General features: G+C 60.5%; 57 protein-coding genes (2 of these 57 running past the window's edge). 38 read left to right on the top strand and 19 right to left on the bottom strand.

The genetic code is table 11. From position 1 onward, the window contains the following. The 3 genes from xylG to xylA form a co-directional block, all read right to left on the bottom strand. Nucleotides 1–819 carry the 5' portion of a D-xylose ABC transporter ATP-binding protein gene (gene xylG / locus HBJ59_RS09200; protein WP_167663344.1) on the bottom strand. It extends 741 nt beyond the left edge of the window, so 819 of the gene's 1560 nt are visible here — the first part of the coding sequence; the start codon lies at nucleotides 817–819; its stop codon lies beyond the left edge, outside the window. Between the two features lie 68 nt (nucleotides 820–887). Next, on the bottom strand, nucleotides 888–1889 hold the full coding sequence (gene xylF / locus HBJ59_RS09195; RefSeq protein WP_076016805.1) for a D-xylose ABC transporter substrate-binding protein: 1002 nt from the start codon (nucleotides 1887–1889) through the stop codon (nucleotides 888–890). Between the two features lie 57 nt (nucleotides 1890–1946). After that, nucleotides 1947–3263, bottom strand: coding sequence for a xylose isomerase (gene xylA, locus HBJ59_RS09190; protein WP_167663343.1), 1317 nt, complete (start codon nucleotides 3261–3263; stop codon nucleotides 1947–1949). 152 nt (nucleotides 3264–3415) lie between these two features. Here xylA and HBJ59_RS09185 point away from each other — a divergent pair, with 152 nt between their 5' ends. From HBJ59_RS09185 to HBJ59_RS09175, 3 genes are all read left to right on the top strand, one after another. After that, nucleotides 3416–4627: a DNA-binding transcriptional regulator gene (locus HBJ59_RS09185; RefSeq protein ID WP_076016807.1), complete on the top strand. Its 1212-nt coding sequence runs from the start codon at nucleotides 3416–3418 to the stop codon at nucleotides 4625–4627. 54 nt (nucleotides 4628–4681) lie between these two features. Continuing rightward, a complete protein-coding gene (locus HBJ59_RS09180; protein ID WP_167663342.1) occupies nucleotides 4682–6832 on the top strand; it encodes a phosphocholine-specific phospholipase C in 2151 nt (716 codons plus the stop codon). A gap of 139 nt (nucleotides 6833–6971) precedes the next feature. After that, complete coding sequence (locus tag HBJ59_RS09175) at nucleotides 6972–7247, top strand: hypothetical protein (protein ID WP_167663341.1); 276 nt, start codon at nucleotides 6972–6974, stop codon at nucleotides 7245–7247. Here the strand turns inward: HBJ59_RS09175 and HBJ59_RS09170 are convergent. Then, nucleotides 7238–8953 carry an amidase gene (locus tag HBJ59_RS09170; RefSeq protein WP_167663340.1) on the bottom strand — a complete coding sequence of 572 codons (1716 nt, stop codon included), beginning with the start codon at nucleotides 8951–8953 and terminating at the stop codon, nucleotides 7238–7240. The two genes, HBJ59_RS09175 and HBJ59_RS09170, sit on opposite strands and share 10 nt — an antisense overlap. A 149-nt stretch (nucleotides 8954–9102) precedes the next feature. Here HBJ59_RS09170 and HBJ59_RS09165 point away from each other — a divergent pair, with 149 nt between their 5' ends. Beyond that, nucleotides 9103–9408 (top strand): putative quinol monooxygenase, encoded by a 306-nt coding sequence (locus HBJ59_RS09165; RefSeq protein ID WP_167663339.1) that lies wholly within the window; start codon nucleotides 9103–9105, stop codon nucleotides 9406–9408. A gap of 86 nt (nucleotides 9409–9494) precedes the next feature. Then, on the top strand, nucleotides 9495–9749 hold the full coding sequence (locus tag HBJ59_RS09160; protein WP_167663338.1) for a hypothetical protein: 255 nt from the start codon (nucleotides 9495–9497) through the stop codon (nucleotides 9747–9749). A 14-nt stretch (nucleotides 9750–9763) separates the two neighbouring features. On the opposite strand, the gene HBJ59_RS09155 is transcribed toward HBJ59_RS09160, so the two are convergent. Beyond that, a complete protein-coding gene (locus HBJ59_RS09155) occupies nucleotides 9764–10564 on the bottom strand; it encodes an SDR family oxidoreductase (protein ID WP_167663337.1) in 801 nt (266 codons plus the stop codon). A gap of 120 nt (nucleotides 10565–10684) precedes the next feature. Between HBJ59_RS09155 and HBJ59_RS09150 the strand changes: the two genes are divergently transcribed. Then, a complete protein-coding gene (locus tag HBJ59_RS09150; RefSeq protein ID WP_167663336.1) occupies nucleotides 10685–11209 on the top strand; it encodes a MarR family winged helix-turn-helix transcriptional regulator in 525 nt (174 codons plus the stop codon). A 74-nt stretch (nucleotides 11210–11283) separates the two neighbouring features. Continuing rightward, the gene (locus HBJ59_RS09145; RefSeq protein WP_167663335.1) at nucleotides 11284–12615 is read left to right on the top strand and encodes an LLM class flavin-dependent oxidoreductase; all 1332 of its coding nucleotides are present in this window, start codon (nucleotides 11284–11286) and stop codon (nucleotides 12613–12615) included. Nucleotides 12616–12854: 239 nt separating this feature from the next. Here HBJ59_RS09145 and HBJ59_RS31830 read toward each other — a convergent pair whose 3' ends face one another. The 3 genes from HBJ59_RS31830 to HBJ59_RS09130 are packed head-to-tail and all read right to left on the bottom strand — an operon-like array spanning nucleotide 12855 to nucleotide 14238. After that, entirely contained in the window at nucleotides 12855–13376 is a 522-nt protein-coding gene (locus HBJ59_RS31830; RefSeq protein WP_178124253.1) for a hypothetical protein, read from the bottom strand. A gap of 60 nt (nucleotides 13377–13436) precedes the next feature. Further along, complete coding sequence (locus HBJ59_RS09135) at nucleotides 13437–14075, bottom strand: helix-turn-helix domain-containing protein (protein WP_167663333.1); 639 nt, start codon at nucleotides 14073–14075, stop codon at nucleotides 13437–13439. Between the two features lie 4 nt (nucleotides 14076–14079). Further along, nucleotides 14080–14238: a hypothetical protein gene (locus HBJ59_RS09130; protein ID WP_167410161.1), complete on the bottom strand. Its 159-nt coding sequence runs from the start codon at nucleotides 14236–14238 to the stop codon at nucleotides 14080–14082. A gap of 216 nt (nucleotides 14239–14454) precedes the next feature. On the opposite strand from HBJ59_RS09130, the gene HBJ59_RS09125 reads away from it, so the two are divergent. The 6 genes from HBJ59_RS09125 to HBJ59_RS09100 all read left to right on the top strand — a co-directional run bounded on the left by HBJ59_RS09125 (nucleotide 14455) and on the right by HBJ59_RS09100 (nucleotide 23088). Beyond that, nucleotides 14455–16602 (top strand): TonB-dependent receptor domain-containing protein, encoded by a 2148-nt coding sequence (locus HBJ59_RS09125; protein ID WP_167663332.1) that lies wholly within the window; start codon nucleotides 14455–14457, stop codon nucleotides 16600–16602. A gap of 454 nt (nucleotides 16603–17056) precedes the next feature. Further along, entirely contained in the window at nucleotides 17057–17902 is an 846-nt protein-coding gene (locus tag HBJ59_RS09120; protein WP_167663331.1) for a DNA/RNA non-specific endonuclease, read from the top strand. A 258-nt stretch (nucleotides 17903–18160) separates the two neighbouring features. Beyond that, nucleotides 18161–18706 carry a sigma-70 family RNA polymerase sigma factor gene (locus HBJ59_RS09115; protein ID WP_167663330.1) on the top strand — a complete coding sequence of 182 codons (546 nt, stop codon included), beginning with the start codon at nucleotides 18161–18163 and terminating at the stop codon, nucleotides 18704–18706. Next, on the top strand, nucleotides 18703–19647 hold the full coding sequence (locus HBJ59_RS09110; protein WP_167663329.1) for a FecR family protein: 945 nt from the start codon (nucleotides 18703–18705) through the stop codon (nucleotides 19645–19647). Before HBJ59_RS09115 ends, HBJ59_RS09110 begins: the two co-directional genes overlap by 4 nt. A gap of 89 nt (nucleotides 19648–19736) precedes the next feature. Next, nucleotides 19737–22226, top strand: coding sequence for a TonB-dependent siderophore receptor (locus tag HBJ59_RS09105; protein ID WP_167663328.1), 2490 nt, complete (start codon nucleotides 19737–19739; stop codon nucleotides 22224–22226). A 223-nt stretch (nucleotides 22227–22449) separates the two neighbouring features. Beyond that, nucleotides 22450–23088: a hypothetical protein gene (locus HBJ59_RS09100; RefSeq protein ID WP_167663327.1), complete on the top strand. Its 639-nt coding sequence runs from the start codon at nucleotides 22450–22452 to the stop codon at nucleotides 23086–23088. Between the two features lie 65 nt (nucleotides 23089–23153). Here the strand turns inward: HBJ59_RS09100 and HBJ59_RS09095 are convergent, their stop codons facing one another. Beyond that, on the bottom strand, nucleotides 23154–23699 hold the full coding sequence (locus HBJ59_RS09095) for a hypothetical protein (RefSeq protein WP_076016832.1): 546 nt from the start codon (nucleotides 23697–23699) through the stop codon (nucleotides 23154–23156). A 213-nt stretch (nucleotides 23700–23912) separates the two neighbouring features. Between HBJ59_RS09095 and HBJ59_RS09090 the strand changes: the two genes are divergently transcribed. Continuing rightward, the gene (locus HBJ59_RS09090) at nucleotides 23913–24242 is read left to right on the top strand and encodes a hypothetical protein (RefSeq protein WP_178124252.1); all 330 of its coding nucleotides are present in this window, start codon (nucleotides 23913–23915) and stop codon (nucleotides 24240–24242) included. Between the two features lie 3 nt (nucleotides 24243–24245). On the opposite strand, the gene HBJ59_RS09085 is transcribed toward HBJ59_RS09090, so the two are convergent. Further along, on the bottom strand, nucleotides 24246–24797 hold the full coding sequence (locus HBJ59_RS09085) for a DUF4262 domain-containing protein (protein WP_083676716.1): 552 nt from the start codon (nucleotides 24795–24797) through the stop codon (nucleotides 24246–24248). A 172-nt stretch (nucleotides 24798–24969) separates the two neighbouring features. Here HBJ59_RS09085 and HBJ59_RS09080 point away from each other — a divergent pair, with 172 nt between their 5' ends. The 4 genes from HBJ59_RS09080 (at nucleotide 24970) to HBJ59_RS09065 (ending at nucleotide 27404) form a co-directional block, all read left to right on the top strand. Beyond that, nucleotides 24970–25665, top strand: coding sequence for a fumarylacetoacetate hydrolase family protein (locus HBJ59_RS09080; RefSeq protein ID WP_167663325.1), 696 nt, complete (start codon nucleotides 24970–24972; stop codon nucleotides 25663–25665). 36 nt (nucleotides 25666–25701) lie between these two features. After that, nucleotides 25702–26601, top strand: coding sequence for an AraC family transcriptional regulator (locus tag HBJ59_RS09075; protein ID WP_076016834.1), 900 nt, complete (start codon nucleotides 25702–25704; stop codon nucleotides 26599–26601). Nucleotides 26602–26692: 91 nt separating this feature from the next. Further along, nucleotides 26693–27139, top strand: coding sequence for a GNAT family N-acetyltransferase (locus tag HBJ59_RS09070; protein WP_076016835.1), 447 nt, complete (start codon nucleotides 26693–26695; stop codon nucleotides 27137–27139). Between the two features lie 4 nt (nucleotides 27140–27143). Beyond that, a complete protein-coding gene (locus HBJ59_RS09065) occupies nucleotides 27144–27404 on the top strand; it encodes a hypothetical protein (RefSeq protein WP_076016836.1) in 261 nt (86 codons plus the stop codon). A gap of 287 nt (nucleotides 27405–27691) precedes the next feature. Here the strand turns inward: HBJ59_RS09065 and HBJ59_RS09060 are convergent, their stop codons facing one another. Next, nucleotides 27692–28636 (bottom strand): sensor domain-containing diguanylate cyclase, encoded by a 945-nt coding sequence (locus HBJ59_RS09060; RefSeq protein ID WP_167663324.1) that lies wholly within the window; start codon nucleotides 28634–28636, stop codon nucleotides 27692–27694. Nucleotides 28637–28879: 243 nt separating this feature from the next. Here HBJ59_RS09060 and HBJ59_RS09055 point away from each other — a divergent pair, with 243 nt between their 5' ends. Further along, nucleotides 28880–29128 carry a DUF1652 domain-containing protein gene (locus tag HBJ59_RS09055; protein WP_167663323.1) on the top strand — a complete coding sequence of 83 codons (249 nt, stop codon included), beginning with the start codon at nucleotides 28880–28882 and terminating at the stop codon, nucleotides 29126–29128. A gap of 4 nt (nucleotides 29129–29132) precedes the next feature. Here the strand turns inward: HBJ59_RS09055 and HBJ59_RS09050 are convergent, their stop codons facing one another. Continuing rightward, on the bottom strand, nucleotides 29133–29276 hold the full coding sequence (locus HBJ59_RS09050) for a hypothetical protein (RefSeq protein ID WP_167663322.1): 144 nt from the start codon (nucleotides 29274–29276) through the stop codon (nucleotides 29133–29135). Between the two features lie 269 nt (nucleotides 29277–29545). Here HBJ59_RS09050 and HBJ59_RS09045 point away from each other — a divergent pair, with 269 nt between their 5' ends. The 5 genes from HBJ59_RS09045 (at nucleotide 29546) to HBJ59_RS09025 (ending at nucleotide 31834) form a co-directional block, all read left to right on the top strand. Beyond that, complete coding sequence (locus HBJ59_RS09045) at nucleotides 29546–29866, top strand: YXWGXW repeat-containing protein (protein WP_167663321.1); 321 nt, start codon at nucleotides 29546–29548, stop codon at nucleotides 29864–29866. A gap of 47 nt (nucleotides 29867–29913) precedes the next feature. Next, a complete protein-coding gene (locus HBJ59_RS09040; RefSeq protein ID WP_167663320.1) occupies nucleotides 29914–30495 on the top strand; it encodes an RNA polymerase sigma factor in 582 nt (193 codons plus the stop codon). Next, nucleotides 30492–30923 carry a hypothetical protein gene (locus tag HBJ59_RS09035; protein WP_167663319.1) on the top strand — a complete coding sequence of 144 codons (432 nt, stop codon included), beginning with the start codon at nucleotides 30492–30494 and terminating at the stop codon, nucleotides 30921–30923. The genes HBJ59_RS09040 and HBJ59_RS09035 overlap by 4 nt, the downstream gene beginning before the upstream one ends. Further along, nucleotides 30920–31390 (top strand): periplasmic heavy metal sensor, encoded by a 471-nt coding sequence (locus HBJ59_RS09030; protein ID WP_167663318.1) that lies wholly within the window; start codon nucleotides 30920–30922, stop codon nucleotides 31388–31390. Before HBJ59_RS09035 ends, HBJ59_RS09030 begins: the two co-directional genes overlap by 4 nt. 234 nt (nucleotides 31391–31624) lie before the next feature. After that, nucleotides 31625–31834 carry a YXWGXW repeat-containing protein gene (locus HBJ59_RS09025; RefSeq protein ID WP_076016843.1) on the top strand — a complete coding sequence of 70 codons (210 nt, stop codon included), beginning with the start codon at nucleotides 31625–31627 and terminating at the stop codon, nucleotides 31832–31834. 165 nt (nucleotides 31835–31999) lie between these two features. Here HBJ59_RS09025 and HBJ59_RS31440 read toward each other — a convergent pair whose 3' ends face one another. Continuing rightward, nucleotides 32000–32341, bottom strand: coding sequence for a DUF6124 family protein (locus HBJ59_RS31440; protein ID WP_256670792.1), 342 nt, complete (start codon nucleotides 32339–32341; stop codon nucleotides 32000–32002). Nucleotides 32342–32782: 441 nt separating this feature from the next. Here HBJ59_RS31440 and HBJ59_RS09015 point away from each other — a divergent pair, with 441 nt between their 5' ends. Next, entirely contained in the window at nucleotides 32783–34165 is a 1383-nt protein-coding gene (locus HBJ59_RS09015) for a hypothetical protein (RefSeq protein ID WP_167663317.1), read from the top strand. Nucleotides 34166–34354: 189 nt separating this feature from the next. On the opposite strand, the gene HBJ59_RS09010 is transcribed toward HBJ59_RS09015, so the two are convergent. Further along, a complete protein-coding gene (locus HBJ59_RS09010) occupies nucleotides 34355–35254 on the bottom strand; it encodes a LysR substrate-binding domain-containing protein (protein WP_167663316.1) in 900 nt (299 codons plus the stop codon). 118 nt (nucleotides 35255–35372) lie between these two features. Here HBJ59_RS09010 and HBJ59_RS09005 point away from each other — a divergent pair, with 118 nt between their 5' ends. From HBJ59_RS09005 to HBJ59_RS08995, 3 genes are read left to right on the top strand one after another with little or no spacing between them, the layout of a single operon-like run. Beyond that, entirely contained in the window at nucleotides 35373–36377 is a 1005-nt protein-coding gene (locus HBJ59_RS09005; protein WP_167663315.1) for an aldo/keto reductase, read from the top strand. Between the two features lie 16 nt (nucleotides 36378–36393). After that, complete coding sequence (locus HBJ59_RS09000; protein WP_167663314.1) at nucleotides 36394–37191, top strand: SDR family NAD(P)-dependent oxidoreductase; 798 nt, start codon at nucleotides 36394–36396, stop codon at nucleotides 37189–37191. Nucleotides 37192–37219: 28 nt separating this feature from the next. Beyond that, entirely contained in the window at nucleotides 37220–37636 is a 417-nt protein-coding gene (locus HBJ59_RS08995; RefSeq protein ID WP_167663313.1) for an SRPBCC family protein, read from the top strand. A 119-nt stretch (nucleotides 37637–37755) separates the two neighbouring features. Here the strand turns inward: HBJ59_RS08995 and HBJ59_RS08990 are convergent, their stop codons facing one another. Continuing rightward, entirely contained in the window at nucleotides 37756–39153 is a 1398-nt protein-coding gene (locus tag HBJ59_RS08990; RefSeq protein ID WP_167663312.1) for a cell wall metabolism sensor histidine kinase WalK, read from the bottom strand. Then, on the bottom strand, nucleotides 39131–39814 hold the full coding sequence (locus HBJ59_RS08985) for a response regulator transcription factor (protein WP_003219726.1): 684 nt from the start codon (nucleotides 39812–39814) through the stop codon (nucleotides 39131–39133). The genes HBJ59_RS08990 and HBJ59_RS08985 overlap by 23 nt, the downstream gene beginning before the upstream one ends. Before the next feature lie 368 nt (nucleotides 39815–40182). On the opposite strand from HBJ59_RS08985, the gene HBJ59_RS08980 reads away from it, so the two are divergent. From HBJ59_RS08980 to HBJ59_RS08960, 5 genes are all read left to right on the top strand, one after another. Then, nucleotides 40183–41088 (top strand): hypothetical protein, encoded by a 906-nt coding sequence (locus HBJ59_RS08980; protein WP_167663311.1) that lies wholly within the window; start codon nucleotides 40183–40185, stop codon nucleotides 41086–41088. Between the two features lie 295 nt (nucleotides 41089–41383). Continuing rightward, nucleotides 41384–41731 carry a hypothetical protein gene (locus tag HBJ59_RS08975; protein WP_076016852.1) on the top strand — a complete coding sequence of 116 codons (348 nt, stop codon included), beginning with the start codon at nucleotides 41384–41386 and terminating at the stop codon, nucleotides 41729–41731. Between the two features lie 96 nt (nucleotides 41732–41827). Then, complete coding sequence (locus tag HBJ59_RS08970) at nucleotides 41828–43066, top strand: TolC family protein (RefSeq protein WP_167663310.1); 1239 nt, start codon at nucleotides 41828–41830, stop codon at nucleotides 43064–43066. Next, nucleotides 43059–44330: an efflux RND transporter periplasmic adaptor subunit gene (locus HBJ59_RS08965; RefSeq protein WP_167663309.1), complete on the top strand. Its 1272-nt coding sequence runs from the start codon at nucleotides 43059–43061 to the stop codon at nucleotides 44328–44330. Before HBJ59_RS08970 ends, HBJ59_RS08965 begins: the two co-directional genes overlap by 8 nt. Beyond that, complete coding sequence (locus tag HBJ59_RS08960; protein ID WP_167663308.1) at nucleotides 44327–47440, top strand: efflux RND transporter permease subunit; 3114 nt, start codon at nucleotides 44327–44329, stop codon at nucleotides 47438–47440. The genes HBJ59_RS08965 and HBJ59_RS08960 overlap by 4 nt, the downstream gene beginning before the upstream one ends. Nucleotides 47441–47542: 102 nt before the next feature. On the opposite strand, the gene HBJ59_RS08955 is transcribed toward HBJ59_RS08960, so the two are convergent. Next, nucleotides 47543–48658: a Gfo/Idh/MocA family protein gene (locus HBJ59_RS08955; protein WP_167663307.1), complete on the bottom strand. Its 1116-nt coding sequence runs from the start codon at nucleotides 48656–48658 to the stop codon at nucleotides 47543–47545. Nucleotides 48659–49087: 429 nt separating this feature from the next. On the opposite strand from HBJ59_RS08955, the gene HBJ59_RS08950 reads away from it, so the two are divergent. The 5 genes from HBJ59_RS08950 (at nucleotide 49088) to HBJ59_RS08930 (ending at nucleotide 54432) form a co-directional block, all read left to right on the top strand. Further along, a complete protein-coding gene (locus HBJ59_RS08950; protein ID WP_256670822.1) occupies nucleotides 49088–50128 on the top strand; it encodes a YCF48-related protein in 1041 nt (346 codons plus the stop codon). A 15-nt stretch (nucleotides 50129–50143) separates the two neighbouring features. After that, nucleotides 50144–52519 (top strand): RND family transporter, encoded by a 2376-nt coding sequence (locus HBJ59_RS08945; RefSeq protein WP_167663305.1) that lies wholly within the window; start codon nucleotides 50144–50146, stop codon nucleotides 52517–52519. Nucleotides 52520–52637: 118 nt separating this feature from the next. Continuing rightward, on the top strand, nucleotides 52638–52934 hold the full coding sequence (locus HBJ59_RS08940; RefSeq protein ID WP_076016859.1) for a DUF5629 family protein: 297 nt from the start codon (nucleotides 52638–52640) through the stop codon (nucleotides 52932–52934). Further along, nucleotides 52921–54096 (top strand): lactonase family protein, encoded by a 1176-nt coding sequence (locus HBJ59_RS08935; protein ID WP_167663304.1) that lies wholly within the window; start codon nucleotides 52921–52923, stop codon nucleotides 54094–54096. The genes HBJ59_RS08940 and HBJ59_RS08935 overlap by 14 nt, the downstream gene beginning before the upstream one ends. A gap of 156 nt (nucleotides 54097–54252) precedes the next feature. After that, nucleotides 54253–54432, top strand: a complete 180-nt coding sequence (locus HBJ59_RS08930; protein WP_003211212.1) for a hypothetical protein — start codon at nucleotides 54253–54255, stop codon at nucleotides 54430–54432. Between the two features lie 131 nt (nucleotides 54433–54563). Here the strand turns inward: HBJ59_RS08930 and HBJ59_RS08925 are convergent, their stop codons facing one another. Both HBJ59_RS08925 and HBJ59_RS08920 read right to left on the bottom strand, forming a co-directional pair. Next, complete coding sequence (locus HBJ59_RS08925) at nucleotides 54564–55157, bottom strand: glutathione S-transferase (protein ID WP_167663303.1); 594 nt, start codon at nucleotides 55155–55157, stop codon at nucleotides 54564–54566. After that, on the bottom strand, nucleotides 55154–56145 hold the end of the coding sequence (locus tag HBJ59_RS08920; RefSeq protein WP_167663302.1) for an AAA family ATPase. The gene runs 2647 nt beyond the window's last position; 992 of the gene's 3639 nt are visible here — the last part of the coding sequence; its start codon lies beyond the right edge, outside the window; it ends in the stop codon at nucleotides 55154–55156. The genes HBJ59_RS08925 and HBJ59_RS08920 overlap by 4 nt, the downstream gene beginning before the upstream one ends.

Genomic DNA, 56145 nt, shown 5'->3' with positions numbered 1-56145 from the left:
ATCGACGTCGTAGCAGGTGATGTGGCGCGCCTCGAACAGCACCTCGCCGACGGCGTGGGGTTCGGTGGGGTAGAGGTTGCTCATCTCACGGCCGACCATCTGCGTGATGATGCGCGACACGTCCATGTCGGCCATGGCTGTGGTCGCGATGTGCTTGCCGTCGCGGATCACCGCGATGGTGTCGCAGATGGCCGAGACTTCATCGAGCTTGTGGGAGATGTACACGCAGGCGACACCCTTGGCCTTGAGCCCGCGGATGATGTCCAGCAGCACCTCGATTTCCGAGCGGGTCAGCGCCGACGAGGGTTCATCGAGGATCAACAGGCGCGCCTGCTTGTTCAAGGCCTTGGCGATTTCCACCAGTTGCTGGTAACCGCCGCCGTATTGCGAAACGGGCAGCGCGACGTTCATGTCCGGCACTTTCAGCTCGCGCATCAGGGCTTCGGCGCGGTGCATCATGGCGGGGTAGTTCATGCGCCCGCCGGGCAGTGTCAGCTCGTGGCCCATGAAGATGTTTTCGGCCACCGAGAGGTCGGGCACCAGGGTCAGTTCCTGGTGGATGATCACGATGCCGCAGGCCTCGGTTTCGGCGATGGAATGGGCGCGCAGCGGCTGGCCGTCCCAGATGATTTCGCCGTCCCAGGTGCCATGGGGATACACCGCCGACAGCACTTTCATCAGGGTCGATTTGCCGGCGCCGTTCTCGCCGCACAACCCCACGCATTCCCCGGGTTTTACCTTGATGTCGATGCCATTCAGGGCTTTGACGCCACCGAAGGTTTTGACGATGTTGTTCATTTCCAGCAGGTAGTCGGACATGGCGGGCACTCATTCCACAGCGAAAAGGCAGGAGCGGCCTCAAGCCGCCCCTGCAGTGAGCGGTACGCTTACTGCCCGGCGATTTGCGCTTTGGTGTAGAACCCGTCTTCTTCCAGCACGTTGACGTTGTCTTTGGTCAATGCGGTCGGCTTGAGCAGGATGCTCGACACCTGTTTGCTGCCGTTGTCGTACTGCGAGTTGTAGGCCGGTTTCTCGTCACGCACCAGTTGCACCGAGAGCTTGGCCGCCTCTGTCGCCAGCAGCTTCAGGGGCTTGTAGACGGTCATGGTCTGGGTGCCGGCGATCACCCGTTTGATCGCGGCGAGGTCGGCGTCTTGCCCCGAGACCGGCACCTTGCCCGCGAGTTTTTGTGCCGCCAGGGCCTGGATCGCGCCGCCGGCGGTGGCGTCGTTGGAGGCGACGATGCCGTCGATTTTATTGCTGTTGGCGGTCAGGGCGTTTTCGACAATGCTCAGGGCTTCGGTGGGGTTCCATTCCTTGACCCATTGCTGGCCGACAATCTTGATGTCGCCCTTGTCGATCGAAGGCTGCAGCACCTTCATCTGGCCCTGGCGCAGGATCTTCGCGTTGTTGTCGGTAGGCGCACCGCCCAGCAGGAAGTAGTTGCCTTTAGGCTGCGCGTTCAACACGCCCTGGGCCTGCATCTCGCCGACCTTTTCGTTATCGAAGGAGATGTAGGCGTCGATATCGGCGTTCAGAATCAGCCGGTCATAGGACAGCACTTTCACCCCGGCTTTCTTGGCCTCGGCCACCACGTTGTTCAGCACCGTGGCATTGAACGGCACGATCACAATCACATCGACGCCCCGGGAGATCAGGTTTTCAATCTGCGAGATCTGCCGCTGTTCGTTGGCGTCCGCCGATTGCACATAGACCTTGGCGCCCAGTTGCTCGGCGGCGGCGGTGAAGTAATCACGGTCGCGCGCCCAGCGCTCAAGGCGCAGGTCGTCGATGGAAAAGCCGATTTTCGGATGGGCCGCGTCGGCCATGACCGAGTTGGAAAGCAGTGCCAGAACGCTGGTGAATAAGACGGTTTTCAGGTGTTTCATGATGGTGAGTCCCTTTTATTGTTGTTTAGACGCACTTCTGGACCTGGAGCGTAGCGGTCATGGATAGATAAAGCGATTGACCACGCCTTCGAGCATTTCCTGGCGGCCACTGACGGCTTTTGGGTTGAGTTCATGGCTAAAGGCATGCTCGGCCAGCGATTCCAGGCTGAAGTCACCGCCGAGTACGGAACGTCCGAACGATTGGTCCCAGCCAGCATAACGCTGGGCCTTGAACTGCTCGAGGGCATCGTTCTGGACCATGGCGGCTGCGCGTTCCAGGGACAACGCCAGCACGTCCATCGCGGCCACGTGGCCATGGAACAGGTCCACTTCATCGAGGCTTTGGCGACGCACTTTAGAATCGAAGTTGTAGCCGCCGCCTTTGAAACCACCGGCCTTGAGTACCTCGTAGGTGACCAGGGTCAGTTCCTCGACGCTGTTGGGGAACTGGTCGGTGTCCCAACCGTTCTGTGGGTCGCCGCGGTTGGCGTCGATGCTGCCGAAAATCCCCAGGGACGCGGCGGTGGCGATTTCATGATGAAAGCTGTGGCCGGCGAGGGTGGCGTGGTTGGCCTCGATGTTGACCTTGATCTCTTTCTCCAGGCCGAACTGATGCAGGAAGCCAAACACGGTGGCGCTGTCGTAGTCGTACTGGTGCTTGGTCGGCTCCTGTGGCTTGGGCTCGATAAACAGCTCGCCGGTGAAGCCGATCTTGTATTTATGCTCGACCACCATGCGCATAAAGCGCCCGAGTTGTTCGCGCTCGCGCTTGAGGTCGGTATTGAGCAGGGTCTCGTAGCCTTCGCGGCCGCCCCACAACACATAGCTGGAACCCTTGAGGCGGTGGGTGGCATTCATCGCGCTGAACACCTGAGCCGCCGCATAGGCAAACACCTCGGGGTTGGGATTGCTCGCGGCGCCGGCGGCAAAGCGCGGGTTGCTGAAGCAGTTGGCCGTGCCCCACAGCAGCTGGATGCCGGTCTCTTCCTGATGGCGTTCGAGTTCATCGACCATCTGCGCAAAGTGGTTGCGGTACTCCGCCAGGCTGGTGCCTTCGGGGGCGACATCGGTGTCGTGGAAACTGTAGTAGTCGATGCCCAGCTTGGAGAAAAACTCAAACGCGGCATCGGCTTTGCCGCGCGCCACCTGCATGGCTTCCCCCGGTTGCTGCCAGGGCCGCTGGAAGGTGCCGGAACCGAACATGTCACTGCCGGGCCAGACGAAGTTATGCCAATAACACGCGGCCATCCGCAGGTGCTCGCGCATCGGTTTGCCGAGGATCAGTTTGTTCGCATCGTAGTGCCGGAAGGCCAGGGGAGAGTCGCTTTGCGGGCCTTCGTAAAGGATTTTATCGACAGCGGGAAAGTAGGGCATCGCCAGATCCTTGTTGTTATGAGTGCACGTTAACCTTGCCTCGATACTAGCAACGGCCCCCGGCCAACCGATTATGAAAATCACCAGAGCGGGGTTCGATTTTGAGTAGCTTTGGGCGCATAGTTGATTGACACCTCCCCTGGAGCCGCCCTGTGAAAACCGTCCCGCCAGTGCACCGGATTGCCCTGCTGTTCAACGGCAACAAGATCTACGATCGCGGCATCATCACCGGGATCGGCAACTACCTGAGCAGTACGCGGGTGTCGTGGGATCTGTTTCTGGAAGAGGATTTCGTCTGCCGGCTCAAGGGCATCGAGCGCTGGCATGGCGACGGGATCATCGCCGACTTCGACGACCCGGCGATGGGCCCCGCGCTGGCGGGTGTGCATGTGCCGGTGGTGGCGGTGGGCGGGTCTTATGAAGATGAGCGGGCTTACCCACGGCATATTCCGTACGTGGCCACCGACAATTTCGCCCTGATCAAGCTGGCCTATGAACACCTGATCGAAGCCGGGCTGACGCGCTTCGCCTGTTTCAGCCTGCCGCAAGCTGATATCAACCGCTGGGCCCAGGAGCGCGAAAAAGCCTTTCGCCGCCTGCTGGAGCGCGATGGCCTGCCCGTGGAGGTGTATCGCGGGCTGGGCACCAGCGCACCGCTGTGGGATTCGGCGGTGGAGCAGCAGATCGCCTGGTTGCACAGCCTGCCCAAGCCCATCGGCATCATCGCGGTCAGCGACGCCCGTGCCCGGCAGTTGCTGCAAGCGTGCCTCACCGCCGGCATCCCGGTGCCGGAGCAAGTGGCACTGATCGGCATCGACAACGACCCGCTGACCCGCACCCTGACTCGCGTGCCGCTGAGTTCGGTGATCCAGGGCACCGAAAAAATGGGCCGCACCGCCGCACGCTTGCTGCACCAGATGTTGCATGGCATGCCGTCGGCGGGCAGCCAGATCCTGGTGCCGCCGGAAGCGGTCAACGTGCAGACCTCAAGCCTGCACCAACCCCTCGGCCATCCCTACGTGATGCAGGCGCTGCACTTCATTCGCCAGTACGCCTGCCAGGGCATCAAGACCGCCCAGGTCGCCAACTACGTCGGGGTGTCGCGTTCGTCCCTGGAAGCGCATTTTCGCAGCGAACTGAATCGCAGCGTCCACGACGAAATCCTGCGCTTCAAGCTCGCGGCGGCGGTTGCGAGCCTGGAAAATACCGGGGCCGGCATTGCTGATATTGCCTACGACTGCGGGTTCAAATCGGCGCAGTACCTGCACACGGTGTTCAAGCGTGAGTTCGGGTGTACGCCGAGGGAGTATCAGGTGGGGCAGGTTGAACGCGATTCGAACGATGTCATTTCTTTGTCGCCTTGAGTGCCTATTTTGTCCTGAGCCTTGCTCCAGAACCTCAAGGGATTGAATCGTCTTATGCCGACTCTTACACGCAGAAAGCTGCTGCAGGCAGCTGCCATCGGATCCGCCTACACCCTGTTGCCCGACTCCATTCGCCAGGCCCTGGCGATCCCCGCCAACAACCGTACCGGCACCATCATGGACGTCGAACATGTGGTGATCCTGATGCAGGAAAACCGCTCATTCGATCATTACTTCGGCACCTTGCCCGGCGTGCGCGGGTTCAGTGACCGCTTCACCATTCCGCTGCCGGGCGGGCACCGGGTGTGGGAGCAGCAGGGTGTCGGGCGGCGGATTTTGCCCTATCACCTGGACAGTTCCCGTGGCAACGCGCAGCGGGTCGACGGCACGCCCCATTCCTGGAGCGATGAGCATGCCGCGTGGGGCAGTGGCCGGATGAATGCCTGGCCGACGTACAAGACGCCCACCTCGATGGGCTACTACCGCGAGCCGGAAGTGCCGTTCCAGTTCGCCCTGGCCAACACCTTTACCTTGTGCGATGCCTACCATTGTTCGGTGCACGCCGGCACGAATCCCAATCGCCTGTTCCACTGGACCGGCACCAACGGCCCGACTGGCGCGAACGTGGCGGCGGTGGTCAACGAATGGGACGGCCCCGGTGCCGTGAGCGTGGGCTACACCTGGAAAACCTATCCTGAGCGCCTGGAAGAGGCGGGCGTGAGCTGGAAGATTTATCAGTACTTGCCGGATAACTTTGGCGACAACCCCTTGGCCGGATTTCGTCAGTTTCGCGCGGCCAGTGTCGCGGCCGGCAACCCCGCGGTGCCACCGAAGGACTTCAAAGACTTTGTGCCTTACAGCGACCAACTTAATGCCCGCGTGCCGCTTTACAAAGGCAACGGCAACACGCTCCCGGCCGTCAGCGGCAGCGACCTCGAGGCGATCATCCAGGGCTTTCGCAAGGACGTGAACGACGGGCGCCTGCCTCAGGTCAGCTGGCTGGTGGCCCCGGCCAATTACTCCGAACATCCCGGGCCTTCCAGCCCGGTGCAGGGTGGCTGGTTCACCCAGGAAATCCTCAAGGCGTTGACCGCTAATCCGGACGTTTGGAGCAAGACCGTGTTGCTGGTCAACTACGATGAAAACGATGGATTCTTCGACCATGTGCCGTCGCCATCGGCTCCATCCAAACGCCTGGACGGCAGCTTTGCAGGCAAGTCCACAGTGAAGTTCGACAGCGAAATTTTCACCCACCCGGCACCCCCCGGCACGACTCAGCAACCCGCACCCGACGGCGGCGTGTACGGACCCGGCCCGCGAGTGCCGATGCTGGTGCTGTCACCGTGGAGCCGTGGTGGCTGGGTCAACTCCCAGGCGTTTGATCACACCTCCGTGCTGCAATTCCTGGAGAAGCGTTTCCACGTACGCGAGCCCAATATCAGCGCCTGGCGCCGCGCCGTGTGCGGCGACCTCACCTCAGCCTTCAACTTCGTCAACCCCAACACCGAGACCCTGCCGCCGCTGCACACCATCAGCCGCCAGGCCGCCGACTCCCTGCGCCAACGCCAGGAGCAACTGCCCCAGGTCGCCCTGCCAACGGTGGGCCAGCAACAGGCGCCGTTCCAGGCGCGAATGGCCCGGCCCTCCCGAGCGCTGCCGTACCAGTTGAACGTCGAGGGCTCGGTTGACCGTCGCGCCAGCTCTGTGAGCCTCGACTTCTTCAACAATGGCGAACAAGGCGTGGTGTTCCACGTCTACGACCGCCTGCACCTGGACGAGGTACCACGCCGCTACACGGTAGAGGCCGGCAAACACCTCAGCGACACCTGGCAAGTCGCGGGTGCCTACAAGCTTTGGCTGTTGGGGCCGAATGGCTTCCACCGCTCGTTCAAAGGGCACCTACAGCGTCGCGAACCCGAGTTATCCCTGGCGTATCACGGCGACACCTTGCTGCTGACCCTGGTCAACCCCGGCAAGCGTGCTGCCTCGGTGACCATCGAGCGCTGCCCTTACACCAAGCAGGGGCCCTGGCTGCTGGAGATTGCGGGCGGCAGTACAGTGCAACGCACGTTCTCATGCCAGCCGAATGGGGGGTGGTATGACTTCAAACTGCGTGACGAGCATGGTTGGGTGCGGCGAGTGGCGGGGCGCATCGAGACGGGAGCGCACAGTATCAGTGATCCGTTGATGGGTAAGCGGGTGTAAAAGGCTGTTGATCGCTGGGGTGATTTCGTAAGCCCTTTCCCTGTTTTCCGTAGGAGCAGGGCTTTCTCCCCATGCAGTGCTTGAAACAACACCGCCCTCGGCCATAGCCTCACGTTTTTCCTGAAACTGAGGCCCGGCATTGGGTAAGCGAAAAACGGTATGGCCCACGGAGCGGGAAGTTCGACTGCGCTTTATCCTGCTGGCAATCATTGAAACCGCCTCCAATCGAGGCGTTCCCATTGAGCGACTTTTGCTCTCGTACATTCTGCTGCGCAACCAGCCAACCCAAGAGCAACTGTGGGAGGCGATCAGCGATTGCCTGCTCCTCGATGAGATGAGCGGCTTTCGCTTTGAACCCGGGTCGGAAGCCGATAGGTTGATGCGCAACATCAGCAGCGAAACCGATCAGGCCTGACGAGCCACCAACATCGGCGTACGCGGCGGCACCCGGCGCTTGCTCCCTGTCGACTCATACGCCGACGCCAATTGCAGCAACGCCGAATCATCATAAGCCCGACCGGCAAAGGTCAGCCCCACCGGCATGCCAATGTCCGCCATAACGCCCATCGGCACCGTCACTGTCGGTACGCCCAGGTGGCGGATGGCGAGGTTGCCGTTGGCCACCCACACACCGTTGCTCCACGCGATATCCGCCGACGCGGGATTCACATCCGCATCCGCCGGGCCTACGTCGGCGACGGTCGGAAAAATCACCGCGTCCAACCCCAACTTATCCATCCAGTCTTCAAGGTCGATGCGCCGTGTCTGTTCCAGGCCACGCAGGCCGTCGGGCACGGTGCTGATCTTGTCCCACGGCGTAATGCCCCGTTCGGCCATGCGCACGTATTCGTCCATGCCGGCGGCCAGGTCGTCTTCGCGGTTGGGCAGGGTGCCGGGGTCGTGGGGGAAGATGTTCGGGCCGTCGACATCGGCCAGGCGGTTCAATGCAGGGTCATTGTTGGCACGCAGAAAATCATCGAACGCCCAGGCCGACAGTTCCCACAATTCATCGTGCAGAAATTCCTTCGACACCAGGCCTCGGGTAAACACTGTCGGTGCGCCCGGGCGATCGCCTTCGCAATTGGAAACCAGCGGGAGATCCACCTCGATCACTTCTGCACCGGCTGCTTCGAGTGCCTTGCGCGCGGCTTCCCACAAGTCAATGACCGAGGCGCGGGTGTTGATGCGCTGGCCGGTGGGGCCACCGATTCCCGGGTCGTCGCTGGTGCCGGCTTCGGGGTCGGCATTGATGTACATGCGTGGCACGCCGAAGCGTTTACCGGCGAGCGCATCGCCGGTCGCGGCCAGGGCGCCATAGGCGTCGGGGCGAACCGAGGCGACGCTTGGGATCGGAACCCAGGGTTGCATCCGCCACAGGTCGCCGCGCGTGTCGGGGTCTTCCGCCACCACCACGTCGAGCACTTCAAGCAGGTCGGCCATGGTCCGGGCGTAGGGCACGACCACGTCCATGGTCGGGGTCAGCGGCCAGTTGCCGCGTACCGAGATCACGCCACGGGACGGCGTATACGCACACAGGCCATTGTTGGAGGCCGGGCCACGCCCGCTGGACCAGGTTTCTTCCGCCAGGCCAAATGCCGCAAAGCTGGCCGCAGTGGCCGTACCGGCGCCGTTGGAGGAGCCCGAGGCGAACGGTGCGGTCAGGTAGTCGGCGTTGTACGGGCTTTCGGCCCGGCCATATACACCGCGCTGCATGCCGCCATTGGCCATGGGCGGCATATTGGTCTTGCCCAGGCAAATGGCGCCGGTGGCCCGTAGCCGCTCAATGGTGAACGCATCGCGATACGCGGTCAGGTTGGCAAAAGCCGGGCTGCCGGAGGCGGCCGTGAGGCCCTTGACCAGGTAGCTGTCCTTGGCTGTATAGGGAATGCCGTCGAGCGGGCCGAGGATTTTACCGCTGGCCCGGCGTGCATCGGACGCGCGGGCTTCCTCCAGCGCTTGAGGATTGCGCACCACCACGGCGTTGAGGGCGGTGGCGGTGTTTGGGGCATCGAAGGCGTCGATTCTGGCGAGGTAGGCCTCTACCAGTTCAACCGCCGTGGTCTGGCCGGACTCTAGCGCAGCGCGCAGCTGGGCAATGGAAACTTCGGTTACTTCGATCACGTGGTTATCGCCGGGCAGAAAAGGGGAGGGGTTGAGTGCTGACTCAAGCCATTCAGTCAAAGTAGCTTACTGATAGATTTTTCATAGCGCCAGAGAATGGCATCCCTTACTGTGGCCCTTCAATTTCCTTATCGATAACGGTGCGGTTTATGTCCGATGAAGTGCGGCTTGTCGTCATCATCAATACCCAGCCTGGGCGGGGTGCGGACCAGTTGGCCGCCTTTGCCGGACTGGCGCCGCTGGTGCGGGCCGAAGCGGGTTGCATCCAGTACGACCTGCATCCGGTTGATGGCAACAGCGACAGTTTTGTGTTGATCGAGACGTGGGCTTCAAAGGCGGCGCTCAAGGATCACCACGCGGCCCCTCATATGCTGGAAGCCGCCAAGCACAACCCGACATTCCGTGCGGGCCCCGCCAACGTATTGGTGCTGGAACCCGCCGTCCAGACGCCCTGACTTCAATCCGGCGGCTCCAGGGTTTATCATCGGCCCTTCATTTTTTGCTGCCCGGAAAGATTTCGATGTTGTTTACAAGGACTGTCATGGCGAGCGCACTGCTCGCCGTTCTGGCCACCCCGGCCCACGCGTCCAACCTGGACCTGACCTACGAGGCACCGATCCTCAGCGCCGTACCTCTAACGCCCCAGGCTGAGCCCAAGCCGCGCTTCCCGGTCAAAAGCGTTGCGCCGGTGACCGTGGAAAACAGCTGCACCGGCCGCGAGTGCACCTACGAAGGCGACATCAGCCCGCCCCGTGAGGAGCAGACTGTGCGGCGGTTTTCCATCGGTATTCAATAAAACCAACGGGCGCCTCAGACAATCTCGTACCGAGGTGCCGGCTTACCCGTCTGCGTTGCCGCAAACAACGCACCCCGCGCCGCGTCATAGGTATCCCACAACGAACCATCGGCCACCGACGGCCAGGTGATCGTCTCACCCTGGTCAAGCCCGGCCAACGCCGCGTCCACCAGATGTTCGGTGGTCATGATCGACTCTTGTTGCAGGGCGGAAAGCGGAATGCCCGACTCGTCCCAGATCTCGGTAGCGGTAGACCCCGGCAACACGATCTGCACCTTCACCCCGGTTTCCGCCAGTTCCGATTGCAACCCACGGCTGAACGCCAGGACATAGCTCTTGGTGCCGCTGTACACGGAGCTGACCGGCAGCGAGTGCACGGCCAACACCGACGCCACGTTGATGATCACACCTTCATTGCGCACGAGCATGCCCGGCAACGCCGCGTGGGTCAGGCGGGTGAGGGCGGTGATGTTCAAGGCGATCTGGGTCATGGAGTCCTCGACCGAGGATTGAGCCAGCGGGTGCAGGCGGGCGAGGCCGGCGTTATTCACCAGCACGTGGATTGCCGGGTTGCTGGCGAGCAGGCTTTCGACACGGGCGAGGTCGGCGGGGTTAACCAGGTCGGCACCGAGGGTCTGGACCTGCCGCCCGTGGTCTTGCGTGATCTTCGCCGCCAGGGCTTTGAGGCGGTCTTCGCGACGGGCGACCAGGATCAAATCGTAGCCGCGAGCGGCTAATCGGTCGGCATACACAGCACCAATACCGGAAGACGCGCCAGTGATGAGGGCAATTTTTGTGGAAGCGGGGGTCGACATGAACGGCTCCGATAGATGAGTACTCAACCAATATTGTTGAGGGCTCAAGTTATAGGCTTGGCGTTTGTCCTTGTCAATGGTTTAGTACTCAATCATTCTAGGGGCATAGAGGAGCTGAAAATGCCGACTGAGAAGACTGACAAGCCTGATGCTCGCGCCGACCTTTTGAATCTGCTGGGGGACGTGGCGTGCACCAACAACGCACTGCGCCGCGCCGCCAGGCGGCTGGGGCAGCTGTATGACGAAGCACTGGCACCGATTGGCCTGAAGGCCACACAGGTCGGCTTGCTGGGTGAAATCACCCGGCTGGCGGCGGTCGATGAACATGGGGGGCCGACGTTGCAAGAACTGGCCGGACGCCTGGCGATCCTGATGTCGGCGCTGACCCATGCCATGAAGCCGCTGGTACGCGACGGGATTGTCGAGCTACGTCCGGACGCGTTGGACAAGCGCACCAAACGCTGTGTGCTCACGCCCAAGGGCGAAGCGCTGTTCAATGAGGCGCTGGTGTTCTGGGCGTCTGCCAACAACCGGGTGGAGGAGGTGCTGGGGCATGATTCGGCGGCGCAGTTGCGCGGCATGGCAGACCATGTGGCCTCCGAAGCGTTTTTGGCGGACTACAACAGCCGCTCCGCGCAGGCATAAGCCAGATCCTTTCGTTATTAGACAGACGCCGTTCGCGCATCCGATGCTGAGCCCCTCTCGATCAGGGGCTTTCCATGACCACTCCACGCCAACTGAAACTGGGCGCGTTCATGCGCCCGGTCAGCATCCACACCGGCGCCTGGCGCTATCCCGGCGCTTACCGTGACGCCAACTTCAACTTCACGCACCTCAAGCAGTTTGCCCAAACCCTGGAGAAGGCGCGTTTTGATGCCTTCTTCATGGCCGACCACCTGGCCTTGCTTAACATGCCCATCGACGCGTTGAAGCGCAGCCACACCGCCACGTCATTCGAACCGTTCACCTTGTTGTCGGCCCTCAGCCAGGCCACCGAGCACATTGGCCTGGTGGCCACCGCCTCGACCACCTACGACGAACCGTTCCACATCGCCCGTCGCTTCGCATCCCTGGATCACTTGAGCAATGGTCGCGCCGGCTGGAACATTGTCACCACCGCCAACCCGGATGCCGCGCAGAATTTTGGCCTGGAACAGGCCTACGATCACGACGAGCGCTACGCCCGTGCGCGGGAGTTCTACGATGTGGTCACCGGGCTCTGGGACAGTTGGGCCGATGACGCGTTCATCCGCGATGCCGACAGTGGCGTGTACTTCGACCCGGACAAACTGCACACCCTCAATCATCAAGGCCGCTACCTCAACGTGCGTGGCCCGCTGCATATTGCGCGGCCGGTGCAGGGCTGGCCGGTGATCGTGCAGGCCGGTGCCTCGGAGCCCGGGCGTCAACTGGCGGCGGAAACCGCCGAGGTGATTTTTGTCGCGCCGGGCACGTTGGAGGAGGGGCGTAAATTCTATGCCGATATCAAACGCCGGATGCTGGCGGTCGGTCGGCATCCCGACCACCTGAAGATTTTGCCCGGGGCCTTTGTGGTGGTCGGCGATACGCTGGAAGACGCGCGGCGGATTCGTGCACACCTCGACAGCCTGGTGCATTACGAAAGCGCGATTGCCTCGCTGTCGATAGCGCTGGGTACCGACGCGACCAAGTTTGACCCCGACCAATACCTCCCGGCGATTCCCCAAACCAACGCCAGCCAAAGCTCCCGCGAACGAGTACTGGCGCTGGCTGACCGCGAGCAGTTGACGGTGCGCCAATTGGCCCAACGCCTTGGCGGGTATGCCGGCTTGTCGTTTGTCGGCACGGCCCACAGCATTGCCGACGAGATGCAGCAGTGGCTGGAAGAAGAGGGCAGCGATGGCTTCAACATCATGTTCCCCTGGCTGCCCGGCGGGCTCGATGATTTTGTCGCCAAGGTGGTGCCTGAGTTACAGGGGCGCGGGATCTTCCGGCGGGAGTACGAAGGCTCTACCCTGCGGGAAAACCTCGGACTGCCGCGTCCGGCAAACCGGTATTTTCACGCTGGTTAGATCGTTTATTTCCTTATGATTGGAGGCCATTCCCCAATCGCATATCCATCACGCCGGTTCGGCACTGATAACGGAGCCGTTCGGCGTGATCGCAGCATAAAGTCTGTCATCACGGAATTGTCGGCTGTCTCGCTCCGATAAACCCCCATGCAACGTCCATTTCTGCTGCTGGGCCAGCGCCTTGCGCCGTTGCGCCGCATCTCTAGAATCGGCCCCAGAACTTACTCATTTCCTGTCGATTACGGAGTTTCGAACATGATGAACGCCATGCAGATGCCAATGAACAACGCGATGCCTATGATGCCGATGATGGGCATGCCGATGATGATGGCCACCATGACCTGCACGATGACCGACGAGGCCATGATGTGCACCATGAAGCCGGCCGCTGGCATGGACATGGCGATGTTCAAGAACAACGCCGAAATGATGGCGATGATGATGAACTGCGGCATGCCGATGATGATGCAGTGCGCCAACATGTCGATGATGTGCATGTCGCAAGACGGCATGGCGATGATGAACAGCATGTCGACCATGAACATGCCGATGATGATGCCGATGGGCATGCCTATGCCGATGATGAAGTGCGTCATGGAATGCAAGATGGAAGCCGACTGCATGACCTGCAAGATGATGCCGATGCCAGGCATGAGCATGGACATGATGAACAACTGCTGCATGCTGATGATGAAGATGATGAGCGACTGCGCCATGCCGATGATGATGAGCTGCAACGGCATGCCGATGATGTGCTGCACCTGCTGATTCGTTTGGCGTGAAACCAGAAAGCCCCGGCGAGTGCCGGGGTTTTTTGCGTTTCAGTCCAGGCGCTCCGGGTAAGTGATCACCAGGAACGCCACCGCCTCACTGTCCGCCGGGTTTCGATAGCGGTGGGGCTGGTCGGCGTAGAACAGGATCGAGTCACCGGTGGACAGCAGGTAGCGTTCCTCGTTGACGCTGACTTCCAGCACGCCCTGGGCCACCACCAGGTTTTCCTGGATTCCCGGCCCGTGACCTTCAGAAACTTCTTCGCCAAGTGCCTTCAAGCGGATCTCGTAGAACTCTGACTGGCGCGCCATATCGTAGGGAAACAGCGCACGGCTGATGAAGCTGCCGTCGGCACTCACCAAGCGTTTGCTCTGTTGTGCCGGCAGCAGTTCGACCCCTTCGAACGCACGGTTTTCCAGGAAGGCCGCCACCGAGACTTTCAAGCCCTTGGCAATCTTGCACAGCACCTTGATCGACGGCACGCTGCGACCGGATTCAATCTGCGCCAGCATCGCCCGGCTCACGCCGCAGTTGCGCGCCAGGGCGTCCAGCGACAGGTAGCGTTTACTGCGCAGGCGTTGCAGGTTCTGCGCGACGCACTGGCCGATGGCGTCATCGTCGCCGCTGTTGCAATCCTTGGCTTTGGAGGGGAGGTCGGGCACTTCGGGAAGCGCGTGCAGGAAATTCATCGCCTCACGCCCGGCGGGTATCGCTGGAGGTGGTGACGTGTGCGGTAAACACCGCGACCCCGGCCCGCGCCGCGTACATCGCCCACATCAGTTCAGCCGCTGCGCGTGCCTGGCGGCGTTTGCGGTGGAGGGTGAAATCGATGACGGTGGCGGATGTTTGCATGACGTAAATCTCTGGGGACTCAATGGCCCTACATTAATCCTTGCTGCTTATTTCCATAAATACTGAGTTTGCATTTGGTAATTCGATTTTGGACTTAACGCCGATTGGCGCCTGTACGTCCATCAGTGGTGACCCGCCGGGCTTCACAGGCTTCCCACCACAGACCTTGTGCCGGGCCGAGTCCGTCGCAAAAACGAATTCCAAGGATTTACCCCCATGCCCCCCGCGTTTCCGTTCACCGCCCGAAAAGCCTGGCCCTTGCTGGGTTTTGGCGCCGCTCTTAGCTTCAGCCCGGTCACCCAGGCCCAAGACACGCTGCAACTGTCACCCGTCGAGGTCAGCAGCGCCGAACTCAGCGCTGATGAACTGGCCCAGGTCCAGCTCAAGAGCGTGCCCGGCGCCACCAACTACATCGACATGGGCAGCGTCGAGCAAGGGCGAGTGAGCACCAACGAGGACGTGTTCAAGTACCAGGCCGGCGTGTACGCCAAGGCCGCGAACAACGAAGGGGTGAAGCTTTCCATCCGTGGCTCGGGCATCAACCGTGGCCCCGGCGCCCATGCGTCCGGCCTGTACGAAACCTTCGACGGCCTGCCGCTGACCGGCCCGGGCGGCACGCCCTACGAACTCAAGGACCCGTTGTGGCTCAGCCGCGTTGAAGTGCTGCGCGGCGCCAATGGTTTTGACCAGGGCGCATTGGCCCTCGGTGGTGCGGTCAACTACGTCACCCACACCGGCTACGACGCCCCCAAGCTGCAAGTGCGCTACGAAGCTGGCAGCCATGGCTACGCCCAACGGGAAATCAGTTCGGGGCAGGTGCTGGGGGATGCCGACTACTACATCAGCCTCACCGATTCGCACTACGACGGCTTCCAGGACCACAGCTCCGGCAGCGGCAAAGGCATGGCTGCCAACTTTGGCTACCGCTTCAACCCCGACCTGGAAACCCGCTTCTACTTCCGCTACCGCGAAACCGACAACGATTCCCCCGGCAAGCTGACCCGCGACCAGATCAGCCACGACCCACGCGCCGCCGCCAGCCTCAACATGACGCGGGATTCCAAGCGCCTGCAACCGGGCTCGACCTGGATTGCCAACAAAACCACCCTGCACCTGGACGACAACGCCCGGGTCGAGGTCGGGCTGGCGTATCACGACTACCCGATGGACCTGCGCGAAGGCACCAACCGTCTCAAGGTCGCCTACACCGACGTCAGTGGCACCGTGAACTACATCCGCCAGGACACGTTGTTCGGGCGCGACAGCAAGACCACTATCGGTTTGCGCACGACTCAGGCGATGCCAAATAACGGCGGCTCGGAATTCGTACGGATCCCGACCGGCAATACCGCCATTTATGCACCCGGCACCAAGACCCGCGACTACAGCTACCTGGGTTCCGACACCGTGCTGCATATCGGCAACGACCTGGAGCTGGTACCGGACCTTTGGCTGACCACCGGGCTGGCGGCGATCTACACCCGCCGTGAAACCGAAGTCAGCTATCCGCAAACCCACACGCCGGTCAGCCAGCACGATTGGGATTACGCGCCACGGGTTGGCTTGCGTTATGACTTCAGCCCGCAACTGCAGGTGTATGGCAACCTGAGCCGCTCGGTTGAGCCGCCTCATGCGTGGTCGATGATCTGGGGTTCCAACAAGTATTTCCCTAAGGACAGTGGCCCGGCTGCCGGGCTGCAACGTGAAGGCGTGAAGCTGAAAAACCAGACCGCAACCACCCTGGAAGTCGGCGGGCGCGGTGAAGAATGGTTCGGCCAGTGGGACCTGGCGCTGTACCGTTCCGAGGTGCGCCACGAACTGCTCAGCGTCGAAACCCAAGCCGCGACCTCCACCACCTCTGCAATCATCGCCGAGTCCAACGCCAGCCCCACGGTGCACCAAGGCGTGGAACTGAGCCTGATCAGCCCGCTGTGGGATGGCGGCCGCACCGGCCAGTTAGCCCTGCGCCAGGCCTACACCTACAGCGACTTCCACTACCGCAACGACGACCGCTTCGGCGACAACACCTTGCCCGGCATCCCCAAGCACTACTATCAGGCGCAGTTGCGCTACAGCCATCCCAGCGGTTTCTACACCAGCCTCAACGGCGAGCATTCGTCGCGGATGGCGGTGGACTACGCCAATTCCTACTACGCGGCGGCCTACACGCTGCTCGGTGCGACGGTCGGGTATGACGCGCCGAAGCACGACTGGCAAGCCTGGGTCGACCTGCGCAACCTGACCAACCAGCGCTACGCCAATACGATCACGCCGGGTTATGACGACAAAGGGCTGGACGTTGCGCGGTCGACGCCGGGGGATGGCATGGGCGTTTACACCGGGGTGTCCTGGAGCTGGCGTTAAGCCGAGCAACGCCACTGTAGGAGCGAGCTTGCTCGCGAAAAACGCAAAGACACCGCGTTCATTCAGGATGCCAGCGTTATCGTTGAGGTCCTTCGCGAGCAAGCTCGCTCCTACATAAAACACAATCCACTTAACGGATCGATTTAACGTGCGTTTTTTTTGATTTTATCTCTGGTTTTTTTGTAACAATTACGTGTATAAGATAAAGCCTGCTCAACTGAAAGATGATTTTTCATAAGCAGTTAGTTCCTTGCGCCACGGGTGCGGGCACTTAAGCGGGTACGCACATGGAATGTCGCCGTACGCGCAAAAAACAGTTATCCAGCACTGCACAGTGTTCACCGGATAACTGCCAGCAATCGACTTGATAGTGGTGTTATTTAATCTGTCGGGATCAATTGCGTCCGTTTTATCCCTTTAAGCTTAATTAATCTGTTGTAAATGGAGTATTACCATGCAAAGGAAAGCACCGTTCAAATACCTGGCGTTGTTGTGGGTGCCGCTGATGGCAGGCTGTATCAGCACCCAGCCTTCACGGGCACCGGAGCGCGCCGTACAGGCGCCGCTCGAGCAGGCCGTCACGGTCGATAATTGTTCCCAGGGTTGCCCCTCCGGCGGTGGGCCGCTGACATTGAATCGCCAGGCCTACACCCTCAACAACAATGCATCGACCAAGTTCGCCAACTGGGTGGCCTACCGGATCACCAAGTCCACACCGGCCAGCGGGCGCCCGCGTAATTGGCACACCGATCCGGACATTCCGGCGGGTGAAACCCTTGATCCTGTTGACTACAACGGCGCCAACGTGGCGCTGAAGGTCGATCGTGGGCACCAGGCAAACCTGGCGTCGATGGCCGGCGTCTCCGATTGGCAGACCCTCAATTACCTGTCGAACATCACCCCGCAAAAGGCTGATTTGAACCAGGGCCCGTGGGCACGCCTGGAGGATCAGGAGCGCACCCTGAGCCAGGACGCCGCAGTGGACGAGGTGTACGTGATGACCGGCCCGCTGTATGAGAAATTCATCGGCACCTTGCCGGGGACCAATAAAGTCCACACGATCCCCAGTGGCTACTGGAAGATTGTTTCTGTCGGCAAGTCGCCCCAAGACGGACTTTATGCCTCGTTCATCATGAATCAGGAAGCGCCCAAGGGGGCTAACTTCTGTGACTATCGCGCGACGGTCGAACAGATTGAACAGCGTTCCGGGCTGACATTCTGGAGTGAGTTGCCGCAGGCGGTGCAAACTGCACTTAAATCGAAACAAGGACAACTGCCGCAGCGGATTGGCTGTAAGTAACCGCCGCACGCTAGACGCCCGTCATTAATTGTCATGCGTCCATTAAGTTGGCAGGTACGCAAGTGCCTGTCGACTATTGCTCGTTCTAACTAAATGAAGTGTTAATACGTCTGTTAAAAGGTAGTTGTTATCTACCTGCCTCCCGCTCACCACCCATCACCCATGTCGGCTTCTATCGGTGAGCCTCTTGCTCCCCCTCCGTTTTACTGTCATCGTTTGCGCAATTGGTAATCTTTCTTGTTTGAGAAATTTTTGCGCATGCATGACTTTCCTGTAGCTGAGGGTGATATAGCCCGTCGCCAGCAGACCATCGCCACCCTCTACAGCGACCACCATTCCTGGTTGCACGGTTGGCTGCGCAAGAAACTCGGCTGCTCACAACATGCCGCCGACCTGGCCCACGACGCATTTATCCGCATTCTGCTACTGGCCGAACCCCATACCATCAAGGAACCAAGGGCTTTCCTGGCGACGACGGCGGGGCGCTTGATGATTGACGGCGCGCGTCGGCGGCGTATCGAGAAGGCCTACATGGAAGCCCTGGCGATTCAAAGCGAAGACGCCGGCATGCCGGATCCGGCGGCAATTCATGTGGCGCTCCAGGCCCTGGAACGAATCGCCGAGATGCTCACCGGCTTGCCCGCCAAGGCCCGCGAAGCCTTCCTGCTCAGCCGCCTCGACGGGCTGACCTACAGCGAAATCGCCGCACAACTGCAGGTGTCCCCCAGCACCGTGAAGAACTACATCTCCAGCGCACTGGTGCACTGCTATCACACACTGCACGGGGCGGACCCGCTGTCGTGAGTTCCGAGCAGATCATCAGTGAAGCCGCCCGCTGGCTGACGTTGTTGCACGACGATCACGTGACCGAGGCCGACCGCGCCGCATTCGATGCTTGGTGCCAGGCCGACCCACGGCATGCCGTCGCCGTCGAGCGCATGCGCAGCCTGTGGGGCAGCCTCGACGCATTGCCCGCCGCCCCGGCGCGCCTTGCCCTGAACCGCGCGTTTGCCCCGCAAAAACCAAGGTTTGCCGCCCGTGGTACTCAGGCCGTCGCGCTGTTGGGGGTGTTGCTGTGCGGCTGGGCGGGAATTGAGCGGATGCCGGTGTGGATGGCCGACCAGCGCACCAGCATCGGCGAACGGCGTCAGGTGGCACTGACCGACGGCAGCCAGGTGCAGCTCAACAGCAACTCGGCCCTGGACGTGAAGTTCGACGGCCACCAACGGGTGATCGAACTGTTGCAGGGCGAGATGTGGGTCGAGGTGGCCAAGGACGCGCAACGGCCGTTCGTGGTGCATACCGACCAGGGCACGGCCACGGCGTTGGGCACGCGGTTCCTGGTGCGCAAGGCCGAGAACGGCTCGACCGTAGTCACCGTGATCGAATCCACCGTGGCCGTCAAAGGCGATAGTGCAGGCGACGTGAAAGTGCCGGCAGGGCAGAAGTCCACACTCAAGGACGGACACGCCAGCAACCCGCAACCCATCGGCAATGCCGACCCGGATGCCTGGACCCGTGGCATGCTCAAGGTCGACGACCAACCCCTGAGTGAGGTGCTGCAAACCCTCGCCGGTTACCGCCATGGGCTGGTGCGCTTTGATCCGCAGGCGCTGCAAGGGATGCGCGTGTCGGGGGTGTTCAAGCTCGACGACACCGGCGCGGCCCTGGCTTCACTGGCGGATAACTTGCCGATCAAGGTGGAGTACTTCACCGATTTGGTGGTGGTGATCAAGCCCCGATAAAAAGTCTGAATAAAAACTGCTCTCATTCATGCCCGATTTTCCGACATGGCCGTCATGACTAATAGAACCCCCATTTCCCAGGACTTCTCATGTCGCGCCTTGCTCGTCCCTTAAAGCCACTGGCCCTTTCAGTGGCGATGGCTTTTGCCGCCGTACCCCTGCTGACCGTTCAAGCGTCCTACGCGGCTGAAAGCGCTGCGTTCTCCATTCCCGCCGGTGACCTGAGCCAGGCCCTCAACAGCCTCGCCGAACAGGCGGGCCTGGTATTGGCCTTTGATTCGAGCCTGACTCGCGGCAAACGCAGCAATGGCCTGAAAGGGCAGTACAGCACCGACGCCGCCCTGGCCCAATTGTTGGCTGGCAGCGACTTGCAAGCCCTGAAGATCGCCGATGACCGCTACCGCCTCGAAGCCATCCCGCAAACCGACGGCGCCATGGAACTGCAGGCCACCACCATCAGCGGTGCGTACCAATCGGAAAGCCCCACCGGCCCGGTGTCTGGCTATGTGGCCACCCGCAGCCTGTCGGGCACCAAGACCGACACCGCGCTGATCGAAACCCCGCAGTCGATCTCCGTGGTCACCAAAGACCAGATGCGCGCGCAGAACGCCGAGAGCCTTAACCAGATCCTGCGCTACAGCGCCGCCGTGATCCCGGAAACCCGAGGTTCCACCGCCTCACGCCTCGACCAGTTGACCATCCGCGGCTTCGCCCCGGCGACCTACCTCGACGGCCTGCGCATGCCGTCGAGCCGGGATGCCTTGCCGCAAAAAGACGCCTTCGACCTGGAGCGCGTCGAAGTGCTGCGTGGGCCGGCGTCGGTGCTGTACGGGCAGGGCACACCCAGTGGTGTGATCAACATGGTCAGCAAGCGCCCACTGGACACGCCGTTCCATGAAGTCGGCGTCGAGTACGGCACCTTCAACAAGAAGCGCACCAGCTTTGACCTGAGCGGCCCGCTGGACGATCAAGGCGTGTATTCCTACCGTGTCGCCGGCCTGTTCGACGATGCCGACGGCCAGATCAAGCACACCGAAACCCGTCGCCAATCCCTGTCGACGGCCTTCACCTGGCGCCCGGACGACAGTACTTCGCTGACCTTGCTCGGGCATTTCCAGAAGGACCCCAAAGGCGCGTCCTACGGTTCGATGCCGGCCTGGGGCTCGGTGTTGCATAGCCCGACCGGGCGCAAGATCGACGTGGATTTCTACGACGGCGAGAAAAGCTTCGAGAAGAGTGACCGCGAGTATTACTCCATCGGCTACGCCTTCGAACATCACTTCAACGATGTCTGGACCGTGCGCCAGAACGCGCGCTACCTGCGCAGCGAAGGGCAGTACCGCAGCCTCTATAGCAACTACCTGGAGAGCGATTACCGCACCATCCGGCGCTCGACTATCGCCAGCGACGTGAACATTGACGCCTATGCCCTCGACAACCAGTTGCAGGCCAAATTCGACACCGGCCCGTTGCAGCACACCGTGCTGATGGGCGCCGATTACCAGAACACCAGCACCGACACCAAGTCGGGCAGCGGCGTGTACACCGCAGGCCCCACGCTGGATATTTTCGACCCGGTCTACGGCGCGGCCGTGCCGGTACCAGCCTATACCAGCGACGCCACCTCGCGCAGCGAGCAGACTGGCGTGTACCTGCAAGAGCAGATGAAGTGGGACAAGTGGGTGTTGTTGATGGGCGGGCGTTATGACTGGGCCAGCACCGACAACAGCACCTTGGCCATGACGACCCAGAAGAAGACCAAATCCAGCCAGGACAGCAAAGCCTTCACCGGCCGCTTGGGCCTGGTCTACCTGTTCGATAATGGCTTGGCGCCGTATGTCAGCTATTCGGAATCCTTCCAGCCGCAATCCGGCACGGGCTACGGTGGCTCAACGTTCCAACCGACTGAAGGCAAGCAGACCGAAATCGGCATCAAGTACCAACCGCCGGGCAGCAACAGCTTTATCACCGCCGCCATTTTCGACCTGCGCCAGACCAACGTGCCGACACTGGATCCGGACGCTTCCCACCTGTGCAACGGCTCGCGCTGCCAGATCCAGGACGGTGAAGTGCAATCCCGTGGGTTTGAACTCGAAGGCAAGGCCAGCCTGAACGACAACCTGGATATCACCGCGGCCTACGCCTACCTGGATAACCGCATCAGCAAGTCCAACAACACCGTGCGTTATGCGCCCATCAGTGACATCGGTGTCGGTCCGGCTGTGGCTGCCGAAGGTACTACTACCTACGCCGTACCACGTCATACCGCGTCGGCCTGGGCGGATTACACCCTGCATGACGGCACGCTGAAGGGCTTCGGCGTGGGGGCCGGTGCGCGGTATGTCGGTTCGTCATGGGGCGATACCGCCAACACCTTGAAGGTGCCGGGTTACACCTTGTTCGATGCAGCGGTGCACTACGACATCCCGCACATCAATCGCCAGGGTGACAACCTGCGCCTGGCGGTGAACGCTACCAACCTGGCGAATAAAGAGTACGTCGCGTCCTGCTATTCCTACTCGTGGTGCTGGTATGGCTCACAGCGCACCGTGCAGGCCAGCGCGACCTACCAGTGGTAAACACCCATCTACTGTAGGAGCGAGCTTGCTCGCGAAGAACCTGAGAGCAGCGCGTTAAGCCAGGCACGCTGCGTTATCGTTAACGATTTTCGCGAGCAAGCTCGCTCCTACAGTGATCGTCAGTATTTTATGGAGGATGGCCTTTTAACATTGCGCCCCACTCTTTATCATCCGCCCCAGCAACTCCGGCCATGGAGACGCTCCATTCACTAAGGAAGTCGTAATGCACATTGGAAAAATGCTGGGGTTGGCCCTGATCACGTTGTCGATGGGCGGCTGCGCCAGCTTCACGAAGGACGAAGTAGCACCTGTCACGCTGCCATCGAAGGCCAGCTACGCCAACAAACCGAACGTCTACGTAGACTTCAAGTTCTACCAGGGCGAGCCGACAAACGCCGCCGCTGCCGAAGTTCCACAAGCGCGGGACATGCTCAAGCCACAGCTGCAGAAAGTCCTGATCGACTCCGGCCTGTTTGGCCGTGTGACCCTGGATGAATTCCAGAAGCAGCCCGGCGATTATAGCCTGCGCCTGAAGGTCTACAACCATCCACCGGGTGGCGGCCAAATGGTGCTGGCGTTTATCAGCGGCTTTACCTTCACCATCATCCCGGCGCTGGGTACTGATCAGTACACCATGAAGCTGGAGTCGGTGGATGCACAGGGCCAGGCGCTGAGCACCGGCACCAACCACGACTCGATCAATACCTGGATGGGCATCTGGTTTATCCCGCTGATGGCCAACACGCCGAAAGAGGCGGTGACCGATACCTTCACCCGCCAGGTCAATGCCTTGCTCAAGCAAATGGTCGACGGCAATAACCTGAAGTACTCGGCACTGGATGCCGGCGTGCCACGGGCGTGACACGTTGCGCAACGTAAGCTGAAACAGCTGCGAGGGCAGGGTGACCTACCCTCGCAGCCTGGGCCTTACTTAAGCGCTTTGATGAACAGCGGGTCGCTGTACAACGACTTGAGCAAATCCCGCACCATCGGGTTGTAGGCGTTGGCGGCATTCGGGATCGCAATGAACCCGAAGAACGAACTGGACCAGGTGTGATTCACTTCCTTGGTCGCGTCGTACACCACGTCATTGCCCTTGAGCAGGGTAAACCGTGCGGCCAGCGTGCCGTTGCCGGAGCCCATGCCTGCCGACAGCGAATTCTTCACCACCAACACTTGCAGATGTCGTTCTGCTTGCGGGTTCAGCAGGCCTGCGAGTTGCAGTTCCTGGGTGATCGCAGCCTGGATATGCGCCGGGATGCTGCCACTGGGCGAGCGGATCGGGTTGGCACGTACGGACAACGAGCCTTCGCCCGATGCGGCCGTCACCTGGGCATTGCTGACGGGTTGCAGCGGCGCTGCTTGCTTGAGGACCTGGACGTTGTCGAAGTTCGGCTCGTATTGCGTCATGGTGACGCCGCAACCTTGCAACAGCAGCGCGAGCAATGGGGTTAACAGTAGAAGCTTTTTCACGGCGTTTCCTTGCGTGAGTGTGGGAGAGCGCGGGGATTATCGTCAGACGCTGGCCTATCGGCAACAAATAGTGGCAAAAGGCCTTAATGCATGCGTGGCTTCTTGGCCCCGTTACCGGCTGGAAAAATCATCGAGAAGGCAATTTGCTGGCCCCTTTGTAACAAAATTCTCGCCAAAATCACTTTTATTTTCAGGTGGTTAGGCGGGATGCAAATGCGCAATGTTGGAATCATGCTGATCGCCTGTTCCCTGGCGGGTGCGGCGGTTTCGGTTGAGGCACGGGAGCTGCGGGACAACGACAAGTACATGTGCAGCTGGGGTGCTGGCACCGCCGCCCGGGCCCAGGAATTGAAGCTGTCGGGCGTCTCGCTCTACGCCGCGCGCCAGAAGCTCAAGACCTACCAGTTCAAGAAACCCTGGATGCACATGATGGCCATGGGCATCACCGAGCAGACCTACGACAGCCGCTCGCGGGTCAAGCCCGAGGTGATTCGCCAGAGTTTTTATCAGGACTGTTTGCGCTACAAGCTGGCGCGTAAATAACCCCTATTTATCCAGCAGCAATTGGAGCCTTGAGAACGACTGGTCGTAGGTGGGTTCCCAAGGAAAGTGCCCCTGTTTGTCCGGCCAGACCATTTGCAGCGCAGGGAAATCAGCTTTGATCGAGGCGTAGAACCAGCCGGCATAACCGAGGTACTCGCGGTAGTGCCGGCGGTCTACAGGAATGAAGGCGATGCGCATGCCTTCGGCAATATCGTCATAGGGCTTGTAGGTTTCATAGGCGGCTTTTGCACCGGCAAAGCGGATCGCGGCGATGTTCAGCAACTGCTGGGCAATCTGCGGGGGCAGCCCGAATACGATGATTTCCGGTTGGCCGAAGTTGGCGTAGAACCCCAGGGAGTAGGCGAACGACGGGTCACCGTCTTCGGCCCGCACGTGCACATGGTGCCAGCCGATCTTCTTGATATCCGCCAACACCTTCTCGTCATATTCCGAATCTGCCTTGGGCAACTGGAATCCCGGGAGCGGGGCCTTTGCTGAAGTGTTCATCGAGAACAATGAGGCGGCGAAGAGGGCGACGGCGCGAATGATGTTCATCAGAGTCCTTTCTGCGGGATCAGTGGTTGAAACCGCGATGAGGCTAGCAGTGTTGGGTTCGCTCGGCAAAGTGACCGATGCACCGCCCAGTACAAAATCTGCGTAAGCCTGTCCAACTTCGCCCCGGGGCCAGTCCGCATACTGGCCCCAGGTAACCGAAGAGGCACATGCCATGACCCGCTACGTCATCACTCCCAACCAAATCCCATCCCTCGCCATCCAGGGCGACGACGCTCGCTTCCCGCTGCGCCGGGTGTTTTGTGTCGGGCGCAACTACAGCGAACATGCCCGCGAAATGGGCCACGACCCCGACCGCGAGCCGCCGTTCTTTTTCATGAAACCGGCGGATGCCGTGGTGCCTGCCGAGGGCGTGATCGCCTATCCACCATTGACCGCCGACCTGCATCACGAGGTCGAGTTGGTGGTGGCCATCGGCAAAGGCGGCGTGGACATTGCCCCGGAAGAGGCCTTCGCGCATATCTGGGGTTACGGCTTGGGCATTGACCTGACCCGCCGCGACCTCCAGGCCCAGGCGAAAAAGCTGTCGCGGCCGTGGGAATGGGCCAAGGCCTTCGATGAATCGGCACCCTGCACTGCGTTGCAGCCGGTGAGCGCCGTCGGCCATCCGGGCAGCGGGCGTATCTGGCTCAAGGTCAATGGCGAGCAACGTCAAGTGGGCGATCTGGCAGACCAGATCTGGTCGGTCAGCGAGGTGATCAGCCATGCGTCCAAATCCGTGGCGCTGAAAGCCGGCGACCTGATCTTCACCGGCACCCCGGCGGGCGTTGGCGCCTTGCAACCGGGCGATGTGGTGACCGCCGGGATCGACGGCCTGGCCGAGCTGAGCTTCACCCTCAGCCAGGGTTGACGCTACAGTGGTGCCCAGGCTCTCCGGGAAATACGTATGCCAGGCACCCGCATCACCACCTATGGCATGGAACAACGCAGCGACCGCTCCGACTTCTACATCCGCGACAAGCGGGGCAGGGCGGCGCTGACCAGTCCCCATCGCCACGAATACTTCCAGATCCAGATCAACCTGGGCGGCGACACCGTGCAGCACATCGGCGGTGCGGTGCGCCCGTTCCCGAAAAAGGCCCTGGCCTTTATCCTGCCCCATCGCCTGCATGTGATTCCCCATCCCGAAGACGGCGACTTCATGCTGATCAATTTCAGCCAGGGCTTTTTCCTGCCGCAACTGACCTGCGATCCGCTGGACCTCGAAGACATCCCCATCAGCCACGCCCCGGAGCTGTCGCCGTTCCGCTTCCAGGAACAGCTGGATTTCATTCTTGAAGACGCGGCATTCGAGGAAGTCAAAACCTGGCTGGAACACATGCGCACCCTGGACACCCACCGCAGCTTCGGCGCGCGGGAGCGGCTCAAGGGTTACCTATTCCAGCTGATTGGGTTGGTGTGCCAACAGTACGCCGAACCGCTCCAGGCCTTCGCCGCCAACAACGCCACCCGGCGTGGCCGCAAGGACGCCTTGGCCCGGGTGCAAGGCTACATCCGCGAGCATTTGCACGAGCCATCGCTGAACCTGACCGATGCCGCGGCGGCTGCCTTCCTGTCGCCCAACTACCTGACCCACCTGCTGCGCAAGGAAACCGGTAAACCCTTCTCCCAACTGGTGCTCGACCGGCGCATGCAACTGGCGCGCACGCTGCTGCTCAACAGCCCGCAGATGATCGGCGCGATTGCGCACCGTTGCGGGTTTACCGACGAGGCGTATTTTTCCCGGTGTTTTCGCAAGGCCCACGGGCTGGCGCCGGGGCAGTTCAGGCGGCGTGAGCAGGATTGACGCGCAAACCGGGTGCGTGTTTTACAAATCCACCACAATCGATGTGTTTCAATTTACATACAATTGAGCGTCTCATTGGGAGGCGGTGCACATGGCTACGGTTTTACGGTTGGCAACCCCGGATGACATTAATGCGATTTTCGATATTCGCACCGCGGTGGTGCAGAACCACCTAAGCCGCGAGCAGATGGCTGAGCTGGGCATTACCCCGCAGGTGGTCGCCGAGAGCATGCATGAAGCGCCCTGTGTGTGGCTCGCCGAAGTGGATGGCACGCCTGTGGCGTTTTCAATGGTGGATGTAGCCGAAGGCGAGGTGTTCGCCCTGTTTGTGCTGCCCTCCCACGAGAACCTCGGGTTGGGTCGCCAATTGATGGCGGTGGCCGAGGCGGCGCTGTTCGAACGCCACGACACGCTGTTCCTGATCACCGATGGGCGAGATCACATTCGGGCTAATGGCTTTTACCAACGGCTTGGCTGGTCGGTGGTCGACACGGCCGAAGGCGACGACGTTCGCTATCAGAAACACAAGGTGCAATGAGTGTATGAGTCATCCGGAACCCCCTCAATCCCACGCCTTCCGCTATTTTTTCATCGGGATTGTGTGCTTGGCGGTGATGTTGGGGACCTATTTCGTTCGGCTCAATGCCCAGGTTGACCGACAGCGGGAAGAGGCGGCGGAGCGCCTGGCGTTATGCCGTCAGGCGGCCAGCGTTTCGCGCCCTACGCCCCAGGACGACCTTGTGCTGGTGGATCCCTGCAAACACTTGATGGAACATTACTTGAAAAAGCCCACGCACTTTTAATCAATAACCTTATTTTTATCGCGGAATTAAACTGCGCAAGTGTGTTTAATTCATGCCGTCATTGCACCAAAAAGTGGCACTTTCAATAATCGGATCCATTAAAAATGTGTGGTTATTGAATGACTTAGCGCTGTTTTAATCCGACGAAAGGTTGAAAATTATCTTGTTACAAGTTTTGCCGCTCGGTAATATAGCCGGGCGTTCACCTCCCACGGTTTATGCATTTTTAAATCCCAAGTTTCCATCAGCTACTTGGGATTTTTTTTGCCCGCGATTTGAGCGTTGTATCAATCCAGCGCGTCGGCGAACTCCGCGCGCATCCGGCCATTGTGCTTGGCCTGGTACAGCAGCTTGTCCACCGCTTCGACAAATACCAGCGCCTCGCTGCCTGGCCTTACCGTGCAAGTGCCTACGCCCAGGCTCAACGTCAGCAAGTTCGACACCGCCGAATGCCCGTGCTCAATCTGCTGCTGGCGGATCAGGTGCAGGCAGCGTTCGGCCACGCGTCGGGCAGACTCGGCATCGGTTTCCGGCAGCAACCACACAAACTCCTCGCCGCCGATGCGCGCAATGAAGTCCCGTGGCCGATTGGCCGCCCGGGAGAGCGTGCTCGCCACTTGCTTAAGGCATTCATCACCCTTGATATGCCCGTAGAGGTCGTTGTACTGCTTGAAATAGTCGATATCCAGCAGGATCAACGACAGCGGCAATTGGCTGCGCTGGGCACTGGCCCATTCCCGCGCCAGCACGGTGTCGAACATGCGCCGGTTGGCGATGCCGGTCAGGCCGTCCTGGAACGAATATTCCTCCAGCTGTTTTTGCAGGCGGATCAGGTGTTCTTCGGTCTTCTTGCGCTCGCTGATATCGAACATGAAGCCGATCAGCGCCTGCACTTCGCCGTCCTTGCGCTCCACGTGCACCACGTCTCGTATCCACACGTACTCACCGCTGGCAGTCAGCGCGCGGTAATCGGCTTCGTGATCGACCCCGGCGCGGGACTGCGAGACGCAGAAGTTGACGACGTATTCGCGGTCATCCGGGTGCATGCGCTCCACCCAGTCATCGACGGTGGCCCAGCTCTGCGGGGTCCAGCCCAGCAGCGCCTCGATTTGTGGGCCGATGTAGCTGAAGGTCATCGTTGCCCAGTCGATACGCCAGGGGATGGCCTTGGTCGATTCGAGCAACGTCTTGTACACGGCACTGTCGGGTTCGATCAGAGGTTCGATGCTCATGCGGGATGCTCTTGATGACGGTAAAAGACCATAGCATCTGGCCATCATCGCCAGGAATCAAGCGCTTCGCTCGGCATCGGATGAGAGGTGCCGGTGTGGTTTTTCTGGCGTCAGCCGGCCAGCGGTTTCAGGCAAATTGAGCACCAGGTATCACTTTTGACTTAATTCCCCGGCAGGTTGAAAAAGCTGATCTACCCTAGACGGATCACGTCCACCGAGTCTGGTCCAGCGAAGGGTGCCCGCATGGTCTCGATAGCCGAGTTTCGCCACATCATGGAGTCCGGCTTCCTGCCGCTCGCCTGTGACTGCTCGTTGAACAGCGATGGTTCTCTGCGCATCAATATCTTCGACCCGGCTTCCGGGCGCGTCGACCTGCTGCTGACCCGTGTGTCTCCCCAGGGTCTGGACAGCATCCGTTCCATCTCAAACCTGATTGGCGAACTGCGCACCGAGATCAAGGCCGGGCGCAGAGGGTTTGCGGCATTCGGTTAGAGGCTCAAGAGACCGCTTGTGCCGACGGAGCAGTCACCACCCCGTAACCGCGCCAGCAGCAATGATCGCGGTGCCCCGGCAGGAACACGCAGCCGCCAAGGTTCATGAGCAGGACAGCGGCAACCAGCAGTGAAATTCGACGAGACATGGTGATTTCCTCAAGGTAGTGAACGTTGAAAATCAACAGGTATGCCTGCTGATTGCCAACGGTTAACCCTTGAACGCGACCGCCTGGCCAAATCCGTCGGCGCTTTTTGCATATTTCATCAAACCCCCGCAAACCCTGGGCAATACTGGCCCTGTCTACCGTGCTGAGCGGTCGCGAAAAAAGTTGATTTTGACGCGACGGATTATTCGGACACTCGCCGTTCAACCTTACAGCTGCGATCACTGGCGATCGCCGATGAAGGAGTTGTCATGAGACGTGTACGACCGCTGGCCAAATTACGTTACGCCCTGTTGATCCCGCTGGCGCTGGCCGCCCTGGTCAGCACGCCGACCTTTGCCCAGACCGAAGTGATCATCCGCGAAGCGCCACCGCCGATGCGCGTCGAGGCCGTTCCCGTCGAGCGCCCGGGTTACGTGTGGGACCGCGGGCACTGGCGCTACGAAGGGCGTGGTTATGCCTGGGTGCCGGGCCACTGGCAGCCGGTGATGCGCAACGCCCGCTGGGAACCTGGCCACTGGGAATCGCGCGGCCCCAACTGGTACTGGAGAGAAGGGCACTGGATCCGCTGACCCTCCCGTCAACCTGACCCTTAGCCACCGGACCGAGACTTGCCCTATTGAAAGACACTGATCCGGACGTTGAGCTGTTGGCCCGCATCGGTAACAACGAACCGGCGGCCATCAACGAAATGGTCACGCGCAAACTCCCGCGTTTGCTCGCGCTCGCCAGTCGGGTCCTCGGGGATGCCGACGAGGCCAGGGACGTGGCCCAGGAAAGCTTCCTGCGGATCTGGCGCCAGGCCGCGAATTGGCGCAGTGGCGAAGCGCGCTTCGACACCTGGTTGCACCGCGTGGTGCTCAACCTGTGCCACGACCATTTGCGTCGGCGCAAGGAGCGCCCGTTGCACGACGAGGCGGCCATGAGCGAAGTGATCGACAGCGCGCCAGCGCCCGATGAGCAGCTGGAAGCCGCCGCCCGCAGCGCGCATATGGCCCAGGCGCTGGCATCGCTGCCTGATCGCCAGCGCGAGGCGATTGTGCTGCAGTACTATCAAGAGCTGTCGAATATCGACGCCGCGGCGCTGATGAACATCAGCGTCGAGGCACTGGAGAGCTTGCTGTCTCGGGCCCGGCGCAACTTGCGCAGTTACCTTGACGACACACCCGGGCCCGCCCGCCCAGGAAGGGGAAAACCATGACGCCCGAACGATTTGCCCATCTGGCCGAGGCTTACGGCGGCTACTTGCACCGTTGGCCCAGTGCCGAACAGGCGCAGGCCCAGGCACTGCTGGACGCAGGCGATGCCGGCGCACTCGAGGTGCTGCACCAGGCGCGATGGCTCGATGGCCAGTTGGATGCCTACCAACTGGCGCCCGTCGACTCGGCGCTGGCGCGGCAGATTCGCCAGTCGTTCCCCCAGCGCCAATCCTTTTGGGCACGCTACGCCGGCTGGCTATCGCCCGCCGGTTTCGTCGGAGTGGGCATCGCCGGGATAGCCGCCGGCATCCTGGTAGCGTCCTTGAGCGTACCGTTGCCCACACTCGGTCCTGAAGTACTGCCCAGTGTCTTCGACCAGGGCGACGCCGACGTCGTCTTCACCGTCAACGCCGAGGAAAGCGAGCAATGACCCCGTCACCCAAGTACCTGAAGCCGCTGTTGGTTGTGTCGGTGTTGTTCAACGTGTTTTTGATCGGTGGTGTCGGCGGTGGCCTGTACCACTGGCTGGCCAATGCCAAGCCCGCCGAGGCCGTGGTGAACCAGCATGGCTTGCGCCAGGCGATGGTCAAGCTACCGCCGGAACGGCGCAAGGAACTGCGCCAGCTGCTGCGCCAGAACCGCGCCGACAGCCAGCCACTGGTGCTCGCCGGGCGCGAGGCTCGGTTGGATGTGATCAAGCAACTGGAAGCGCCGACCCTGGATCGTGCGGCGTTGGTGACGGATTTGGGCAAGGCTCGGGAGGCGGACATGGCGCTCCGGGCGCTGGTGGACAACACCCTGGCGCAGTTCGCCAGCACGCTGCCTCGGGATGAGCGTCAGCGGTTGGTGGAGGCGCTGTATATGAAGGGGCAGGCGAAGGGCAAGGCCGGGCGCTGATCGTTCCCACGCTCTGCGTGGGAATGCCGCCTCGGACGCTCTGCGTCCAGTTGGCGATGCAAGGTTCAAGTCTTGCGCAGTGGTGACGCGGAGCGTCACGGGATGCGTTCCCACGCAGAGCGTGGGAACGAGCATTAATCACTGAGGCTGGCGGCGGATTTTTCCGGTTGGTCGCGTTTAACCCGGGTAAGCCCGCCACTCAGGCGACGGCTAGTCTCATTGGGGAACCGTGCCATGTCCCGGATATTCAAGGCCACGCTGGCCGCCACGTTGATGGCGGCTGCGTTGTCCGGTTGTATTGTCGAACCTGTTCATCCGCGTCGTCCGCCGCCGTTGGTTGAAGTTGTGCCGGTGGCGCCGGCGCCGGGGTACCAGTGGGTGCGGGGGCACTATCGCTGGGGGAACGGACAGTGGTTATGGGTGCCGGGGCATTGGCGGTATTGATCCCGCCACACTTTCAACTGCGACACTGAAACCCTGTGGGAGCTGGCTTGCCTGCGATGGCATCACCGCGGTCTTACTGACAGACCGAGGTGCCTGCATCGCGGGCAAGCCCGGCTCCCACATTTGATCGGGGCAGGCAATCAAATAACGCACGCCCCGATACCCTCAATGCGGTTGCAAACAATCCACTGCGCGATCCACCATCACCCGCGCCATATCCACCAAATGCAGCACCGAAATCACCAGCGCACGAGATGCCCCATCCAACTGATCACCCGCCTGTTGTGCTGTCACCGAGGCACAGTGCAACAGACTACTCGTATGGACTAATGCGCTTTCAAAACTGGTATCGGGATCGACCGTGAACAGCATCGGTTCTTCCGTTGCGGGTGATTTGTTCGGATTGAGGTAATGATCCAGCGCACGTTTGTACGCCGCGTGTTTCTGGGATTGGTCCGAGAAGGAATCTGAACTGCTGAAGGGCGGATCTGGAACGATTTTATCCATCGTGAAACACCTCTAGTCGGTAGAGGCCGTCACCATCGCTGCTAAACGATTGAAGGGTGGCGACCGTGCGCGGGTTAGCAGACCGGAGACTAGTATCCGGTGCACCCGAAGGTGCCCCGCGCACGGCCACCATAAAGCGTGGGGCCGAAAAAAAGCGCCCTGCAGAAGGTGGCGCTTTGCGCCTAGTCTCATCAGCGGGCTGCTAAACCCGATCGCTGAATTGGCAGCGACCGGCGAAGACTAGCCATGTGATTTGAGCGGCGCAAGCGGTCAGGATTTTCTAGGAAACGTCCTGCGAGGGAAAGGGAAATGTCATGGGTGGCTGTATGGAATTAAATTTCATCACTTGGACTTAGAAATTTTCTTGATGGTAATAATGGCTTTTTGCCGCTATCATTTGGTATATTTTTTTGTGCTCTAATATTTCTGGCAGGGATGCAAATGAACGATTTACCGAGTTTAGGTTGTGGCGCTTTGCAGCCTGGTCCAGGTGCTTCATCATCTGAAGAAGCATGCGAAACATTAGGTGGAGCTGAAGTTGGTGGTGCTGACGTGGATTTTGATGATTCGGAGTCAGATCACCCAATAGATGGTGTTATTAAGTCTTTTATTCATAGGGTTCTTGATATTGAAGACTGTGCAAGCACTTTTGTAACAATCGCTCGCACAGAATATGCAGAAAAATTTAATGAGCTCTTACAGGAATATAAAGAGTGTCAGGAACCGTTGGGGAGTCAACAAAGTGTCGAGGACGCCGTCCTCCAACAGCGTAAAATTAGAGCAGTAGTACGATCTCTTGAGAGGCACAGCAATTCCTCGCCGACTCAGACCCTAGAGCGAAGTCTTTTTATAAATATTTTTGCATCCTACGACAAGTTCGTGGGTGAATTGTTGCTTGAACTTTATCGTGCTAGCCCGAATCTGTATAAGGGTGTCAATAGGGAGATTGCGCTTTGTGATGTGCTGGCTTTTGAATCTATAGATGAGCTGAAATTATCCCTGCTTGAGAAAGAAATAGAAACTATAAAGCGTAAAAGTTATATAGAGCAGTTTAAGGACTTGGGGACGAGATTTGGTCTGACCCTCACAAAATTTGACAGTTGGCCGAAATTTGTTGAGTGCGGTCAAAGAAGGAATCTTTTTACGCATTGCGACGGAGTGGTTAGTCAGCAGTATCTTCAAACTTGCCAAGAGCACAAGGTTAAGCTTGACAAGGCGGTTGGTGTTGGTAGTCAACTTGCATTAAGTGCGAAATATTTTTATGAAACTTGTTCGGTGGTCACCGAAGTTGCAATCATGCTTGCGCATACACTATGGAGAAAACTGCTTCCCGAACAACTTGGTGAGGCTGATAGCTGTCTGAATAGTTTGATTTTTGATTATTTACACCTAGAACATTGGAGTAATGCAATTTCTTTAAGTAAGTTTGCTTTAAGCCTGCCCAAAGTGGGTAGTGATGTCCACGATAGAATGTTCCATATTAATTATGCTATTGCGCTAAGAGGCATAGGTGAAGTAGCGGCAGCAAAAACGGTTTTAGATAAAAGAGATTGGTCTGCCAGTATTTATGATTTTAGGCTTGCGTATGCCGTGCTGACAGACGATCTGAACTTGGCAAGCGAACTCATGCTGCGCATTGGTTCTCGAGGAGAGTTTCTGGCTGAGCTGTCTTACCATGATTGGCCATTGTTTCGAGAATTTAGAGAGACTCCTGAATTTCGGCGAGGATATAAGGCGGTTTATGGTTATGAGTATGCAACAAAGTTATATGAGATTGCCGAGGATATGAGGCAGGACGTTTTGGAACAGGTGAGTTGTGGTTAGTTTGATACGCTTTTTAGTATTGTATGTGTAAAATAAAATTTAGTAATTAGGGTGTAAATCACGATTATTTCTTCACGTTTTAGAAGTGTGGTCAGCTTTTAGAGCTATATTCTGTTGACGCAGAGAGTCATTGGGTGCATTTCAATAAGGAGTGCACCGTCATCACAGTTCCACATCAGATTTAGACACTCAGACCAATCCTTCAGGCTCTGTCAACACCTTCCTGAACGTCTCCACCAACGGCCGCAAATTGATCCGATGCCACGCCGCCCACAGCAGCGTGGTGTAGGTCAGCCATGGCAGTGCCCGCAGCACCACACCCGGTGGTGCATTGCGGCTCAAGCCCTTTTGCACCATCGCGACACCTAACCCCGACGCCACCAATCCCAACGCGGTAAACGGCTCGCTGGCTTCCATCGGAATCTGCGGGGTGAAACCTGCACGAATGCACGCGGCAACAAAATCATCAGCCGGGTTCGCGCCCGGTTTGCGTTGCACGCCAATCCATTGCTGCTCGGCCAGATGCTCGGGCAGCAGTTCGCTGACGCTGGCCAGCGGATGCTGCTCGGGCAGCGCCAGCAACATCGGGTCGTCCAGCACTTGCAGCGCCATCAGGTCCGGGTCATCCGCCGCCGGTGGCTCGCCCACCAGGGCGACGTCGAGGCTGCGTTGGCGCAGGCCTTCCAGCTGTTCGGCGGAGGGCAGGTTGTACAGCGCGATATGCACGTTGGGCCGCGCGTCGCGCAAGACTTTCAAGGCATTGGGCAGCACGCCCGCGTGCATCGCGTTTTCGATGTAGCCGATGCACAGCCCGCCTTCTTCGCCTTTGCCCAAGCGCCGGCCCAGGGATTCCAGGCGGTTGGCGTGGGTCAGCAGCGCCTTGGTTTCGGCCAGGAACGTCTGGCCGTCGCGGGTCAGGCGGATGCGCTGCTGGCTGCGCTCGAACAGGGTCAGGCCCAGGCGTTCTTCCAGTTGCGCGATCTGCCGGCTCAGGGGCGATTGGGAGATGTGCAACCGTTCGGCAGCACGCCCCACGTGTTCTTCTTCAGCGACTACAACGAAGTAGCGCAATTGGCGGAAATCGATCATGTCAGACCTGTAAGGACTCAAGTTGGTCGCAGTATGTCTTGGACGGTCCGATCTCTGCAATCTACGATCTGCTCAACGGTCAACACAGCGACCTTGAACAATCTTGAGGATTCATCCCATGAGCTTGAAAGACAAACTGCCCGGCGTGCTGGGTTTTGGCACCGCCCCATTGGGCAACATGTTCCGTGCCATCCCTGATGAAGAAGCCCAAGCCACCGTTGAAGCGGCCTGGAACCAGGGCGTGCGTTACTTCGACACTGCGCCGTTTTACGGTTCGGGCCTCTCGGAAATTCGCCTGGGCCAGGCCCTGTCGAAGTACAACCGCGACGACTATGTACTCAGCACCAAAGTTGGCCGTCTGATTCTGGACGAGGTGGAAGAAAGCGCCCGCGATCTCGGCGAGAAAAGCGGTGTGTTCGAACACGGCCGGCCGAACAAGATGGTCAACGACTACAGCGCCGATGCCACCCTGCGCTCCATCGAAGACAGCCTCAACCGCCTGCAAACCGACCGCCTCGACATCGTGTGGATTCACGACATTGCCCAGGACTTCTACGGTGACCAATGGCTGGATTATTTCAACCAGGCGCACACCGGTGCTTTCAAAGTACTGACTCGCCTGCGTGAAGAAGGCGTGATCAAGGCCTGGGGCCTGGGCGTCAATCGCGTCGAGCCTTGCGAATTGACCCTGGACCTGACCGAAGCCCAGCCCGACGGCTTCCTGCTCGCCGGTCGTTACACCTTGCTCGACCACGAACGTGCCTTGCAGCGCCTGATGGACGCGGCCCTGGCACAGAACGTCGAGATCGTGGTCGGCGGCCCGTACAGCTCCGGCATCCTGGCGGGCGGTGCGCATTTTGAATACCAGAAAGCCAGCCCGGCAATTATCAGCAAGGTCGAGCAGATCAAGGCGATTGCCGCGGACCATGGTGTGAGTGTGAAAGCCGCGGCGCTGCAATTCTCCCTGGCCCATCCGGCAGTGGCGGCAGTGATTCCGGGTGCCAGTCGTCCGGGGCGAATTGCTGAAGACGTCGCGGCGTTGTCAGAGAAGATTCCCGCAGCCTTTTGGCAGGCCCTGCGCGACGCCCGATTGATTTCGGCCCGTGCACCGCTGCCGCTCTAACCACAGGAACGCGAACATGAAAATTGATATCAGTGGCAAAGTCGCAATCGTCAGTGGCAGCACCGCCGGGATCGGCCTGGGCATCAGCCAGGCCCTGGCGCAATCCGGCGCCACCGTGGTGGTGATCGGGCGTGAATCGAGCAAGGTCGACGAGGCGCTGGCGACGATTCGCCAGGCAGTCCCCGGCGCTGAGCTGCGTGGCCTGGTGGCAGACCTGGGCACGGCCGAGGGCGCCGAAAAACTGTTCGCCGCCGAGCCGCGGGCCGACATCCTGGTGAACAACCTCGGGATCTTCAACGACGTCGATTTCTTTGACGCGCCCGACAGCGAGTGGACGCGTTTCTACGAGGTCAACGTGATCTCCGGCGTGCGTTTGTCGCGGCACTACACGCCGGGCATGGTCGAGAAGGGCTGGGGGCGGGTGATCTTTGTGTCGTCGGAATCGGGCGTGGCAACGCCGGCCGACATGATCAACTACGGCGTCACCAAAAGCGCCAACCTGGCGGTGTCCCATGGCCTGGCCAAACGCCTGGCGGGCACCGGGGTGACGGTCAATGCAATCCTGCCGGGGCCGACCTTTACCGATGGCCTGGAGAACATGCTCAAGGACGCCGTGGCCAAGTCCGGGCGCAGTCCTCGGGATGAGGCAGATGTGTTTGTGCGCAACGCGCGGCCGACGTCGATCATCCAGCGCGCAGCGAATGTGGATGAAGTGGCGAATCTGGTGGCGTACATTGCTTCACCGTTATCGTCTGCAACCACCGGTGCCGCGTTGCGGGTCGACGGCGGCGTTGTCGACAGCATGGCGATCTGAATTTCTTGAATGGTTTGGAGTGTTAATCGTGGCAAAAGCATCTGCTGTTATTGAAATCCCGGTTTCGGCCGAACAGGTTTGGCAATTGGTCGGCGGCTTCAATTCGCTGCCGGACTGGCTGCCCTTTATCGTCAAGAGCGGGCCGAGTGACGGCGGCCGTGTGCGCCATCTGCAAACGGCTGATGGTGGTGTGGTGGTGGAGCGTCTGCAACGCTTTGATAACGCGGCACGTACTTACAGCTACTCCATCAGTGAGTCGCCGTTTCCGGTGAGTGAGTATTTGGCGACGTTGAAGGTTGAGGCGTTGACGGACAGCACCGCCAGGGTCACTTGGTCGGGCGTGTTTACCCCGGTGGCCGGTGTGACGGATGCGGCGGTGGAGGAGTTGTTTACCGGTGTTTACAGCGGTGGGCTGGAGGCGTTGCGGGGCAATTTCCCAGGCTGAGTGAAGATCAAATGTGGGAGCGGGCTTGCTCGCGAATGCGGTGGATCAGTGCCAGATGGGTTGACTGACACTCCGCATTCGCGAGCAAGCCCGCTCCCACATTGGTTTTGTGGTGTTCTTCAGGCTTCAGGCATCAGCTGCTGGCGGCATTCGAGGGTCAGCTTCGCGCCGCCACTCTCGCTGCTGCCCACTTCCAGTTTGAACCCGTGCAGGTTGATGATCGCCGCCACAATCGACAGCCCCAACCCAAACCCGCCTTGCTGTTGATTGCCTTCGTCCACCCGATAGAAACGCTGGAACACTGCCGCGCGTTCCGCCGCCGGAATTCCGGGGCCGGAGTCGAGCACTTCGATGCGGGTACTGCCGGCATCGTTGACGCCTCGCAGGATCACTACGCCGCCCGGTGGGGTGAATTTGATCGAGTTGCTCAGCAGGTTGGCCAGGGCTTCGAACAACAATGCGCGGTCGCCGGTGATCCACGGTAATGAGGCCGGCACTTGCAGCAGCAGTTCCATCTCGCCTTCTTCCGCCAGGGGCAGGTAGAAGTCGTGCAGCTCTTGCAGCAAGGGCAAGGGATCTAGCACGAGGAAGCCTGAGCGACGTTGGTGGTCTTCCAGTTCGGAAATCCGCAACAGGCCGCGAAAGCGCGCCATCAAGGTGTCGGTCTCGGCGATGGCCGCGTCCAGTTGCAGGGCGTGGGGCGCGTCTTCATCGGCCTGCTGCTGGATCCTGTACAGCTGCGCCCGCAGGCGGGTCAGCGGGGTGCGCAGGTCGTGGGCGATGTTGTCGCACACGCCCTTGACCTCGTTCATCAGCTTCTCGATGCGGTCGAGCATCGCGTTGACGATGGCCGCCAGCATGTCCAGTTCGTCGCGTCGGTCAGACAACGGCAAGCGGTGGGTCAGGTCGCCGGCCACGATGGCTTCGGCGCTGGCCTGGATTCCGCGAATCCGCCGCAACGGACGCCGTCGCAGCAAGTGCCAGCCAGCCGCGCCAGGAATGATCGTCAGAGTAATCCCCCACAGCAGGGCGTGCAGGATGATGCGGGTCACACCGAACAGCGAGCCGTTGGCGCGAACCAAAATCAGCCAACGGCCATCCTCGGTGTGGGTGGCCACGGCGTCGCAGCTGTCGCGGGGCAGTTTCGGGTCATCGGAATTGATGCAGTTGGCCAGGGCATGGATGTGCCCGTCCATCGGCAGGTCCGGCGGTATCACACGGATCGGGCCGCTGATGGGGTTGAACTGGTTGTCGAACAGCCCGTATGCGTCAACACCCTTCATGTCGAAGGTCATGCTGGTGGTCAGGGCTTCCACCAGTTCTTCGCCGTCAAAGCGCTGGAACAAATGCTGGCGCTGCATCAGCGAGTGGCGCGAGAGGTCGCCCAGGTAACCGGAGACCTCGTAGTACAGCACACCCATGAGGATGCAGCTCCAGGCCACGAACAACGAACTGTAGAGCGCCAGCAGCCGGCTGCTGGAGGAGCGCCAGCCTTTAGAGGGGTTCAGCAATGACATACCCGGAACCTCGTACCGTGCGGATCAGCGGCGTGAGGCCCGGCGGGTCGATTTTTTTTCGCAGGCGACCGATGTGCACATCGATCAGGTTGGTGCCCGGGTCAAAGTGATAACCCCAGACTTCCTCGAAGATCATCATCCGCGACAGGATCTGCCCGGTGTTGCGCATCAGGAATTCCAGCAGTTTGTATTCCGTCGGCAACAGGCTCAAAGGCTGTTCGGCGCGGCTCGCTTCGCGGCTGATCAGGTTCAGTTCCAGATCCGCTACGCGCAGTGCGGTTTCGAACTCCTTGACCGTGCTTTTGCGCCGCAGCAGCACTTCGACGCGGGCGGCCATTTCGTCGGAGGCGAACGGTTTGGTCAGGTAGTCATCACCACCGGCGCGCAGGCCGCGTACCCGTTCATCCACGTCGGAGAGGGCGCTGATCATCAGGATCGGTGTGGATACACCGATGGTGCGCAGGGTGGTGACGATGGCCAGGCCATCCAGTTCCGGGAGCATGCGGTCGAGGGTGATCAGGTCGTAATCACCGCTGACGGCACGCACCAGGCCTTCGCGGCCGTTGTCTACCCAGTCTACGTCCAGTCCATGGCTACTCAGCTCGGCAACGATCTCGCGGGCCGTTACGGCGTCGTCCTCGATGGTCAAAATGCGGGTCATAAGGATTACCTGGTGAGCGATTCACACTGAAGTGCGGGCATTTTGCCAAGAAATGATAGCCCGCTTCCTAAATAAAAATTTATGTAGGCACAAACGACACAATTCACCTTACCCCGGTGAATCTGAACGAACGCTGTGTGTGTAGGATTTTTTGCTTCCCATGGCGCGAGCATGGGTTATTTCCTACGAGGAATGCATAACGCCCGCCGCTCCAGGGCATTTCTTGCAAGTTGCATGGTTCAAATTAGTTCAAATTACTTAAGTATTTGAAATATATAGGCTTTTAATTTTTAGACATCTGGCACGTCGCCTGCACTGTCCCTTTTGAGACTTGTAACACTATTTTTCATGCCTGGAGCAAAACAACAATGATCACATCCTCATCCACGCTGCAAGAATCGAGCTCGCTCTCCGGGGTTTCCTGGGGCGCGATCTTTGCCGGGGCCGCTGCCGCGGCTGCGTTGTCCTTGATCCTGGTACTGCTGGGCTTCGGCCTGGGCTTTTCGGCGGTTTCGCCGTGGGCCGACAGTGGCATCAGCGCCAAAGGGCTTGGCATTTCCACCATTGTCTGGCTGGCGGCTACGCAAATCATCGCGTCGGGGATGGGCGGTTACATCGCCGGTCGCCTGCGGGTGAAATGGGCCAATATGCACGGCGATGAGGTGTACTTCCGCGACACCGCCCATGGCTTCCTGGCCTGGGCCGTGGCGACACTGGTGACGGCGGTGTTGATCGTCGGTTCGGTCAGCAGTGTTGTCAGCGGTGGTGTAAAGGCCGGTGCCAGTGTGGCATCGGGTGCCGCCAGCGGCATGAGCCAGGCGGCGGGTGCTGCCACCAAGGGTGAAGACTTCGGCTACTACGTCGACAGCCTGTTCCGTGATGATCGCCCGGCAGCCGTCAGCGATGACGCGGTGCACGGTGTGGTCGCGCGTATCTTCGCCCGCACGGTGAGCAACAACGGCCAACTGGCACCTGAAGACCGTGCGTATCTCGCGCAGTTGATCAGCCAGCGTACCAACCTCAGCCAGGCCGACGCCGAGGCGCGTGTAGACCAAGTCTACGGCCAGGCTCAAAAAGCGCTGGATGACGCCAAGTTGAAAGCCAAGCAGGCTGCCGACACGGCTGCGAAAGTGGCGGCCTACACATCGCTGTGGACCTTCGTGGCGCTGTTGATCGGGGCGTTTTTTGCCAGCCTCGCTGCAACCTTTGGCGGTCGTCGCCGGGATGCTGTGGTGTACCTGGAAACCACTCCCCACACCACTCCCGTTCGTTAATTCAAGGAGAACGTCATGCGCTCATTACTGTTGTTTTTCCTCGGTGTGCCTATCCCGGTCATCATCCTGATCGCGATCTTCATGCACTGATCCTGAGTCTTGCTCGTCCAATGTGGGAGCGGGCTTGCTCGCGAAGGCGGTTTATCAGTCACATCTGAATTGGCTGACCCACCGCATTCGCGAGCAAGCCCGCTCCCACATTTTGTTTTGTGTCGTTGCTGCATTCCGGGCGAAGGCGAAATCTCCGGATTTTGTTAATTGTTGCTTAACCGCCGTTTAGCTAAGCTCTCGTCCCATGAGCCGCTATCTGCGTTTTTTACTGGTCCTGTTGTTGAGTCTTGCGCTTCCCCTGACCGGGATGGCGGGTGTGCCGTCGAGTACCGAGCCGTGCCCGATGCAGATGTCCGATATGCAGATGATGAGCGACATGGCCCCGGACTGTTGCCAGGACGGCGCCACCCCAGCCGACCACAGCAAAAGCTGTAAACCCGGCCAGGAATGCAAGACTGGCGGTATGCTGCAATTGTCGATGCCAGTGCTTAAGGCGCCGGCGACTGTTTCCCATGCGCTGCTGGTCAGCGTCTCTTCTGACTTTATTCCCGACCGCACGCCGTCCGGCGTCTGGCGTCCGCCCCGTACCTGAATCCTGTTGCACCTGAAGACTCGTCCCTGAACCGGGACGGCCTTGCTGTGGGCCGCGTAAAGCGGTGCGCAGCGCAACAGAACAGGACACTTCAAGATGAATTTCCTATGCGTGCGTGCCCTGGTGGTGGGCGTGCTGGCGTGGCCGACGCTGGCGTCTGCGCTGACCCTGGATGATGCCTTGCGCCTGGCGCAAAACAACGCGCCGTCGCTGACGGCTGAATCCTCCAAATTGCAGGCTGCCACTCAGGCGGCGATTCCGGCCGGTGAACTGCCGGACCCGAAACTGGTAGTAGGCCTGCAAAATTTCCCCGTCGGCGGGCCCAATCGCGGCACGCTGTATGGCGATGACATGACCGAGCAAATGATCGGTATCCAGCAACAAGTGCCCAGCCGCGACAAACGTAAGGCACGGGTTGAGTTGGCCTCGGCCACCGTGGACACGGCTGCCGCCGAAGGCCGGATCGAACGCTTGAACGTACGGCAGGCCACCGCCCAGGCGTGGATTCGCGCCTATTCGGTGGAACGCAAAGAGGCACTGTTCAAGGACTTCTATCAGCAGAATCGCCTGCTGCAAGACACCGTGCGTGCGCAACTGGCCGGTGGTCGCGGGCAGCCCTCCGACGCAGTGATCCCGAAGCAGGAAGCGGCTGACCTGGCCGAACGCGAAGATGAGCTGATCCAGCAACGCGCCCAGGCCCGCGCGGCGCTCAAGCGCTGGATCGGCCCGGCTGCCAGTGAAGCCCCCAGCGGGCAGTTGCCGAACTGGAAAATCGACACCACGGGCCTCACCCACAACCTGCATCAGCATCCGGTTCTGCAAGCCTTTGTACCGCGCACCCGCGAGGCCGAAGCCCGGCTGAACGAGGCCAAGGCGCAAAAGACCTCGGACTGGAGTTGGGAAGTGGACTATCAGCACCGTGGCCGTGAGTACGGCGACATGGTCAGCCTGCAATTCACCGTCGATTTGCCGATCTTCCCCGGTCGCCGGCAGAACCCAGGTATCGCCGCCAAACAGGCCGAACTCGACCAACTGGATGCCGAACGCGAAGCCAAGACCCGTGAACACACCCAGGAACTCGAAGACGACCTGGCCAACTATCAACGCCTGGACCGCGCCGTGCAGCGCAGCCAGGACAGCCTGGTGCCGCTGGCCGAGGAGAAGATGTCCCTGAGCCTGGCGGGGTATCGCGCGGGCAAGGGCGACCTGATGAACGTGGTCAGCGCCCGCCGTGAGCTGGTCGAGGCACGCTTCAAACAGATTGATGCCATTGAGCAGCGCGCCCTGACCGGCGCCCAGCTGTATTTCGCTTACGGGGAACCCGCCAATGAATAACCGAATCGTGAATGTGGCCCTGCTGGGCGGCGTGTTGTTGCTGGGTCTGGGTGGCGGCTATTGGCTGGCGCAGATGCGCGCGGCACAACCGGCCATGGCCGGGGCGATGCAGGCGCCGGGAGAGGAAAAGGCGCTGTACTGGTACGACCCGATGTACCCGCAGCAAAAGTTCGACAAGCCGGGCAAATCGCCTTTCATGGACATGCAATTGGTGCCGCGTTACGCCGGTGGTGCCGAAGAGAGTGCGTCGATTCAAATCGATTCGAGCCTGACCCAGAACATCGGCGTACGCCTGGCGAGTGTCAGTCGCGGCGTGCTGGCGTCGAGTCTTGATCTGTCGGGGATCCTGACCTTCAACGACCGCGATGTGGCAGTGGTGCAGGCTCGCGCTGCTGGATATGTAGAGCGGGTTTACGCCCGTGCGCCGGGTGATGTGCTCAAGGCTCAGGCGCCCCTGGCTGACATTCTGGTGCCCGAATGGGCCGCCGCCCAGGAAGAGTTTCTTGCTCTGCGACATAGCGATCCAGGGTTGTTGGCTGCCGCCCGCCAGCGCCTGCGCTTGAGTGGAATGCCTGCCGGGTTGATCACGCAGATGGAGCGCAGCGGCCGGGTGCAATCGGTGATGACCATGACCACCCCGTTAGGCGGCGCGTTGCAAACCCTGGACGTTCGCGAGGGCATGACCGTTGCGGCCGGACAAACCCTCGCGCGAGTTAACGGCCTGGGCACCGTGTGGCTGCAAGTCGCTGTGCCTGAAGCCCAGGGCGCCGCATTGGCGGTCGGGCAAACCGTCGAGAGCCGTTTTGTCGGGCTACCGGGCCAGGTATTCAAAGGCACCGTCGCCGCAATCCTGCCTGCCACCGCCATGGACAGCCGCACCGTGCAGTTGCGAGTCGAACTGCCCAACCCTGACGGCAGGTTGCGTCCCGGCATGACCGCCCAGGTACGACTGGCCCAATCGACCGGGCAATCGGTGCTGTTGCTGCCGAGCGAGGCGTTGATTCGTACCGGCAAACGCGCGCTGGTGATGGTGGCCGAGGAGGGCGGACGTTATCGCCCGGTGGAAGTCCAGGTGGGCGCAGAAAACCAAGACCAGACCGTCATCCTCGCAGGCTTGCAGGAAGGCCAGCAGGTAGTCGCCTCGGGTCAATTTCTGCTGGACTCTGAAGCAAGTTTGAAGGGAATTACCACTCAGGCGTCCGACAGGTTTTCAAATGAAGGGTCCATGGACGGCATGAGCATGCAACCGGGAGCCCGGCCATGATCGCCCTGTTGATTCGCTGGTCGGTGGCCAACCGCTTTTTGGTGTTGCTGGCGACGTTATTCGTGACCGCGTGGGGCCTGTGGTCGATCCAGAACACTCCGGTGGACGCGCTGCCGGACCTGTCGGATGTGCAGGTGATCATCCGCACGCCATACCCGGGCCAGGCGCCGCAAATTGTCGAGAATCAGGTCACTTACCCGATGACCACCACCATGCTCTCGGTGCCGGGGGCGAAGACCGTGCGCGGCTTTTCGTTCTTCGGCGACAGCTACGTCTACGTGCTGTTCGACGAAGGCACCGACCTGTATTGGGCACGTTCGCGGGTGCTGGAATACCTGAGCCAGTTGCAGGCGCGCTTGCCGGCATCTGCCAAGCCGGCGCTGGGCCCGGACGCCACCGGTGTTGGCTGGATCTATCAGTACGCGCTGGTGGATCGCACCGGCAAACATGACCTGGCGCAACTGCGCTCGTTGCAGGACTGGTTCCTCAAGTTCGAACTCAAGACCCTGCCCAACGTCGCCGAAGTGGCGACCATCGGCGGCCAGGTCAAGCAGTATCAGGTACAGATCGATCCCCTGGCCCTGGCCAGTCGCGGTATCACCCAGGCGCAAGTGGTGGAAGCCATCGGCAAGGCCAATCAGGAAACCGGCGGCTCGGTGCTGAGCATGGGCGAGTCGGAGTACATGGTGCGCGCCTCCGGCTACCTGAAAACCCTGGAAGACTTCCGTGCCATTCCCCTGCGGCTCGACGCCAACAACGTGCCAGTGACCCTCGGCGATGTAGCGACGATCCAACTGGGCCCGGACATGCGCCGAGGCATCAGCGAGCTGGATGGAGAAGGCGAAGCCGTGGGCGGCGTGGTGATCCTGCGCAGCGGCAAGAACGCCCGCGAGGCCATCGCGGCGGTCAAGACCAGGCTGGAACAACTGAAAACCAGCCTGCCCCCCGGCGTGGAAATCATCACCACCTACGATCGCAGCAAACTCATCGACCGCGCCGTGGACAACCTCAGCCATAAACTGCTGGAAGAGTTTCTGGTGGTGGCGCTGGTGTGCGGGATTTTCCTGTGGCACCTGCGCTCGTCCCTGGTGGCGATCATCTCGTTGCCGGTAGGGGTGCTGATTGCCTTTATCGTCATGCGCTTCCAGGGGATCAACGCCAACATCATGTCCTTGGGCGGGATTGCGATTGCCATCGGCGCGATGGTCGATGGCGCGGTGGTGATGATCGAGAATGCCCACAAGAAAATCGAGGCCTGGCACCACGCACATCCGAATCGCGAATTGAAGGGCGAGGAGCATTGGAAGGTCATCACTGATGCGGCGGTGGAGGTGGGGCCGGCGCTGTTTTTCTGCCTGCTGATCATCACCCTGTCGTTTATCCCGGTGTTCACCCTGCAAGCCCAGGAAGGCCGGTTGTTCGGCCCGCTGGCCTACACGAAGACCTACGCCATGGCCGCAGCGGCAGGGTTGTCGGTGACCTTGATCCCGGTGCTGATGGGGTACTGGATTCGCGGGCGCATTCCCGACGAGCAGCGCAACCCGCTGAATCGCGGCCTGATCAAACTCTATGAACCGGCCCTCGAAGCCGTATTGCGCTGGCCGCGCATGACCCTTCTGGTGGCGCTGCTGATGGTCGCGAGTGCGCTGTGGCCGATGTCGCACCTGGGCGGTGAATTCCTGCCGCCGCTGGATGAAGGCGACTTGCTGTACATGCCTTCGGCGCTGCCGGGATTGTCGACGCAAACCGCAGGCGCGTTGCTGCAGCGCACCGACCGCTTGATCAAGAGCGTGCCGGAAGTCGCCCATGTGTTCGGCAAGGCCGGCCGCGCAGAAACGGCCACCGACCCGGCGCCGCTGGAAATGTTCGAAACCACCATTGAGTTCAAGCCGCGAGATCAATGGCGCCCCGGCATGACCCCGGAAAAACTGGTGAAGGAACTCGACCGCGTGGTGCAGGTGCCGGGGCTGACCAACATCTGGATTCCGCCGATCCGCAACCGCATCGACATGCTCGCCACCGGGGTCAAAAGCCCGATCGGCGTCAAGGTCGCGGGCACTAGCCTGATGGAAATCGACGCGGTAACCCAGGCCGTGGAAAAGGTCGCCAAGACGGTGCCTGGCGTCAGCTCGGCCCTGGCCGAACGCCTGACGGGCGGGCGCTACATCGACGTGGATATCAATCGCCCGGCAGCCGCGCGTTATGGCCTGAACATCAGCGATGTGCAGTCCATCGTCTCCGGGGCGATTGGCGGTGAAAACATCGGCGAGACGGTCGAAGGCCTCGCGCGTTTCCCCATCAACCTGCGCTACTCGAAAGAATGGCGCGATTCGGTGACGGCGTTGAGCAACCTGCCGATTTATACGCCGTCGGGCAGCCAGATCACCTTGGGCACCGTGGCCAACATCAAGGTCACCGAAGGCCCGCCGATGCTCAAGAGCGAAAACGCCCGGCCTTCCGGCTGGGTGTACATCGACGTGCGCGACCGTGATTTGGCGTCGGTGGTGAAGGACTTGCGTGCGGCGATCAACCAGCAGGTGCAGTTGCAACCGGGCATGAGCCTCAGTTACTCGGGGCAGTTCGAGTTCCTGGAGCGGGCCAATGAACGCCTGAAGCTGGTGGTGCCGGCGACCTTGCTGATCATCTTCGTGCTGCTGTACCTGACATTCCGCCGGGTGGATGAGGCGCTGCTGATCCTGGCCACGTTGCCGTTCGCGCTGACCGGTGGGGTCTGGTTGCTGTACTGGCTGGGCTTCAACCTGTCGGTGGCGACCGGCGTCGGGTTTATTGCATTGGCGGGGGTGTCGGCCGAGTTCGGCGTGATCATGCTGCTGTACCTGAAAAACGCCTGGGCTGAACGCCAAGGAGGAGGGGACCAGGCCTTGCTGGAAGCCATCACCGAAGGCGCCGTATTGCGCGTGCGCCCCAAGGCGATGACCGTCGCCGTGATCATCGCCGGCTTGCTGCCGATCCTGTTGGGCGGCGGCACCGGCAGCGAAGTCATGAGCCGAATTGCCGCGCCAATGATTGGCGGCATGCTCACCGCACCCTTGCTCTCCCTCTTCGTCATCCCGGCGGCCTACCGCCTCATGCGCAAATCCCAAAGCTGACAAAAATCAAATGTGGGAGCGGGCTTGCTCGCGAAAGCGGTGTGTCAGTCGCCAGATGTACTGGCTGACACACTGCCTTCGCGAGCAAGCCCGCTCCCACATTTAGACCTCATTCAGCCTGACCCACCGCTCTTCCCGAGCCGCCACCCGAATCGCCGTAGCCAACCGCTCAACCTCCCAAGCCGCTGCAAAATCCGTCCCATCGCTACCGTTCCCAGCCAACGCCATCACCAACTCATGCACCTCCAGCGTCTTCAACTCGTTGTACCCCAACTGATGCCCCGGTGCCGGGCTGAACGCGGCATACCCGGGCAGCGAAGGCCCCGCCAGCAACCGCTGAAACCCATCCTGCCCAACCCGAAACAGCTGCAACTCATTCAACCGTTCCTGATCAAACAACAACGTGCCCCGCGTGCCACTGATCTCAAAGCTCAGGTGATTCTTATACCCATGCTTCAGCCAACTACTGCTCACCGTCCCCCGCGCACCATTGGCAAACCGCAGCAACGCATGCACCTGATCGTCCACCGCAATCTCCCGCAGCGTGTCACTTCCGGCAGTAGCAGGCCGTTGCCCATGCACCGTTTGCGTATCGGCACACACACTCAGCACATCCCCCACCAGGTACCGCGCCATCGACAGCAAGTGACTGCCCAAATCCGCCAACGCACCGCCGGCATGCCCCACCTCACAGCGCCACGACCACGGCGACGATGCATCCGCCATGAAATCCTCGCTGAATTCCCCCTGGAAACTGATGATCTCCCCCAATTCACCACTGGCGATCAACTGCCGGGCCAGGCCAATCATCGGGTTGTGCTGATAGTTGTAGCCGACCCGCGTCACTACCCCGGCCTTGCTCGCCGCATCACGCATGGCTGCCGCCTGTTCCAGGCTCACCGCCAGCGGCTTCTCGCAATACACCGCCTTGCCCGCCGCCAGCGCAGCCATGGCCATCGGGAAGTGCAAATGGTTAGGGGTAGTGATGGCGACGACATCGACCTTGGGATCGTCGACCAACTGCTGCCAGTCGCCATGGGCCTGGGCAAACCCCCAGTCCGCGGCGCAGCGTGTCGCGCGTTCGGTATCGGCATCGGCCAGGGCGGCCAGTGTGAGCTTCACCGGCAGCTCAAACACCGCCCGCGCGTTATTGAATGCCAGAGCGTGGGCACGCCCCATAAAGCCTGTGCCAATCAGGCCGATTCCGAGTTCGCGCATAGCCGGGTTCCTTCGAATTATTGTTTTGAGAAGGCTATTTATGGAATAAATATTCCCAAAACTCAATACATAGAATAAAAATTCATTCCAGGACTCCCCAATCCCCCCGTGGCGAGGGAGCTTGCTCCCGCTGGGCTGCGCAGCGGCCCCAAAAAGCGTAGGAGCGCTGCGCACTCCAGCGGGAGCAAGCTCCCTCGCCACAACAGCCCTCCCTCCACGATCACCGCTGCTGATAGTGCTACATTCAGCAGTGGCTCAAAGCCCCTCCAGTTAACAAAACATAACGTAGCGCCGATTGTCAGACGATTCCAAAGCCCGCTAGGATGGCCCAGCTTGCCCAAGGCGCTCTAGATTGCAGGTTTCAGGGCTCCCCGCGGCAAGACGACCTAACAATAATAAATGGGAGAAAGGTCTATGAGTGAGCCTGTCATGGGTGTGGTGTTTTTCCGCTCGAAGGCCACGCGCAGGGTCGCATTGCTGGCCACAGCGCTCTCGTTGCTGGGGGTTGTCGCGTTGTCGACACCGGCCCACGCCGCCACTGAAACCACCGCCGCAGCGGTGTTTGCCATTGATTCCCCCAAGGCTGCCAAAAGCCTGATGATCGACGTGGTGCACGCAGGCAAACGCCTGGTCGCGGTCGGTGATCGCGGGCACATCCTCTATTCCGACGACCAGGGCGCGACCTGGAGCCAAGCCAAAGTTCCCACCCGGCAACTGCTGACCGCGGTGTTTTTCGCCGATGACAAACACGGTTGGGCGGTGGGCCATGACGCACAGATCCTCGCCACCACCGACGGCGGCCTGACCTGGACTCAACAATTCCAGGACCTCAAGCGCGAAGCGCCGCTGCTCGACGTGTGGTTCAAGGACGCCAGCAACGGCTTTGCCGTGGGCGCCTACGGTGCGCTGATCGAAACCACCGACGGCGGCAAGACCTGGGATGACGTCAGTGACCGCCTCGACAACGAAGACCAGTTCCACCTCAACGCCATCGCCCAGGTGAAAGACGCCGGGCTGTTTATCGTCGGTGAGCAGGGCAGCATGTTCCGCTCCCATGACGATGGGCAAACCTGGGAAAAACTCGAAGGCCCCTACGAGGGCTCGCTGTTCGGCGTGATCGGCACGGCCCAGGCGCAAACCCTGTTGGCCTACGGCCTGCGCGGCAACCTGTTTCGCTCCACGGATTTTGGCAGCACCTGGGAGCCGGTGGAGCTGAACGCCACCCGTGGCGCGCTGGAGTTCGGCTTGTCGGGCGCGACCCTGCTGGACGACGGCTCGATCGTAGTGGTGGGCAACGGCGGCAGCGTGGTGGTCAGCCACGATGACGGCCTGACCTTCAGCGTATTCAATCGCCCGGACCGCATTTCGTTGTCGGCGGTCACGGCGGCGGGCAACGGCAACTTGATTCTGGTGGGGCAGGGCGGCGTTCGCGTGGCGGGTCCAACTGGCGCCGAGCCGACAAAACAATAAGAAGGCGGGGACACCATGAGCAGTCATCACAACGACAAGGCCACGTTTCTCGAGCGCCTGATTTTCAACAACCGCCCGGCAGTGATCACGATCTGCCTGCTGGTGAGTATTTTCCTGTTCTGGCAGGCGACGTTGATTCGCCCGTCCACCAGCTTCGAAAAAATGATCCCGCTCAAGCACCCCTTCATCGAGAAGATGATGGAGCATCGCAACGACCTGGCGAACCTGGGCAACACGGTGCGCATCTCGGTGGAGGCCAAGGACGGCGACATCTTCACGAAGGAGTACATGGAGACCCTGCGCCAGATCAACGACGAGGTGTTCTACATCTCCGGCGTCGACCGCTCCGGGCTCAAGTCCCTGTGGAGCCCAAGTGTACGCTGGACCGAAGTCACGGAAGAGGGCTTTGCCGGCGGTGAAGTGATCCCCCAGAGCTACAACGGCTCGCCGGAAAGCCTCGATCAACTGCGCAACAACGTGCTCAAGTCCGGGCAGGTCGGGCGACTGGTGGCCAACGATTTCAAGTCGAGCATCGTCGACATTCCGCTGCTGGAGTCCTACCCGGACCCGCAAGACCAGGGCAAGCTGCTGGCCCTGGACTATCGCAAGTTCTCCCATGAACTTGAAGACAAGATCCGCGACAAGTTCGAAACACAGAACCCCAACGTCAAGATCCACATCGTCGGGTTTGCCAAGAAGGTCGGCGACCTGATCGACGGCCTGGTGATGGTGGTGATGTTCTTCGGTATCGCCTTCGTCATCACCCTGGTCCTGCTGCTGTGGTTCACCAACTGCCTGCGCAGTACCGTCGCGGTGTTGAGCACCACGTTGGTGGCGGTTATCTGGCAACTTGGATTGATGCATGCCCTGGGTTTCGGGCTGGATCCGTACTCGATGCTGGTGCCGTTCCTGATCTTCGCCATCGGTATTTCCCACGGCGTGCAGAAGATCAACGGCATCGCCCTGCAATCCAGTGATGCCGACAACGCCCTGACCGCCGCCCGGCGTACGTTCCGCCAGTTGTTCCTGCCGGGAATGATCGCGATCCTCGCCGACGCGGTCGGCTTTATCACCCTGCTGATCATCGACATCGGCGTGATCCGTGAACTGGCCATCGGCGCCTCGGTCGGTGTGGCGGTGATCGTGTTCACCAACCTGATCCTGCTGCCGGTCGCGATCTCCTACGTGGGCATCAGCAAACGCGCCATCGAGCGCAGCAAGAAAGACGCACACCGCGAACACCCGTTCTGGCGCCTGCTGTCGAAATTCGCCAGCCCCAAAGTCGCGCCGGTATCGATTGCGTTGGCATTGGTCGCCTTCGGTGGCGGCCTCTGGTACAGCCAGAACCTGAAGATCGGCGACCTCGACCAGGGCGCGCCGGAGCTGCGCCCGGATTCGCGCTACAACAAGGACAACAACTTCATCATCAGCAACTACTCCACCAGCTCCGACGTGCTGGTGGTGATGGTCAAGACGCCGCCGGAAGGCTGCTCGCGTTATGAAGCCATGGCGCCCATCGACCAGTTGATGTGGAAGATGCAGAACACCGAAGGCGTGCAGTCGGCCATCTCGTTGGTGACCGTGTCCAAGCAGATGATCAAGGGCATGAACGAGGGCAACCTGAAATGGGAAACCCTGTCGCGTAACCCGGATGTGCTGAACAACTCCATCGCCCGTGCCGATGGCCTGTACAACAACAATTGCTCCCTGGCGCCGGTGCTGGTGTTCCTCAACGACCACAAGGCCGAAACCCTCGACCGCGCGGTGCATGCGGTGCAGGACTTTGCCAAGGAGAACAACAAGGAGGGCCTGGAATTCATCCTCGCCGCCGGTAACGCCGGGATCGAGGCGGCCACCAACGAGGTGATCAAGGAGTCCGAGCTGACCATCCTGATCCTGGTGTACCTGTGCGTGGCCACCATGTGCATGATCACCTTCCGCTCCTGGGCGGCGACCCTGTGCATCGTGCTGCCGCTGGTGCTGACCTCGGTGCTGGGCAACGCGCTGATGGCGTTCATGGGCATCGGCGTCAAGGTCGCGACCTTGCCGGTGGTGGCGCTGGGCGTGGGGATTGGCGTGGACTACGGCATCTACATCTACAGTCGCCTGGAGAGTTTCCTGCGCGCCGGTTTGCCGTTGCAGGAAGCCTATTACCAGACGCTCAAGTCCACCGGTAAAGCCGTGCTGTTCACCGGCCTGTGCCTGGCAATCGGCGTGGCGACGTGGATCTTCTCGGCCATCAAGTTCCAGGCCGACATGGGCCTGATGCTGACCTTCATGCTGCTGTGGAACATGTTCGGCGCGCTGTGGCTGCTGCCGGCGCTGGCACGCTTCCTGATCAAGCCCGAGAAGCTGGCGGGGCAGAAGGGCAATTCGTTGTTCGCTCACTGATTCATCGCTGTTCGCCAAAACGCCGTGGCCTGTGCCACGGCGTTTTGCATTGCGCGGGCTTAGGTCGATGCAACGATTTGACCTATCATGGGGTCTTTCCTCTTGATGATTGATGGTTATGACTGCTGACACCGCTACCTTGCTCAATGCTTTTGAAGACTGCCAGATGGTTGAAATCGATGGCCTGCATACCTTCGATTTCAGCCTGGATGACCAGAAGTTACTGATCATCTGCATGGACGGTCGTGACAAGAAGCACTGGAGATTCAGCCTGGAGCAGGTCAAGGCGGCGACCTTTGATCAAACCTTGCAAAGCTGGACCCTTACCGGTGACTCGGGCGAACACCGCCTGGTCTGCATGAGCGGCGTCACCGGCAACAATAATGACGAGGATGAAGCGGATGATGATGCGTAAATTCTGGCCCCTGCTGATGGCCGGCAGTGTAGGCGCGATGTCGGTCCAGGCCGCGCCGGTGGATACCTATGAATTGCTCGTCGGCAGCTACACCGCCGGCACCAGCGAAGGCATCTATCGCCTGCAGTTCGACAGCCGTACCGGGCAGTTCAGCGGCCAGCCGGTGCTCGCCGCCAAGACGGCCAACCCGTCGTGGCTGACCCTTTCCAAAGACCAGAAGCACCTGTTTGTGGTCAACGAAAACGGCCCGGGCCAAAAAGACCCGGTGGGGCGCGTCAGCAGCTACAGCATCGACCCGAAGAACCATCAACTGACCCTGATCAACCAGGTGCAGAGCCTGGGCAACGAGCCGACTCATTCCAGCCTGGCCAGTGACGGGCGCTACCTGTTCGTCGCCAACTATTCGGTGCTGGAAGACCCGGGCGGCAGCCTCGCGGTGTTGCCGGTAGATGCCCAAGGCAAACTGTCGCCGCCAGTGCAGTTGAGCGGGCACCCGGCCAGCCGGGTCAACCCGGAGCGTCAGGCCTCCAACCACGTGCATTCGGTGGTGTCTTCGCCGGACGGCAAATACGTGTTTGTCCAGGACCTGGGGGCGGACAAGCTCTTTGCCTACCACTACGATCCCAAGGCCAACCACGAACTGCCGCTGACCCCGGCCGATCCTGCGTTTGTGCAATTGCCACCGGGCAGCGGCCCGCGGCACCTGCTGTTCACCGCAGACGGCAAGCACGCGTGGCTGACCACCGAGATGAGCGCGCAAGTGGCGGTGTTTGACTACAACGATGGCAAGCTGACCCAGAAGCAACTGGTCAACTTTGCCGACGGCCAACCGGTGTCCGACAAGGCCGGCGCCGCGTTGCACACCTCAAGCGACGGCAAGTTCCTCTACGTGAGCAACCGAGGCACCGCCAACCAGATGCTGGTGTTTGCCATCGACCCGGCCACCGCGCAGTTGAAAGAGATCCAGCGCCGCTCGGTGGAAGGTGATCACCCGCGGGAGTTCGCCCTGGACCCCAGCGGCAAGTTCCTGCTGATCGCCAACCAGAAGAGCAACGAGATTGTGGTGGTCGAGCGCGACCCCAAGACCGGGCTTTTGGGCAAAACCGTTCAGAAACTGGCGATTGATGCCCCCAGCGACCTCAAGTTCCTGGTGCGACAATAAGCCACAGGCCCCGCAGTGCGGGGCCTGACTTGTTGTATTAATACTATTAATAGCGGCTAGTGTTTCAATGAATTTCTAAGGCTAACCCCTCGGGCGTAAGTTTGGTTCCAAGGCCAACACAGGCCACCCAGCCAACCGAACACAAGGGTTACCGACATGAACTTCAATCTCTTCTCGATCATCGCCGCTTCCGCTGTTTCCGCCACCGTAGCGTTGCCAGCCAGCGCCAGCGTCGAAATCAGCAGCAAAAAAACCAGCACCAGCGCCTACACCCAGAAATACCTGCAACAAAGCGCCAACTTCTATGCAGCGCTGGACCACAAAATCCAGAACTGATCTTGAAGCTGACGAAGATCAAATGTGGGAGCGGGCTTGCTCGCGAAAGCGCCGGGTCAGTCTATACATGGGCTGACTGATACACCGCCTTCGCGAGCAAGCCCGCTCCCACATTTTGTCCTGCGACAGTCTCAGGGTTTTGCCATTACGGCGATGAACAACGGTGACTCAAGAAACCGCTGCAACCAAGCTTGCAATCGCGGATACGGCGCCCGTCCAAACCACTCCCGATCCACATGCGCAAACTGCCGCACAAACGGCGCCAGTGCCACATCCGCCAGGCTCAAGTGCCCGGCCAGCAAATACTCCCGCTGCGCCAGTAACCCCTCCAGCTTCGACAAAAACACCTCACCCTCGGCCCGATAGTGCTCCATCGGCTGCTCCGGATAGCGCTCGGCATACTTGTATCGATTCAATTGATGTTTGAAGCCCTGGTCATTCTCTTCAATCAGCGCCTGCGTCGCCTCATCATCCCCAAGCAACCAACCCTCAGGATCGTTCTGCGCCAGTGCCCAGCGCATGATCGCCAGGCTCTCATCGATCACCCGGCCATCCACCCTCAGCACCGGCACCGTGCCTTTGGGTGACAGCGCCAGCATTTCAGCCGGCTTGGCCTTGAGGCTGACCTCGATGATCTGCAACGCTACTCCCGAATACCGCAGGGCCATCCGCGCCCGCATCGCATACGGGCAACGGCGGAACGAATACAACACCACTTCGCTCACTTGACCTCCAGGGTGCTCAAGCCATTGCCCTGGCGCTTGACCTGAATCTGCACCGGAATCCGCTCGTGCATTTCCTGCACATGGGAAATCACCGCCACCTTGCGGCCCTGGGCCTGCAAGCCGTCGAGGGCGTCCATCGCCAGTTGCAGCGACTCGGGGTCCAGACTGCCAAAGCCTTCGTCGATAAACAGCGACTCAATCTTCAACGTGCTCGACGCCATCGACGCCAGGCCCAAGGCCAGGGCCAGGGAGACGAGGAATGTCTCGCCACCCGACAGCGAATGCACCGAGCGCAGTTCGTCGCCCATCTCCGTGTCGAGCACCAGCAGGCCGAGCATGCTGCCGCCGCGTTTGAGGCGGTAGCGGCGCACCAGTTGGCGCAACTGCACGTTGGCGTGGTGCACCAGCAGGTCGAGGTTGTAGGCCTGGGCGATCTTGCGGAACGTATCGCCGGTGGCTGAACCAATCAGCGCATTCAGCCGTGCCCAGCGTTGCCATTCTTCGTAGGCCTTGGCGATCTCGGCCGCCAAGGCCTGATTAGCGTCCTGACGGCGCTGGTCGTCGGCCTGTTGGGCGCGCAGTTCGGCGCAATGTTTTTCGCCAATGGCCAGCGCGGCGTTGAGTTCGGCCAGGGCGCTGTCCAGGTGCTCGGCCTCAAGGTTGCCGTTGTGCAGTGCCTGGTGATCCTTGAGCCGCTGTTCGCGCTCTTGCAGCAACACCTTGGCTTGCTCGATGGCTTTTTCGCTGTGTTGCAGTTGCTGGCGCAGCTCGGCCACCTGCGGTTCATCGAAGGCCACCAAACGCGCCAGGCCTTCGTCATCGAGTTCCGGGAGCAACGCACGCCAGTCACTCAGGCGCGTGGTGAGTGCCTGGTGCTCGGTGTCCAGAGACTGTTGGCGTTCTTGCAGCGACTTGAGGTCGGCGGTCAGCTGGATCAGCTGGTTGCGGGTGTCCTGCAACTGTTGGTTGGCCTCGGTCTCATGCTGCC

It is taken from the genome of Pseudomonas sp. AN3A02 (assembly GCF_011765255.1).
GTDB lineage: Bacteria > Pseudomonadota > Gammaproteobacteria > Pseudomonadales > Pseudomonadaceae > Aquipseudomonas.
Note: the sequence above shows the minus strand (reverse complement) of the source record. Positions and strands in the feature narration are given on the sequence as shown.

Bases quoted from the DNA above. Each gene is read 5' to 3' on its own strand.
- xylF (WP_076016805.1), bottom strand. From the start codon at position 1,889: ATGAAACACCTGAAAACCGTCTTATTCACCAGCGTTCTGGCACTGCTT.
- xylA (WP_167663343.1), bottom strand. From the start codon at position 3,263: ATGCCCTACTTTCCCGCTGTCGATAAAATCCTTTACGAAGGCCCGCAA.
- HBJ59_RS09180 (WP_167663342.1), top strand. From the start codon at position 4,682: ATGCCGACTCTTACACGCAGAAAGCTGCTGCAGGCAGCTGCCATCGGA.
- HBJ59_RS09165 (WP_167663339.1), top strand. From the start codon at position 9,103: ATGTCCGATGAAGTGCGGCTTGTCGTCATCATCAATACCCAGCCTGGG.
- HBJ59_RS09160 (WP_167663338.1), top strand. From the start codon at position 9,495: ATGGCGAGCGCACTGCTCGCCGTTCTGGCCACCCCGGCCCACGCGTCC.
- HBJ59_RS09155 (WP_167663337.1), bottom strand. From the start codon at position 10,564: ATGTCGACCCCCGCTTCCACAAAAATTGCCCTCATCACTGGCGCGTCT.
- HBJ59_RS09150 (WP_167663336.1), top strand. From the start codon at position 10,685: ATGCCGACTGAGAAGACTGACAAGCCTGATGCTCGCGCCGACCTTTTG.
- HBJ59_RS09145 (WP_167663335.1), top strand. From the start codon at position 11,284: ATGACCACTCCACGCCAACTGAAACTGGGCGCGTTCATGCGCCCGGTC.
- HBJ59_RS09135 (WP_167663333.1), bottom strand. From the start codon at position 14,075: ATGAATTTCCTGCACGCGCTTCCCGAAGTGCCCGACCTCCCCTCCAAA.
- HBJ59_RS09130 (WP_167410161.1), bottom strand. From the start codon at position 14,238: ATGCAAACATCCGCCACCGTCATCGATTTCACCCTCCACCGCAAACGC.
- HBJ59_RS09125 (WP_167663332.1), top strand. From the start codon at position 14,455: ATGCCCCCCGCGTTTCCGTTCACCGCCCGAAAAGCCTGGCCCTTGCTG.
- HBJ59_RS09120 (WP_167663331.1), top strand. From the start codon at position 17,057: ATGCAAAGGAAAGCACCGTTCAAATACCTGGCGTTGTTGTGGGTGCCG.
- HBJ59_RS09115 (WP_167663330.1), top strand. From the start codon at position 18,161: ATGCATGACTTTCCTGTAGCTGAGGGTGATATAGCCCGTCGCCAGCAG.
- HBJ59_RS09105 (WP_167663328.1), top strand. From the start codon at position 19,737: ATGTCGCGCCTTGCTCGTCCCTTAAAGCCACTGGCCCTTTCAGTGGCG.
- HBJ59_RS09100 (WP_167663327.1), top strand. From the start codon at position 22,450: ATGCACATTGGAAAAATGCTGGGGTTGGCCCTGATCACGTTGTCGATG.
- HBJ59_RS09090 (WP_178124252.1), top strand. From the start codon at position 23,913: ATGCGCAATGTTGGAATCATGCTGATCGCCTGTTCCCTGGCGGGTGCG.
- HBJ59_RS09085 (WP_083676716.1), bottom strand. From the start codon at position 24,797: ATGAACATCATTCGCGCCGTCGCCCTCTTCGCCGCCTCATTGTTCTCG.
- HBJ59_RS09080 (WP_167663325.1), top strand. From the start codon at position 24,970: ATGACCCGCTACGTCATCACTCCCAACCAAATCCCATCCCTCGCCATC.
- HBJ59_RS09075 (WP_076016834.1), top strand. From the start codon at position 25,702: ATGCCAGGCACCCGCATCACCACCTATGGCATGGAACAACGCAGCGAC.
- HBJ59_RS09070 (WP_076016835.1), top strand. From the start codon at position 26,693: ATGGCTACGGTTTTACGGTTGGCAACCCCGGATGACATTAATGCGATT.
- HBJ59_RS09065 (WP_076016836.1), top strand. From the start codon at position 27,144: ATGAGTCATCCGGAACCCCCTCAATCCCACGCCTTCCGCTATTTTTTC.
- HBJ59_RS09060 (WP_167663324.1), bottom strand. From the start codon at position 28,636: ATGAGCATCGAACCTCTGATCGAACCCGACAGTGCCGTGTACAAGACG.
- HBJ59_RS09055 (WP_167663323.1), top strand. From the start codon at position 28,880: ATGGTCTCGATAGCCGAGTTTCGCCACATCATGGAGTCCGGCTTCCTG.
- HBJ59_RS09050 (WP_167663322.1), bottom strand. From the start codon at position 29,276: ATGTCTCGTCGAATTTCACTGCTGGTTGCCGCTGTCCTGCTCATGAAC.
- HBJ59_RS09045 (WP_167663321.1), top strand. From the start codon at position 29,546: ATGAGACGTGTACGACCGCTGGCCAAATTACGTTACGCCCTGTTGATC.
- HBJ59_RS09035 (WP_167663319.1), top strand. From the start codon at position 30,492: ATGACGCCCGAACGATTTGCCCATCTGGCCGAGGCTTACGGCGGCTAC.
- HBJ59_RS09030 (WP_167663318.1), top strand. From the start codon at position 30,920: ATGACCCCGTCACCCAAGTACCTGAAGCCGCTGTTGGTTGTGTCGGTG.
- HBJ59_RS09025 (WP_076016843.1), top strand. From the start codon at position 31,625: ATGTCCCGGATATTCAAGGCCACGCTGGCCGCCACGTTGATGGCGGCT.
- HBJ59_RS31440 (WP_256670792.1), bottom strand. From the start codon at position 32,341: ATGGATAAAATCGTTCCAGATCCGCCCTTCAGCAGTTCAGATTCCTTC.
- HBJ59_RS09015 (WP_167663317.1), top strand. From the start codon at position 32,783: ATGAACGATTTACCGAGTTTAGGTTGTGGCGCTTTGCAGCCTGGTCCA.
- HBJ59_RS09010 (WP_167663316.1), bottom strand. From the start codon at position 35,254: ATGATCGATTTCCGCCAATTGCGCTACTTCGTTGTAGTCGCTGAAGAA.
- HBJ59_RS09005 (WP_167663315.1), top strand. From the start codon at position 35,373: ATGAGCTTGAAAGACAAACTGCCCGGCGTGCTGGGTTTTGGCACCGCC.
- HBJ59_RS09000 (WP_167663314.1), top strand. From the start codon at position 36,394: ATGAAAATTGATATCAGTGGCAAAGTCGCAATCGTCAGTGGCAGCACC.
- HBJ59_RS08990 (WP_167663312.1), bottom strand. From the start codon at position 39,153: ATGTCATTGCTGAACCCCTCTAAAGGCTGGCGCTCCTCCAGCAGCCGG.
- HBJ59_RS08985 (WP_003219726.1), bottom strand. From the start codon at position 39,814: ATGACCCGCATTTTGACCATCGAGGACGACGCCGTAACGGCCCGCGAG.
- HBJ59_RS08980 (WP_167663311.1), top strand. From the start codon at position 40,183: ATGATCACATCCTCATCCACGCTGCAAGAATCGAGCTCGCTCTCCGGG.
- HBJ59_RS08975 (WP_076016852.1), top strand. From the start codon at position 41,384: ATGAGCCGCTATCTGCGTTTTTTACTGGTCCTGTTGTTGAGTCTTGCG.
- HBJ59_RS08970 (WP_167663310.1), top strand. From the start codon at position 41,828: ATGAATTTCCTATGCGTGCGTGCCCTGGTGGTGGGCGTGCTGGCGTGG.
- HBJ59_RS08965 (WP_167663309.1), top strand. From the start codon at position 43,059: ATGAATAACCGAATCGTGAATGTGGCCCTGCTGGGCGGCGTGTTGTTG.
- HBJ59_RS08960 (WP_167663308.1), top strand. From the start codon at position 44,327: ATGATCGCCCTGTTGATTCGCTGGTCGGTGGCCAACCGCTTTTTGGTG.
- HBJ59_RS08955 (WP_167663307.1), bottom strand. From the start codon at position 48,658: ATGCGCGAACTCGGAATCGGCCTGATTGGCACAGGCTTTATGGGGCGT.
- HBJ59_RS08950 (WP_256670822.1), top strand. From the start codon at position 49,088: ATGGGTGTGGTGTTTTTCCGCTCGAAGGCCACGCGCAGGGTCGCATTG.
- HBJ59_RS08945 (WP_167663305.1), top strand. From the start codon at position 50,144: ATGAGCAGTCATCACAACGACAAGGCCACGTTTCTCGAGCGCCTGATT.
- HBJ59_RS08940 (WP_076016859.1), top strand. From the start codon at position 52,638: ATGACTGCTGACACCGCTACCTTGCTCAATGCTTTTGAAGACTGCCAG.
- HBJ59_RS08935 (WP_167663304.1), top strand. From the start codon at position 52,921: ATGATGATGCGTAAATTCTGGCCCCTGCTGATGGCCGGCAGTGTAGGC.
- HBJ59_RS08930 (WP_003211212.1), top strand. From the start codon at position 54,253: ATGAACTTCAATCTCTTCTCGATCATCGCCGCTTCCGCTGTTTCCGCC.